We start from the raw sequence: 57,671 nt of genomic DNA on the forward strand, positions 1-57,671 counted from the left end.
CCGTTAATGCCTGTGGATGAGTAACCGCCGACGGCCTCACAAGAAGCAGGTAGGGACGTTGCATGCAACGTCCGTACACATCAATTTGTCACGTTATGTGACGCTTTGTATCAGTTTTATGAAGCAGTAATAGCAAGTCTACATCACTACCTCTAAACCCTAAAGATTAAAAATTAAATAAAGTTCAGAAAATTATTTAACAACTAATATTATAGGGAACTGAGGCAATTCAACTTGTATAGGTAAATTCAATTATCAGTTAGCCTCCTTTGGAGGAACTGCGTTAACAGTTCCTTCTGCAATAGGGAGGCGAGAAGATACAGAATTTTCTTTCTCTTAGTGATTGGATATGGCTAGGTTTCCTCGCCATCCCACCTTACGGGAAGCTGCGCTAAGGACCACTTTTTATTCCCTAAAAAGGGTAAGCTTGAGACCTGATTTTTTTTGTCATAAAATCTTCATTCTTGACATCCTCCCGACGCTGCACTTGCGTGACAGCGCGGGATTCCTAACCATCGCGCTATTAGGCTTTTCTGCTTCAATGCACCAGCCTCCAAGGTCGAGCCTCTTTTCGGTCTAAAAGCGCGCTCCACAGACTGACACTGCTAGCCCAGCAGCCAATTTTTAAGTCTAACACACTATTGAAAAAACCGCAAAATTGATTGGTTTTTCCTGCGGAATGCGCTCGCATTCATGCCCTAGCTCCCCTTCGGGAGAGCGCGGGTCTTCAACCAACGTTGAGATAAACATCTAAGAATAGAAATACATTGCTAATAGCTAACTAATAATTTTAATTTGCATGATATTTCGGCGTTGCTGAATGGTAATGATTTTTAAATTAAGTATCAACGCAAAACATAAGTTTTTCAATTTTACCTTCAGCTACTTACCATTACATTTAAGCAACGCCAAAGAGTAAACTTTCTGCTATACCTGATTTTGCAACACGTTTACAACCTACATTCCGCACAACAAAATGTAGTATAAAAAAAAGGAGACAGGAGACAGTTATAGTGGTCAATAAGAGTAAGTAATTGAGTATTTATACTTAATATTTTCCTGAGAATCTGACTGCTGAGAAAGGTCAAATGTAGGAGCTATATAGTATAAATACTTACCAAGTTACGGATTTTTCTACTACTTTTAATGTTACAAATTGAAGCGCGGAATGTGAGTTACAAGCAAACCTCAAAAATAAAATTTTTTCTTTAATGCCGTTGACAAATTCTTATTTAAGAATTATTCTGATTTACAGCAGTAAAAGCTGATACAGATTGAATTGCTAAGTTACTAAATCATTCTGAGGTTAAGTTATGGTTATTGAGCGTGTTCCTGATGTAGTATTCAAAACCCGTGTCCGTGATGAATCTGTTGAAGGACCTAACCCTTATCGTTGGCAAGACAAAACTACCCAAGAAATTTTTGGTGGCAAGCGTGTAGTATTATTTGCATTACCTGGAGCCTTTACACCAACTTGCTCATCTACTCACTTACCTCGCTATGAAGAACTATACGATGAATTCAAAGGACAAGGAATAGACGAAATTATTTGTCTATCAGTAAACGATGCCTTCGTAATGTTCCAATGGGGTAAACAGCAAAATGCCAAAAATGTATTCCTATTACCAGATGGCAATGGAGAATTTTCTCGTAAAATGGGAATGTTAGTAGATAAGTCCAATATTGGTTTTGGTATGCGCTCCTGGCGCTATGCAATGGTTGTCAATGACTGTAAAATCGAAAAGATATTCGTTGAAGAAGGTTTTAGTGACAACTATGGTGACGATCCATTTGAGACATCTGACGCAGATACAGTATTAGCTTATCTAAAAGGTACAGAAGCACCAGCAGAAAAACCAGCTCGATTAGAGTTTGTTGGTTAGTTTAGCTCCCTACAACGAAGCTGAAACTTACAAGAATAATACTATATGTAGCAATTAAATGTGATTTTTGAATTGTAGTGCCTAAAGTTTAACCTTAATAATAAATAATAAATTTTTTGCACTACAAGAATATTTTTACATTACACTGCTATATATAGTGTTAACCTATCTTATTCAGTAACGAGCGCCAAAATATATTCGGCAACTACGATTTTTTTTACTTCAGTGGATCAATAATTATGAAATTTTTCTCTATTTAAACTAAAAAAATAGAAAAAATTAGATTTTCAACCGATACATTATAGTTGTTATATCTATATTGATTAGAATAGTATTTTCATACTCTCAAGAATGGTTGTTGAAACTAGACAAAAAAGAATAGGTATTTTTGATAGTGGCATAGGAGGTCTAACTGTTCTGAGAGAGTTATATAGACAGTTACCTAGTGAATCTATTCTTTACTTTGGAGATACAGCAAGATTACCCTATGGCACAAGAACGAGCAAAGAAATTGTGCAGTTTGTAGATGAAATTATAGAGTGGCTAATCAAAAGTGGAGTGAAAATGGTGTTGATGGCCTGTAATACCAGTTCAGCTCTTGCTTTAGAAGAAATTAAATCTAAATTTGATATTCCGGTCTTAGGATTAATTTTACCAGGGGCTAATGCTGCAGTAGAATTAGGAACAAGAATAGGTGTAATTGCTACCCCTGCAACTGCTGCTAGTAATGCCTATCGTAGTGCTATTCTAGAGGCAAATGCTTCTGCTAAAGTGTGGCAAGTAGGCTGTCCCTATTTCGTACCTTTAATAGAGCAAAATCAGCTACATAACCCTTATACATATCAGATAGCAGAAGAATATTTGATGCCATTAATACAGCAAAAAATTGACACATTGGTTTATGGTTGTACTCACTATCCCTATTTAGAACCAATATTGCGTTCTTTTCTACCTAGAAATGTTAATTTTGTAGACCCTGCTGTATCTCTAGTGAAAGTAGCTGCTAAAAAGCTAGAAATTATGAATTTGCAAAATTATGAGAAAGCAAAACCAACAAAATTCGTAGTTAGCGGTTCTCCTCAAAAATTTGCTGAATTATCATTACAATGGCTTGGTTATAAACCAATTGTACAATCAGTTTCTTTCTCTACGGTTTTAGACAAACCTATTTCTATGGCATAGAATTTATGTTGGGGATATAAACAGAAAATTAAATGCTTAATAGAATCAGGACTTACGCAAAATACTCTTTTATACGCTAGTTTTGGTGTAAGGTGCGTTGCAACACAGGCTACAGGTAGATTTGCTCCTTCATTAATGGATAATTGATAATTACCTCTCCCTTTTAGGGAGAGGATTGACAAAGAAGGAAAAAATTTATTCTCTTGGTCGATTGGATATGGCGAGGAAACCTAGGCATCCCTCGACCGCTTTTTCCCCTTGAAAGGGGAGGCGGAATTAGCCGAATTGTTTAATTATTTAATTATTTAATTATTAATTATTCGGTAAGTCCGGTAAGTCCTAAGAATAAGGATTCGCGAAAAGTTTTATAGAGTTTTTGTGATTCAATAAAAGTGCCGATCTAGTTTGATAACTTCTCGTAAACTTTATAGATAGATTATGGCAGTCTTATATCCGAATTGTGAAATATTTTAGGGTTATAGACAATAGGAAACAGTAGAATTTTTATTAATGTTTTAGATCTATAGCAGTCGCCAAAGTGATTATGGCATAAAAGGGAAACATAGGGTTGGCGGAGCAAGTGCGGCAGCTATATCCCCTCTATGAGATGGTCTAATAATTTTATACTTTTCTCTGTGCTAACCGCTGTGACAGTTGCTATACTGTTGAATAATTATAAACTTACTTAAAACTGATATCAAATTTATCTAGAAAAATGTCTGAGAGAAAATTTTAGCTTTTTATAGAAATACAATCCTATGATGAGTTAAAAATTATTTCTAACTTATACCAATTTTATGTAAGGCTGCACAGAATTATGAAATTTATTAACTTGTCTGTCTCGATCTATAGTCACCTCTAATTAAAATATTATTCTACGCAACTTTAATATTAATTTGGCATTACCACACTTGCACAAATGTAAAATATTTTATTAGTTATTTGGTAGCAGAAGCAAGAATAAAAAATCTTGCGTTGTCTGAGTTTTAAGCTTTTTATCCTTCCTGACTTTTATTCGACTACTATAATATTTAGTACTCAAATTAATCTTAATAGCAGATAATTGATAGTATATATATAACTATAGTATTATCTGCTGTTTTTTATTTTTTTTATTAATGCAAATTAGTTCTTGAGTTAGCAATACCTTGTTGCCAAGATTTATTTCTTGTGATTTTTGTACCTCTTTGGGCTAATGTTAATAGTAAATATACAGTAAATACATAACCAGTTGCTAGAATGGGAATAATTACAGGAATGTGATTGTAGTTCATGGTTTTATTAGATGGTGAGGAGTATTTAGATGTAAGTATTTCCTAGCTTAAAAGCTAAGGAACTCAAAGACTAACTGAGTATTCTTTACTTAGTAATTAATGGAAATCAATACTAAGAAAAATAATCATCCTTTAATTGATTTTTAGAGCAAAAGAAATTTATAGACAAAGTCTTGAACTCTTTGTATTCATAAGGTTGTAGCATTAAATAGTAATGCAAAGTAGCAGATATTTTGATTTTTCAGTTCACATATTTGAACTTTTTTTTTAGTTACCTTCTGCTGAAGTAATCTCTAAATTTATATCCTAGATGTACTTTTAGAGAAGAGGTTATTCAGATTTTAAATTGTTGATAATTACTGAGTACGATTGGTAAGCTGGAATACTATCAATTTATCGCAATTATATTACTTAATTAAATCATCGATCTATCTGAAATTTTAGCCTGGAGCTATGTTTTAGTAACTAATAACACATAGATTTTTAGAAGGTTAAGTTAACTCAATTTCTGCACTTCAGTCATTGGTAAATAGATCTCAGACAAACTATGCAGCTATTAAGTTATCTTCATTATCATTAATTAGTTAGATAGAGTACCTGATAGCTTAATTTATATAACCTACATAGTAAAAACTTTCAGGTTAATTTGGATCAAATATGATGATGACTAAATTATATGTATTCCAGCTCAGAAGTTTTTGACTATTCTCTTCACCAATAGGTAACTTTTAACTATTGAGAAATTTTTGGTCTATTTGCTTTTTTAATTCAAAATGTAACTATTATCTCTTTTTACTCTAAATAGTTATAGTAGATTGAGTCAACCTTGTAATGGTGAAAAATTATTCTCTACTATTCCTAGCCAATCTTGATAATTAGGTAAATTGAGAGATAAATCTATAATAAGTCTAGTTCCTTACAGGATTACCTAGCATTAACCTATTATAGTTAACAACTTTGAATACTTAAATTATTACAGTTCTTACTATTAAACTAACACAGTTAATACTATTTGTATATAGTATTTTGAGAGTTACTTAACAATTAGATACAATCTACTGTATAAACCGGCTTTAATTATCAAAAAGCAAAAAATAATTTCTAAAATTTCAACTTTACCTATATGAAGGATGGTTGACTTAGAATAAGAATATAATATGTAAAATTTTGTTAACTTGTAGCTTTATTGGCTAATCCATGACCACTTCAACTCTCCTATTTTCACCAGTAGAAGCAGACCTAAAACTGCTAACAGATAACTTAAAACAATTGGTAGGTGCTCGTCACCCAATCCTGTACGCAGCAGCAGAACATCTATTCCGCGTACAGGGAAAGCGAGTGAGACCAGCTATCGTCTTTTTAATTTCACGGACTACCATGCCAAATCAGGAAATTAGTCCTAAACATCGTCGTTTAGCAGAAATCACAGAAATGATCCACACTGCTAGCTTAGTTCACGACGATGTAGTAGACGAATCAGAAATTCGCCGAGGTGTCCCCACTGTTCATAGTTTATTTACCAATCGTGTTGCGGTACTGGCCGGAGATTTTCTCTTTGCTCAATCATCTTGGTATTTGGCCAATTTAGATAATCTAGAGGTAGTTAAACTACTTTCAGAAGTAATTATGGATCTTGCGGAAGGAGAAATTCAGCAAGGACTACATAAATTTGATACTGATTTATCCATAGATGCTTACTTAGAGAAGAGCTACTATAAAACAGCTTCTCTAATTGCTAATAGCTCTAAAGCTGCGGCTACTCTTAGTGGTGTTTCACCAGAACTAGCTCAGGATATGTACTACTATGGCCGATATGTAGGTTTGGCATTTCAGATAGTAGATGACATACTAGATTTTACCAGTGTAACAGAATCTCTAGGAAAACCTGCTTGTTCAGATCTGAAAAGTGGCCACTTGACAGCACCTACATTATATGCATTAGCAGAAAAGCCAACTTTAGAAAAACTAATCGAAAGAGAATTAGCCCAAGATGGTGATTTAGAAGAGGCAATCCAATTAATTAAAGATAGTCATGGTATTGAAAAATCTCAGGAATTAGCTACTAAATACGCGAAAATGGGTGTAGAACATTTAAAATCCTTGCCAGATTGTGATTCTCGTCAAGCTCTGATTAATCTTACTGACTATGTTTTAAGTCGGCTGTATTAACTTTTAGTATTTTTCAATAAGTTAGTAAGAGTTAATTAATACTAGCAGTGGGATTAAACTTAACAAAGGCAATTAATTGATGTATACCTATTTATCTTTAATAAAAGCAATATAATCTGTCTTCAGATGAGTTTAACTTTGTTATACCAAATTCGATTTTCTCTATTTACTTGAGGTAATTGAACTATTAATTAATATCAAATCAACTTTGAGAAGTTCTCAACATCTTAAGCAATATCTGGAGGAATTTTGCTAGAGTGAGAATTAGAGGATGCCTGATACTGTTGGAGATATATGTTTATCAGCTTTTGGACATCCTCTCTCTTGACTTCTGTAGCCGTTGTCAAATTACCAGGTTTTTCAAAAAATACAAGGCTATCTAAAGGTTCAATTGCGATCATTTGGAAAAGTATATAAACAACTGGCACAGGTTTAGCAACGACATTATCCTCTACAATAGAAGATGAAGCATCTTTTTGAGTAGGAAAAGCATAAATAACACGTTTTTCTAATTCAGATTTATTACGATGACCAAGAGTAGTCAAAACCCAATTTTGCGTGTCAGTTTGCAAAATATAATACTCTAAATGTTGTAATTGTTGAGCTAAAAGTTTCAAGGCAGGTGTAACTGCTTCAACAACTTCTGCTGTATTGCCATTTTGAGGTGAATTTTTAATGAGTGTTTGGATTTGTTGATCTAAGTCCATAATTTATTATTTAGTCTTTTCAGAAATTGTATGAAATCAGGGTGTATGTGTAATGAATAGAAAAAAATTATTAGTAGTTAATTTATTAATACAATGATGGTGGAAATCTGCCAAGTTAGCGAAGAAAATTTAAAGCTCTTGCTAGATGAATTTCAGCAATCTACTCGTGCATCAAAGCAAAATTGCCAATCAGTAGCAGAGCGTATTAAACAAGAAGTAGAAAGAATTTGCATAGAAAGCAAAAGAATTCAAGCTTCGGGGGAAATAAGTAAATGGGCAAAGAACCTAGCTCAACATCGTCTGAGACAATGCCTACATTACTACAAGCTTGGTTCTAGAGAAGGAAGAATACATTTACATAGTAGTCTAAGTGCGATTGTTTATAGGTATATCACTCCTCCTCAAATACAATCAAGTTATCAGGCAAGACTAAATCTGATCGAAGATTTTTTACAACAATTTTATCTGGAGGCTTTGAATGCCTTTCGGCGAGAAACCGAGCTGCCAATAATCTACACTCCCCATACATTATTAGAACTCGCAGAGTACATGGCCTTTACAGAGCGTTATGGCAAAAGACGCATACCTTTGTCTGGTGGCCGTAGTCAACAATTAATCATTCTGCGTGCTCAAACATTTTCCCATCAACAACCAAAGGAAACATCTGTAGATCTTGACCAAGCAGCGGAGGGAACAACTACTGACTCAGATAAGACATGGAATGATGGATCTATCCAACAAGTGCGAGAAGCAATGGCCGCACAACAGGATACAGGTGATGATATAGGTTCTCTGCGCCAGGTGGTCATAGAAGAACTTATGGCCTATCTGGAGGAACGTGGGCAGCAAGACTGTGCAGACTACTTTGCACTGCGTTTACAAGACTTATCAACTGGGGAAATAGAGTCTATCTTAGGTCTTACTCCCAGACAAAGGGATTATTTACAGCAGCGCTTTAAGTACCATTTGCTCAAATTTGCTATGGGACATAGGTGGGAATTAGTTCATCAATGGTTAGAAGCAGACTTAGAGCATAATTTAGGCTTAACCCCCACAGAATGGACAGCTTTGCATGAGCAAATTGACGCAGAACAAAAAAGTTTGCTAGATTTGAAGCATCAAGGTCTTTCTGACGAAGCGATTGCCAAGACTTTAGGTCGTAAAATCAACCAGGTTAAGAAGAAGTGGCATAAGTTACTCGAACTTGCCTGGGAATTACGAAATCATTCAAATTCCGGAGCGAGTGCGTCAACTGATGAATAACGAAACGAATAAACAGGTGGAAACTTTCGAGGATAATTTCTTTGACTGGTTATTAAGGCCAAATTTTAAAGAAGTATCAAACGTAGGGAAAAATCAAAAACCTATTAAGAATGGAAAAAAAGAACTCAGGGTGGAAGGGTTAGAGTGGGAAGAATTAGACCCACTTGATTCTGAAGAAATTGACTACCCCTACGGACACGAAAGTCAGCCACTTACATCCGGAGAAGTATCAACCGTGTATAATCGTTTCGAGACTGTATTACAAAAACAACTGAGAACCAAGATTGAATCTAAACCCCCACGATTTCCTTGGGAAAATAATCTGGTAAATTACGATGCTGAATATCCAGATGTAGAGGTAAATAACTGGTTTTCCCCTATTAATTTGTGGGCATCACAGATGAAAAATATTAAGTGGGGCAAGTTAAATATACCCTTAACGGAGACTGTCTTTGCTCAACTTTTACAATCTTGTCAGGATTTAGTACCATCTGATTTACTCCCCGGCAGTAAATTGGTTAGAGCAGTGGATAGTTTGTTCCCAAACCAATCTCAATCTTTAAATGACCTAGCTGGTTTAGTGCTTGTAGGTGGAACCCGCGATGGAGAATTGATTTCCAATTATATTACTGCTTATAACACTGCAACTCAAAAACAACAGATGTTGTTGTCTTTGCTCGCTGCCCAAGAAATTATCTCATCTTTAAGTTTGACTTGTCATTTAAATCAGTCGGTAACAAAAAGAGAATGGCAAACTGCTCTAGGGTGTCTGACTATCGAAGCTGAATATTATATTCCTGAAGATCGTTCTTCTGCGTGTTTGAGGATTAAAGGTCAACTACCTGAAGCAGCAAGTTTCCAACTTCAAGGAAGAGAAGTTCAAGCGACTACTCAACGTTCAGATCCAGGTACTCTATGTGTAGAGTTATTTGACCCACAACCAGAGCAAACATATCAGCTAATTATTAAATTCCTCAACTGGGAGCAATCTTTAAAATTTGTTGTTCGCCTTCAAGAATTAAGAATTTAGAATTAAGAATTTAGAATTGCTTCTTCTTATAAATAAATAAGAGGATTAATGTCACTTTTAACTTTTGAATTCTAAATTTTCTTGTAAGTCATCACTTTTGACTTTTGACTTCTAAACGTGCCTATGCTTTCAAAGTTTTACGATTTTTATGACCGAAAAATTGTGGTTTAAAGCCTCCCCTTTTAAAGAGATAATAAAGAAAAAATTTCCCTGTTCGTCAATCCTATCCTTTGAAAAAAGAGGCAATTATTAATTATTAGTTATTAATTATTAATTATTGAAAAGCATCTACCAAAATTTATGTCTAATTTTTCTGGTTGGAAAGTGCGAAACCTTCCTATATTAGGACCTCTTTGGCGACAGATAGAAGCAGCACCTAAACCTGTTCCTGAAGATTCTATTCTATTGCGAGTTATGGTACAGGCGTTAGTTATAGTAGGCATTATTGCGGTTGATGTAGCTGCCGGGGTAGCAACAGATGAACTTCCTTTAACTGTTTGGGCCGCTCCACTAAGTATTATAGGGGCAATTTGGAGTTGGTATAACCGCTACAAACGAAACATACCAGCTAAATTTTGTTTGGCGATTGGAATGTTATTGGCGTTAGCTGCTTTTTTGGGTAGGTTAGTGACTGAGTTGAGCGATACGCGACTGGTATTGGCGGAATTATTGATTCAACTTCAGGTATTACATAGCTTTGACTTGCCCAGACGGAAAGATTTGGGTTATTCCATGACTATTGGGCTAATTTTGTTAGGAGTCGCAGGTACTATCAGTCAAACTTTATCTTATGGCCCGGTGTTGTTGTTATTTATCGCGATCGCTATTCCTTGCTTGATTTTAGATTATAGGTCTAGGTTAGGTTTACAATCGAGAATTTTAGGCAAAACATCAGAAGTTAAGAAAAAGCAGAAGAAAATATCTTTATTCAATGCTACTTTATCTCCCAAGCGATTAACAATATTATTATTAGTAATTATTGGATTAGGTCTAGGAATTTTTGCTCTTTTACCTAGATTACCTGGTTATCAAGTACGAACTTTTCCTGTTAGTGCCCCAATTAATTTTGATGTAGAAAATTTTGATGGACGGACAATTACAAACCCTGGTTATATTAGTCAAGGTAGAGGGGATGGAGATGATTCTGGTGGAGGAAGTGGAACTAATCAAGAATCAGGTCCAGGAACTTTAGATAATACTTATTATTATGGATTTAATACTAAAATAAACCAAAATTTGCGCGGACAATTAGTTCCTCAAGTTGTTATGCGGGTTAGGTCGCAAGCTGAAGGTTTTTGGCGAGTTTTGGCTTTTGATAAGTATACAGGTGAAGGTTGGGAAATTTCTCGGAATGAGAATGCGTTGACTTTGGATCGTCCTCGTTGGTCTTACCAATTTGATGTTAATTGGCCGAGGAATAGGTATGAAAATGAAACTAGGGAAGTAATTCAAAGCTACACAATTGTTTCTCAGTTACCAAATTTAATTCCAGCTTTATATCAAGCAAGTGAAGTATATTTTCCTACTGAAAAAATTGCTATAGATCCTGATGGTAATTTGCGTTCTCCTCTTGAACTTAGGGAAGGTTTAACTTATACAGTAATTTCTGATGTTCCTTATCGAGACCGTACTGTTTTAAATCAAGCAGGTACAAATTACCCAGAAAGTATCAGCAAGTATTATTTACAAATTCCTCCAGAAATAGCAGAAAAAGTCAGACAAAAAGCAGAGGAGATATTAGCAAACAAAAATAAAGTTGCTCAAGAGAGTCAACCGATTACTTCGTCTTATGAAAAAGCACTTTATTTAGCCCAATATCTGAAACAAAATCCTAATTATAAACTTCAAAAAGAACCTCCATTTTTTGCTGAAGATGAAGATTTAGTATCAGCATTTTTATTCGGTTATCAAAATAGCCCTGAAGGGGAGAAAATTATCGGTGGTTATGGCGACCACTTTTCTACTGTCTTGACGATAATGTTACGTTCTATTGGAATTCCGGCAAGATTAGTAGCGGGTTATTCTCCAGGAGAATTTAATCCTTTTACTGGTTTATATGTGGTTAAAAATACAGATGCTTATATGATGACGGAGGTATATTTTCCTGGGTATGGATGGTTTGCTTTTAATCCTATTCCGGGAATGCCTTTAACTCCTCCTTCTATTGAAAAGAATCAAACTTTTAGTGCATTAATGACTTTTTGGAAGTGGGTAGCTGGTTGGTTGCCTTCTCCTGTAACTGGTTTTTTAGAGAGATTTATTGGTGGAATATTCCGTTGGGTATTGGGAATTATTAGTTGGTTTTTTGCTCTGTTTTCTCAAGGTTGGCAAGGGATATTTACTGGTTTGATTTTAGCTACTTCTTTGGCTTTCTTGGGATGGTTATTGTATATATTTTGGCGAGGATGGCGTTACGGTCGATGGTTAGCTAAGTTATCTCCAGTGGAGAGTATATATCAACAAATGTTGAGTTTGATGGCAAGTAAGGGATTAGTTAAACATCGTTTTCAGACACCTTTTGAATATACTAAAGCTATTCAGGAATATCATTCTATAAATGAAGTAGAAATAATTGAAGAAATATCTCAAGCTTATGTGGGATGGCGTTATGGTAGTAAGGAAGTTAATTTAACTAGATTAAAAAATTTACTCCGAAGTTTAAAGCGAAGTATTAGACGTAGGTTAAATTAAGGCAATCACAAGAAGATGATTTAATACGAAAAAACTACGCTTGCTCATATATATAGGAAAGAATGAGCTGGTTAGGAATTATGTTGATGATGAAGCAAATAAGGGAAAATTTTTTCCTACAGGTGAGCTGTTCCCTAATATTACTTTAGGGAAAGAACTTAGGGATTTTTTCGACAAAAACACTATATATGCCATAGTGCTATAGTTTTTATCTACTATATGTAGTTCCTTACCGTAAGTCCTGATGGAGTAGGGGAAGGAATGAACTGGTTAAGACTGATGCTGGCGATCGAGTAGCTCAGGGAAAATTTTTTCCTACAGGTGAGCTGTTCCCTAATATTACTTTAGGCAAAGGACTTAGGGATTTTTTCAACAAAAACACTATATATGCCATAGTGCTATAGTTTTTATCTACTATATGTAGTTCCTTACCGTAAGTCCTGATGGAGTAGGGGAAGGAATGAACTGGTTAAGACTGATGCTGGCGATCGAGTAGCTCAGGGAAAATTTTTTCCTACAGATGAGCTGTTCCCTAATATTACTTTAGGGAAAGGACTTAGGGATTTTTTCAACAAAAACACTATATATGCCATGGTGCTATAGTTTTTATCTACTATATGTAGTTCCTTACCGTAAGTCCTGATGGAGTAGGGGAAGGAATGAGTTGGTTAAGACTATGCTGATGATCAACCAAATCAGGTAAAATGTTTTTGCTATAGATGAGCTGTTCCCTAATATTACTTGATTTTAGGGACAAGACTTAGAGAATTTTTTGACAAAAACACTATATATGCCATAGTGCTATAGTTTTTATCTACTATAGAACCCATTTGAGATCTATATAATTATGGTAGCCAAGTCTTTTCGCGCATCAATGAGTGAGGAAAAATCTGAAAAGGAGTGTTGAATTTTTTGTATTATTTCTCCCCACATCTTCCCTCTTCCCTCCTGTCTCCAGTATAGCTGTCTCCTGTCTCCTAGCTAAAAAAATTTAATATTTATGAAGATACGCTTAGGGGTTCTATATGTAGTTCCTTGCCGAATAATTAAAGTTTAAAGCCTCTCCTTTAAAGCAGAAAAAAGCGGTCGATCTTCGGAGCTTCCCGTAGGGTGGGATGGCGCAATTCGGAGCGGCTCTGTCAAGAGCTGGTCTCCTCGCTGGCCGACCATCGACCAAGAGAAGAAAAAATTTTCACGCTCCGGGTCAATACTCTTCTTTTCAAGGAGAGGTAATTATTAATTATTGATTATTAATTATTAATTGTTGAACGTAAGTTCTGATGGAGTAGGAAGTAAAAAAGAAGAAAAACAACTGTAGCTCATATTCTCCCTGCTCTCCTAATATCCCATGTCTAGGAATAAGGAAGAGGGAAAAGGTAGGAAGGCTTAAGAGCAAGAGAAAAACTTAAATTTCCTGTATATATTCACCCTTAGCTTGACACAAACGCGCCACAACGGACATGATATCATACTAATTTTGATCGCAATTTTATTCCAGATATTATTATTTTATTCAACTTCTTTGTTTGCAGAAATAATTAATTATTTTTACCAAATTTACGGTTTTGTTTTTAGCTTTTTCCTAAATTATAATTAACGATAATTTAGAGTTGACATAGGTTAACAGACTGTTGTTTTTAGAACTAGGCGCTCGCCATTGTTAGGTTCAAGTAAGATCGAGCTTTAGGATGCTGCAACCGCAATCTTTGTGAGAAATCCGCGTCAATTGTTTTTGGTATTATGCCAGGTGGGATAAACGCGATAAATGTTTGCTAAAAATAATATAAATTTTTGATGATAATTTATCCATTTTTATCAAAACTTATTTATCTAATTGAGCAATAAAATATATCATGATTATTGATTTTTTTCTTAGTTATTCTAACTCATATAAAAATCACGAACTTTGTACCTCACGCTTCTTGGGAATTGCTATATCTAAAATTTGTAATATTATCTTTTCTGTAGCGGGTTTAATACCATTTTGAAATACGAATCTCCCCATCTCCTTATCAATTTTTCTCTAGTGATAATAAATTGACCCTGGGGGATAGGGGAGGGGGGATGCCTTCTGCCTTCTTCAATGTATCGACCCTATTATTTTCTTTCATTGACATTATTGATTTGATAAATGCCTAATTCTGTACCACATATTTTACAGAATTTGGCATCTATATCGTGGGTAGAAAAACCACAACCACTGCATAATTTTTCTCTTTTTTTAGCTGTTTTTATAAGGTGTTTAATAAAATCTCCCAGTTGAGAAGGAATTAAACTAATACCTGTTAAGATCATTAAAACAGTTAATAAACGACCACTTTCTGAGGTGGGAATTACGTCACCAAATCCAACAGTTGTCATTGTGACAACCGAAAAATATACAGCATCTAAAAAAGTATTAAATGATTCAGGATTTACGCGGTGTTCTACTTGATAAATCAAGCCAGAAAAAATAAAAATAATTGTAAATAAAGTAAATAATATTCTCGCCAAAATCACTCCATCTTCTGTGCTAATCCGAAAAATATAAATTTTGAATTTGAGAAATCTAATTAGCCTGAGAATTCGGAACCATCTGATAAGTCTAATAAAACTCAGCTCTAAAAATTCTGGAAAAATAGGTAAAATTGCTAGTAAATCAACAATAGAAAAAAAGCTGAAAACAAACTTTATTTTTTTTTCTGCACACCAAAATCTCAGTATATATTCAACTGCAAAACATACTAAAATAGCATCATCTATTAATTCTAGGTTGATAAAAAGTTGTTCTGGAATTGGATAAGTCTCGGCAACAAAGATAGCTGAATAAAATAAAATCAAAAATAGCAGAATAAAATTAATAGCTTTACCGATAGGAGTTTCAATATCTTCTAAATACAATGCTATAGTTTTTTTGTTAGTTTCAGTAACATAATTTCTAATCTTCTGCTTTAGAGCAGTCATTTCAGTTATCAGTTATCAGTACCTCCGACTAAAGCTGGAGGCTTGAAATACTAAACTGAATATTTATCCCCTTAAAAGGGGAGGCTTTGGACCTCATTTTTTGGTAACTATCAAGCTAAATTGTTATTATAATGGTAAGCATTCCGCAGGAAATGCTTACTTATAATGTTTTACAATGAGCGTGCCAATGTCTCTACAAGTTACAGGACTTTTGAGGAAGCGTGAGGTACAGTTATAAGACTATTTATTCCTATATTCCCTGTTACCTAGAACAATAAAACTTTGTACCTCATCCACTAGAAAACTGCTGTAATTATGTCTGACTTAGAATCAAATTTATCTGCTCTAGCAGCCAAGGTTTCACAATTGGAAAAACAACAAATTACTCTCAAAAAATATGTTGTTAAACTGAAACATATTTTAGACGAGCAAATAGAAAATTTCAATCATCGACCAGAAGCACAATACATCGAAAATTTACAGGAAAATTTTGTTGCTTTAACTCTACGTTTAGATGAATTATTAGCTTGAAATAATCCCATAAAATCGACTACGGAAACTCAAGATAAATCTCCGGACAATAGGCAAAAAACTGAAGAAGATCAAAATAAATTAGTGTTTGACTGTACTGATAGTCGTGGTGTATTAATCGAAGGATTAGAAACAGTTCAAGAACGATTAATTATTGTTTTTCCTTGGTTAAATTGTAATAGTATTGATGAACATTTACTGAAGAAATTAAAAGATTGTTTAAACCGCAATTGTCAGATAGATATTGGTTGGGGATATTTAGATGATCGCTCGAATATTGGCAAAGGTTGGAAATATAATGCTTTGGGATATTTACAAGAATTGGAAGAAAGTTATCCTGGTGTATTTCGCTTGAAGTTGTTAGGAACTCACGAAAATTTTCTGGTGTGTGATGAGAAGTTTGCTTTTGTGGGGAGTCATAATTTTTTAGCTTCTGGCAATCAAAGTTTGGAAAGAGAAGTGGGAGTTTTGACGAGTTATTCAGAAATTATTCAGGGATTAATTAACCGTTTTGATAATGCTGAAGTTTTGGAGGAAGCATAAATTAATCGTAGATTTGCAGCAAGTGTGAAAAGTTTGGATGAGGTGGAATATTTGCCTGGAGTTATTGATGAAAGTGAAATGGAGTTTAGAGATTTTTCGATGGTGGTAGATGAGGATGAGGATGAGGAAGAAGGAGTGGAATATTTGCCTGGAGTTGTTGATGAGAATGAAATGGAGTTTAGAGATTTTTCGATGATGGTAGATGAGGATGAGGAGGAGGAAAAAGAGGAAGAAGAAAGTCTAGAACCTGTGGTTAGTGCTGAGGCATTTTTGCGTAGATATAGTGAAGGAGAAAGAGATTTTACTGGGATTAATTTGTCTGGTGTTGATTTGAGTGGAAAGTCTTTTAATAATTCAAAATTAAATTTGAGTAATGCTAATTTTAATGGTGTAAATTTGAGTGGTGCAGATTTAAGAGATTTTAACTTTACAGGAGCAACACTTAAAAGTGCTAACCTCTCTGAGATTAAGTTGTATTCAGCCAATTTAAGTCACACTAAGTTTATTAATACGAATTTGAATAAAGCGCAAATCAATTCTGTGAAACTAGAAAAGGCAAAGTTCAGAAATGTGAATCTCAGTGAAGCTAATTTAGAGTCTGCAAATTTTACTGAAGCTAACTTAAGGGGAGTTAATTTAAGTAATTCTCAACTTTCAAATAATGTAAACTTCAGTAATGCAAATCTCACAAAAGCGAATTTGAGTAGATTAAATTTGAGAAATGCGAATTTTACTAATGCAGATTTGAGTCAAGCTAATTTGAGTAAAGTGAATTTATTAAATGCAAAATTTGAAAGAGCAAACCTGCAAATGGTTAAAATGAATCAAGCACTTTGTAGCGAAGCAACTGTTTTTCCAAAAAGTTTTAATTACACTAAATTAGGTGTTTATTTGATTGCTCCTGGTGCTTCATTATCAGAAGTAAATCTCGCTGGTAGTGACTTGAGTAATGTACACTTAAGAGGAGCAAACTTAGAAGGATAAAATTTGAATTCAACTAATCTAAATAACTCCGATTTAAGTGATGCAAATTTAAGTAATGCTCAGTTAATGAAAGCAAATTTAGTTAATACAAAATTTGTTGAGGCAAATCTTAAGAAAGCTAATTTGAGTGAAGCATCTATAAAAGGTGCAGAACTAAAATTAGCAGACTTTAATCAAACAAACTTTGCTCATGCTAGCTTACATGATGTTAATTTAACAGCAGCAGACCTTAGTCAAACAAATTTTGCTCATGCGAGTTTACATAACGTTAATTTAACAGCAGCAAATCTTAGTCAAGCTGACCTGAAAAATGTGCGTAATTTTAGTGCAATTAACCTTAATGGTGCTAACTTAACTAGGGAAAATTTAGTAGGTTTATATTTAAATTACAATCAAAAACTTAGAGGTGTTAATTTAAGCAAGGCAAAACTTTGTGGCACAGATTTAAGTAAAAGTAACTTGAGCAACGCCAACTTAACTTTAGCAGACTTGCGTGGGGCAAATTTAAGTAGTATTAACCTAGAAAATGCAAACCTAAAAGAAGCAAATATAACTGGTACAAACTTTGGTGAAGGCAATAATAAAGCTAACTTGAAAGGTGCAACAATGCCAGACGGTTCAACTCACGAATAATTATAGATAGTAGGTTGGGTTGACGTAATGGAAACCCAACTAAAAAATTTGATAGACCTCCATAGTAATGTTATATCAAATCCGGTAGCATCAGTGTAATTAGATAAAGAGGGTGTGGAGTTTGGAGAGATGGGAAGATAAAGTAAAGATGTAGCAATGGCGCGAGGATGGAAAATTTTTTTATACCGAACCCGAGCGGACTTGATATTAGAAATATTTATAGATAGATAGAACTTACATATTTTTCCAACAAAAACACTATATATACCATAGTGCTATAGTTTTTTTCTACTATATGTAGTGCTTTTGCTTAATTCCTGATAGAAGTATTATAGACAGAACTTATGCATTTTTCCAACAAAAATACTACATATACCATAGTGCTATAGTTTTTTTATACTATATATAGCGTCTTTGCTTAAGTCCTGATAGAAATACTACAGCAGTCGCCATTATTATTAGGACATTCTCGCTCCTCTCAAATTGACAAATTTATTTCGTACTGCAAGTTTAACTTTAGACTTCAGATAGATGAGAATGCTCAACTTAAGGGAGCAAGATCCTCCCACTCTCATGCTCCATAACCAAAATAATTACAATACACTACTACCAAAAATGTATCTATATACTTTTTTCTCTTCTCCTGACTCCTGACCAAAAAGTAAGGTAAATAGCTTCCCCTTTTAAGGGGATGAAAAAGCGGTCGTTTGCGGAGCATTCCGTAGGATGGGATGGCTCCGAAACCTGCGCCATATCCAATCGACCAAGAGAAAATAAACTTCAGTATTTTCGTAGCCTCCCTATTCCATGAGGTACTGATAACTGATAACTAATAACTGATAACTGAAATGACCTCTGACTTCATAACAACCCTCCTCGCTGAATTCTCTGCTGTTGTATAGTCTCCTTCTTAGCAAAAGCAGCATCTAGTTGATCCAATAACTTCCCAATCTTTTCCTTTGCCTCCTTGCTAGTCTGAGGTTGCCTGTTTAACCACGACGTTGCCCTTCTTCGCCCCTTTTGACTTGCCACAATTAAAGCACCCCAAGCAATAGCATTAGTTTCAGCTTGATTTACCCTTAAAGCAGCATCAACTCGGTTGCGCAGACGACCAGTATCATTTTGCAGTAATTTACCAATCTCATAAGTGCTGCTCAAATTATTTTCAAACACACTTAGACTTTCTTGCCAACGACCATCAATTAAACCAGCCAAAACTTTTTGACTTGGACTTGCCCAAGAAGCGATCGCCTGAGCTTCTGTAATTTTGGCATGAAATTTAATTAAATCAAATTGAGCTTGTGCTTTTTCAGGCCATTGAGATTCATCCATTAAATTCTTTCGCAAAGGTTGAATTAAAGCAAAAGCACCAGACCATAAACCATTACGAGCTAATCTCAAGGTATCTTTATAATAGCTATCTGCAATAGGAATTTCCTCTAGAGAAATTTTCTCTAACTCAATCGGATTAAGTATAAACTTTCGTGGCTGAATCCAATAAATATCAAAATCAGGATCTAATCCCACAGTTTGCTCAACCACTAACTCTGGATCTCCTCCTCCAGTCATTTCCTGCCAAATGGGAGCTTGACCAGCAGCACTTTTCCATTCCAACATCGAACTCAAGTAATTTTTTTTGGGGTTGTAATTGACAATTTGTCCATAAGGAATAGTCTTATTATTTTGTAATCTTTGACCACTGACAGTAAACCAAACTCCAGCAGTGGGAACTTTGCCTTGAAAACGACGTACTGTTGTTACAGGTAAAGGTTGATTTGAGCCTTGAGGAGCAGAGGTAGACTCAATAGTAGATGAAATCACAAAAGATTCAGCAGGACCTTGGAGTGGTAAAGTATTAACTAATCGAAAATATGGTTTACTGCCTTCTCTTTGGTTAACAGATAAAACTGACTGATAGACTCGCAACTCTACTAATTCCCGACAAGGAGTTTCACAGGGTAAAGAAGCTCTTGAATCAATTTGCTTCATTACTGGCACTAATACATCTGAACCAGAATCTGCTGTTGTACTGGGAAGAGAAAAAGTTTCTCCGGTACTAAATCCTCCCTCTTTGATACTACCTTTAATTTGTTCAAGAGTTTGCAAAGATTTATTCCCGGATATATAAAATTGAGTCCACTGTGGTAATGATTGATTAAACCAGACTATAGCATTCGGATCGGAAATTAACTTGACACTAATCCATGCTCCCATTGCCATCAAACCAGAGCCACCAAATAATAAACTTACCCCTGCCCATTCAAGCATCCATTTTTTCCAAGGTAAGGATGTTAAAGAAAACTTTTGAGATTTAGATAATCTCCTCTTATGCCTAGATTTAGAGGCAGTAGTTATCCGGCTAATTTGTGGAGTTTTCTTAGTTCTAGGATAATCAGATTTCTGAGCTGTTTTAGCAACTGTGAGAAACTTAGCTTGATTGTCACTGGCTTTGGAGTCGTGAATCTTCTTTTTCATCATCCTAGCAATACCTGCTCATAGCGCTGACCTTGAACTTCCCAAGTATACTCCGTTTCTATGAGCGATCGCCCATTTTCTGACAAGGTTTGTCTCAACTGCCCATCCTCAAATAAGCGACTAATGGCCTCTACATACTCTGCTACTTGATTTGCTCTTAATGCTTTTAGTGGTGTATTTGCACCATCAACTGCTAGACCTTCTAAACCACGATCACTGGCCACAACAGGCGTGCCTGCTGCCATTGCTTCTAAAGTTTTATTTTTAATTCCAAAACCAGTACGCATTGGAATCACACAAACGGTCGCTTGATGTAAATATTCTGCCATGGAAGGTACGCGACCTGTAACTTTTACTCCTGGGCGAGTTGAAAGTTCCTGCACTTCTGGCACTGGTCTCGCCCCTACCAGAGCTAAAGTTGTATCAGGATAACGCTCTTGTACCTTGGGTAATATTTCCAAAGTCAGAAAGCGAACCGCATCAATATTAGGAAAATTATCCATAGCTCCCACAAAAATTAATTTATGTCCCCCTGGGTCGTTACTTCGATAGGGAAACTGAGTAAAATCTACCCCATTAGGAATAACAGAAATTTGACTATTGGGGTTAAACTCTTGCAGTTGTTTACCATCTTCCTCAGTTGTTGCGACTATACAGGAAAATTTTGAACAGTAGCGTTTTTCATAACGAAGCAGTAAGGGAAGATTCAGTCTATCTCGCAATGGTTTTTCTGCTGTACCAGTTTCTAACTGTTGCTTACAAGTACCATAAACCGAACTATGGACATTAACTAGAGTTTTGAGTTGTTGTTGCCATTGAGGGCGAATATAAATTTCATTCACACAATGTTCGCAAGTAATGGCCTCACATTTACCTGCTGCGACAAACTCATCCACCCAATTTTGCATGAGGGGCGAATATATTGAAAGAACACTTGGTGGAGTACCTTCAATCAGAAAATTACTAAAACGTCTTAGTTTTACTAATGTTCCTTTTGTTGGTTCTTGGGGGCGCGGAAATACGGCCAACTCTTCTACATAAGACCGCAATGAATCTATTTCTGAATCATTGACATCTGGAGACCGTTGTGTTAGCAAAGTAACAGAGTGTTTTTGACTCAGATATTTGAGTAGATTAAAAGTTCTAACTTGAGTACCACCCCGGCTAGGAGGATAGGGAAAAGTGGAGGAAAGCATTAGGATTTGCATACAGTTGGTAAGTTCCCCTAGATTTTTCTTTATAGACAGGTAATTTATTATATTTAATGACAGTATTATACTATTAATTTTAGTTAGGAGCCATGTAAGAATAAGTTGTACAAATTTTATCTAGGATAAACTGTGAAATATAGCTTCCATCAAAAAAACTGTTCAAGTTATTTTTACACGGCTACTTATACTCTGAATATTTTAATTTTACAAATAGATTTTATGATGGAAAAATCACAGATAGTTAAAGCATTAAAAAAACCTCATTTAGCCTTGAAAAAAGGTAAGGGTTTTTTAGTACATAATGTTGAAGATTTTATCAGGATTATTACCCAGCAACACAAACTCTCAGAAATAGTTAATCAAAAGGAAATTCGGGTATTAGGTATGAGGCGCTGCGGGAATCATGCAATTATTAACTGGATTAAAAGTCAGCAAACTGGTAAATGTCAATTCATAAATGATATCCCGAAAACAAATCCCTATTGCTATAAGTATGAAAATCTCCGAGAAAGATTTCCACAATATAAAAAGGAAATAGAGGGTTATCGTCAACAAGCTCAGGGAAATTTTGTAAAAAAAGACTGTTTGATTTACAGTTATGAAGATTATGTTGTGCAGCAGGTAACAAATGATTTGATATTTAATGTCAAACATGACTTATATTTTGGAAAAAGTGCTATTAGGTATGATGTAATTATTATTAGAGATCTTTTTAACCTTTTGGCAAGTAGATTACAGAGGCATAAAAAGTTTTTAGAAGACCCCAATCATCAAGAAAACTATTTATCTGTTTCTCGAAGAAACTATTTATTAGCAAGGTATTCCAATAAAACAATAGTTGATTTATGGATTGATTATGCCAAAGAATATTTAGGAGAAACAAATTATCTCAAGCACAACAAAGTTTGTGTAAATTATAATCAATGGTTTGCTGATGTTGAATATCGGCGAAACATTGCTGATAAACTGCAAATAGAATTTTCTGATGCAGGAATAGACCGGGTAACAAGTTTTGGTGGTGGTAGTTCATTTGAAGGAAAACAATTTAAGAGCAAAGCAACATCAATGGATGTCTTAAACCGATGGCAAAAAGTAGCCGATGACCCTAAATACAAGAAGTTTTTTAGCAAGGAAATCTCTGAATATTCAGAGCGAATATTTGGTCATATTCCTGGTACAGAATCTTTAATTAATTAAGTAATAACGTTGTTCTTATAACTCTTAGGATTATAGATATTATGGTGCAAAAATCACTGATAGTTAAAGCATTAAAAAAACCTCATTTAGCCTGGAAGAAAGGCAAGGATTTTTTAGTACATAATGTTGAAGATTTTATCAGACTTATTACCCAGCAACACAAACTTTCAGAAATAGTTAATCGAAAGGAAATTCGAGTGGCAGGTATGAAGCGCACTGGTAATCATGCCATTATTAACTGGGTTAAAAGTCAACAGAATGGTAATGTAGGATTTATTAATAATGTTGTAGCTAATCAAAACCCCTATCGGTACAAGTATGAAAATCTACGAGATAAATTTCCAAAAAATAAATGGGCAATAGAAAATAACCGTAAACAAGCTAGGGGAAATTTGATTAAAAGAGATTGTTTGATTTACAGCTATGAAGATTTTCCCTTGGAGCAGATAGCAAGTGATAAATTTGAACGTAACCACGATCTATACTTAGGAAAAAGTGCTACTAGGTACGATTTACTTATTATTAGAGATCCTTTTAATCTGTTTGCAAGTAGACTAAAGATATCTTCTAAGGCGACACATTTTTTATCAGTAAATTCTCCGAATAAAACTATGATTGATTTATGGATTGATTATGCCAAAGAATATTTAGGAGAAACAAATTATCTCAAGCACAACAAAATTTGTATAAATTATAATCAATGGTTTGCTGATGTTGAATATCGGCGAAACATTGCTGATAAACTGCAAATAGAATTTTCTGATGCAGGAATAGACCGGGTAACGAGTTTTGGTGGAGGTAGCTCGTTTGAAGGAAAACAATTTAATAACAAAGCAACATCAATGGATGTCTTAAACCGATGGCGAAAAGTAGCCGATAATCCTCAATACAAGAAGTTTTTCAATCGGGAAGTATTGGAGTATTCAGAGCGAATATTTGGTCATATTCCCGGCACAGAATCTTTAATTAATTAAGTAAAAATCAGCAAAAATTTTACCATTAGTTATCATTCAAGAGCGGGTTAATTATCTATTAAAATTATTTCATCAAATATGTAATTTATTATGACAAAAGTTAGCGTTTGTATTCCCACTTATAACCGAGCGAATTTACTGCCTTATGCAGTAAATAGTGTTTTGAATCAAACTTATGATAATTTTGAATTAATCATAACTGATGATGGTTCAAAAGATAACACTGCTGAAGTAGTTAGTCAGTGGAATGATTCCAGAATTCACTATATTCAGCATCCTCAAAATATTGGACGCAGTAAAAATATGCGTTCTGGTTTTGATGCTGCTACAGGGGATTATTTCATCAAATTTGATGATGATGATGCCTTGACTCCAGAGTTTTTAGAGAAAACTGTGGCAGTATTAGATGAGATGCAAAATGTAGATTTTGTCTGTACAAGTCATTGGGTTATTAATGAAAAAAGTGAACGGGAGGAAGTTGCCACGAAAGAGAATGCAGCTAAGTGGGGAAAGAATAAGTTGGAGCAAGGAATTATCCCTAACTTACTTAAAGAAACATTTCAATACCAAAGTTTGCAGGTGGGTTCAACTTTGTTTCGTCGTTCTTGCCTACAAGAAGTTGATTATATGCGGCCTGAAGCAGATGGATGTGAAGATTTTGATTTGCTAGTCAGATTAGCAGTAATCGGAAAAGTTGGATATTTTATTCCAGAATATCTCATGGAATATCGTTTTCATAATCGTCAAACCAGTTTAAAACAAGATATTCACTTTTTATCTGCTAAAACTTTCTGTATTAATAGTTATAAATTTGACGATCAGAAATTGGAAAAATCACGTTTATTTAAGTTAGCAGATACGAAACAGAATCTAGGAATTAGATTAATTGAAAAGGGTGAAAGTATTAAAGGGAGAGAATTATTACAAGAATCAAGCCAAATACTTGGAACTTCATTCAAGACTAAATTTGCTTTAGTATTATCTTACCTACCCCTAAATTTACGACAATTTGCTTTGCAAAGTTTTAGGAAAATTCGTCCTCAAGACTATGCCGATCGAGTTAGAAAAGCAACTACTTAAGTTGGAAATAACTAGGTATAATTTTTTAGCGGCGTTGGTAAATAGAAAGATGAACTGAGTAATTTACTCATAGGATGGGTAGGGCAAAATGGAATATGTAGATAGTGCTGGAGCTAAAGTTAGCCTATGCAATGTCCAGAGTGTGCTAGTAAACATATCCGCAAAAATTGTCATCGAGGAGAGAAGCAAAATTATCTATTGTTTAAATGTGGTCGCCAGTTTATAGAACCCATTTGATGGTGTTGCACAATATAGAATGATATTCTAGAATTTTATTGAGAGATGGATTGTCCTTATTGTCAAAGCCATAAAGTAGTGAAAAATGGTCATCGTCAGGGAAAACAGAGTTATCTTTGCCGTGACTGTGGCCGTCAATTTCGAGATAGCCCCTGTCCTGCGGGTTATAGTTCTGATGTTAAAGAGCTTTGTGTAAAAATGTCCCTTAATGGCATGGGATTCCGAGCCATTGAGAGAGTGAGTGGTATTTCCCATAATACGGTCCTTAATTGGGTACGACTTGCACAAGCACAGATTTGTGATGATAACTATGAAATTCCTGAGACTGCTCAAATTGATGAACTGCAAACTTTAGAAAGCTCAAAAAAAACAAAATTTGGGTCTGGACAGTTGTAAATAGCCAAATGCCAGGAATTTTAAAGTTTGTGATAGGCGATCGCTGCGCCGCTACCTTTACAGTATTATGGCAGATGATTCACGGTTGGGCTTGTTTTCTCTATATTACAGATGGTTACAAGGTGTATCCTTGCTTAATTGATGATTGCGTTCGCGTTAGCGGTGCGGAGCACTATCACCTAGTAAGCAAAACAGCAATGACCAGAGTAGAAGGAGAAAACTGCCGTCTGAGACACTATCTAGCTAGGTTACATCGCAAAACCTTGTGCTACTCCAAGTCCATTGATATGTTGTACAGATCAATTCACTTGTTGATCTATTATTTGAAACATCAACAAATTCCTCAATTCTCCTAATCATTCGTCACTGTGCAACGCCCATTTGATAGCTATATAATTATGGTAGCCAAGTCTTTTCGCGCATCAATGAGTGAGGAAAAATCTGAAAAGGAGTGTTGAATTTTTTGTATTATTTCTCCCCACATCTTCCCTCTTCCCTCTTCCCTCTTCCCTCTTCCCTCTTCCCTCCTGTCTCCAGTATAGCTGTCTCCTAGCTAGAAAAATTTAATATTTATGAAGATACGCTTAGGGGTTCTATAGAAGTCTATAACAAACCTGGATATAGCCTGGATACCAAAGCTTTATGAAGAGAAATGTATGTCAATGGTATGGGGTTCCAGGGGATTAGCTGAGTTACTGGGGTTGCCCATAGCACAATTATTAATTGGGTCAGACAGGTAGGAAAACTTTTACCTGATACTTATGACTCAGAAGTAATCCCAGAAGTTGGAGAATTGGATGAGTTACAAACTTTTGTCTCAAAAAAAAATCAAGTTTGGATTTGGACAGTGATAGACCACTTTCGGCCAGGGATTGTCGGTTGGGTCATCGGAAACCGTAGTGCTGAAACTTTTTATTTGGCTCTGGCAAGCGATTGCTAACGCAAAACTCCGCTAACGCTTGTTAACAATGCTATTTCTGGGTCAGTGATGGGAATCCTGTTTATAAAGTCTTGATTCCTGAGCAAGACCAAATTATCAGTAAAACCTACATGAGAAGGGTGAAAGGAGAAAATACTCGTTTACGGCACTAACCCTGCTCGACTGCACCAGAAAACATTGTGCTACTCCTTGATCTGTAGAGATGCTGAAGCATTCCATAAGACTTTTAATTCATTATTTCAAGTTTGGAGATGTAACTGTTCGTGCCTGATTTGTCTTTGAATTTACCAACGCCTTTTTAGCGATCGCCACTCGATCAATTTTCCTACAAGATGATGATTACTCAATATTGGCTTGGCAATGATACAGGCCATTTTTTAGCCCAAGTCCTGTTATATCAAATCCGGTTGAATACTTATCATATATTTGGGGGTGGGGAGTAGGGGAGTAGGGGAGTTTCGACTTAGTTAACAATTTGCGCAATTTATCGACATAATACGCTAGTTCTCACAGGCAAGTAGTAACGAGGGTGACGCTTTGTATCTTCTGCACTAATCCCTGCTATTCGCATTTCTAGCAGTCTATCTATATAGACGTAGACCTTTCCAGAAATACCGCTCCCTACTAGGAACGGCGTAGTAAAGGTTTGAGAACTTTTTTAGTTATATTAATTGACAAAGACTTAAATGTAAGTATAGAGTATAGAGATGCGGTTGGCTTGACCGTTAATACCTGTGGATGAGTAACCGCCGACGGCCTTAGGGACGTTGCATGCAACGTCCGTACAGCAGGAAGTAAACATCAATTTGTCACGTTATGTGACGCTTTGTATCAGTTTTATGAAGCAGATTGAACTAATTATACAATTATAAACATATGGCGTTGCTGAATCAAGGGATGAATCCTTTTGGAACAGGTACATTTGATCTTTAATACTTCTAACTTCTTTTTTCTCCAAGACTACAATTCATCCCACAAATATGCAACGCCAACATATATTAGACTTGTCGCTTTATAAACTAAAAAATTGTAGAAACCCCCGCTATGTAAAGCTTGTAGTTATTTATCGATCAAAAGAATCGAAATAATTACCCTGTCTAGGTTTTGGAGATTTTTTCTATCTATTTAGCGACAACTCTATTAGAGTTGTTGGGAAATAAAAATTCAAAAGCCTCAAAAGCTTACTATATAAGATTTTCTGCATTGAAGGCTTAAAAAACACTATAAACTTTGACTAATAAGGGTTTTAGCCATTTTTTTTAGCTTAATTCCCAACAACTCTATTATATAACCGGATTCTATAATTACAGCGGTTTTCATATTGATAAACCACATCCTTACAATCAAAACCCTGTAGGGAAGTTCCAGAAGTCCTTACTGTGGTATACTTAAATGAAAAGCGCTGTAAACCCGCCACAGAAAAGATAAATATCAATGTATAGCAGTCGAAGGAAAGCTTAGGAAAGATCAAAAGCTTAAAACTCAGGCAACATAAGATTTTTCCTTCTTCCTTCTTCCTTGTGCTATATTATATCATGTCCGAAGGCAATCGTTTGTGTAAACCCAAGCATGAATATATGAGTAAATTTAAGTTTTTTCTTGCTCTTAACTTTAGCCTTCCTGCCTCTTCCCTCTTCCTTCTTCCCTCTTCCTTCTTCCTTACCTTAGCTATACAATACAATACCGATGCTACCGGACATGATATTAGTCATAGCAATATAGTCAAAAGTTACTCTTCGTCCCTTTAACAGATGTTCAAAACGGTGATTTAAATTCTCCGTAAATTTAACAATTATATTAGGAGGCAGTGCCTATTGTGATGAGCAACTTTTGACTGAATTTTTGACGCAGGCTAACTGCCTGCGCTATGTTACGCGACTGATACTCGGATTAAACTCATCCTAACTAGCAGCAGCGTCAGCTTCTCGGAGAGCTTTGAGAATTTCAGGACGTTTCATACGCGCATAGCCACGAAGTTTCCGCTCTTGGGCAATTTTCTTCAGTTGTCTGAGTGATTTGGTATCATAATCATCAATGGGAACTTCTGGCTCTACAGGAGCTGCTTGGACTTTAGTCTTTCTAGTAGTAGTTTTTGTTGTACTCGCCTTAGACCTTGATGATGCTGTAGAACTTGGTTTACTCTTGGTTGTTGTCTTACGTGGTGTCTCAGTTTTAGCTGCAACTTCTTCGGTAGAATCCACTTCTGGTATTGTCTGTAATTGACGCCGAACAGCTGATACTTGAGTTTTTAAGTCATCTTCAATATCTTGAACTGATTGGGAGAACTGATTAATTGTTTTGACAATTCCTTCCAGTTTTTTCTCTATTTGTTTATCGAGATCGTCAAGTTGTTTTGATAATAAGTCCACATTCACTCCTGATAAAGAATTAGAGGTTGTTTTTTTTGTTGTTGAACTTGTGATTTTTCTTGCCAATTTTTCTACCTTATCGTTAACTGAATTTTCTAGATTTGTAATCAAATTTTTGAGCTGTTCAATTTGAACAACATCCGTCCCTCGATCCTGCAAAGATTTTACTTGTTTTTTGAGTACCTCCTCATTTTTCTTGATAGATTGATCGATTTTTTTTGTGAGAGAATCTACTTTTTTATCGAATGATACCTCAAGTTGTTGCATTAGATGCTCAAAGTCTGGTGTTTCTATAACAGGTGGTTGAGTTAACTGCTCTATCTCTGCCACAGCTATCTTTGCTTGTTCATCTGTCATCTCATAAATCCAGGCCCATAGTTCCTTGATTTCAGCTTCTTTTGCAACTTGATACCAATCAGCACCACGAACGATTTCGTACTGCTGCTCGGAATCGTCATTATCTGTCAATCTGACAATTAATGGGATTAAGTTACTGCCTTGTTCAGAAAGACTCTTAACTAAAGCCTCATGTCTTTCAGCAGGAATATCTCTCATCTGAGAGTCTGGTACAGTAATTTTGGATATGGGAGTCAATTCCAAACTTACTGGTTGTACTGGTAAATCTTCTTGTCGATTTTTTCGCTTCGTTGATGAAACCATTTGCTTTCAAATTTCCTTGGTTCCTAAAATCAAATAAAGGTTTTGGGCTAATATTGCCTAGATAGAATTCTCCCGGTGACATTTTCTTTGTGACCCCTCTTTATCACTTTTGAGAAATTCAAGCAAGATTTTCAGCTATTGGGAAAATCATAATTTCATCACAGTTTGATAAATATATAATTAGGTGTTAGGAGTCCGCAAACTGCTTAGTGCTGCCAAACAGGATTTATGATTATTGCATAATCTGGGAAATTATAATTAATTTTCAGGCTAGAAATTCATACAGCTATAAGTAAGTACGATATCCTTTAACTTGTTGGTTTTTACTTTGCCTTAGTATATTTTTTTATTACCCAGATTTTACTTTCACAAAATCACTTTAGCATACTTTCATTTACTATGGAAGACAATTAATTACGATCTTAGTAGCAATTGATTTTTTGCTATGAACTCAGCGAACACTTGCTTCCTTTTGTTGTAGTTATTACTTTAATACTACAATTTAACTAGGTGTTACCCAGTTAGGACTGTAGGAATGGCGCTCTGCTTCAATTGCTCTGAACTGAATTAACTGATGGCAGTATATTTTTTGGCCATGTCAGGGAGCGATCGCGTGAATCTATTCAAGTGTCTGAAGTTATTTTTTAACTTTTTTGCGCAAAATAGTCAAGGGGCACCTATCTGATTCATAATAATATTAATGGGCTGATTTTTGCAAGTGAGGAAAAGACGATCGCATGGATGTTAAAGATTTAAAATTTCTGTTAAAATTACTGAGCTATCAAAATTATCAAGTATCTTTTAAGAAAATCAACCTAGAGTCTGAAATGAAGGTCTCTGAGAAAAATAAAATTTGCTTCAGACTTGGTGATCGAGGGTTGGTAAAATTTACAAGAGAAGTTACAAAAATTAATATAGAACCTCAAGGAAAATCACTGTTAAATAATAAAAAAGCTGTTAATTCACTCACCACCGAAGAATTGAAAGTGCTCAAAGCTACTGCTAAAGGTACTATTTCTCCAGCGGAGACTGGTCTTGATACTAGCTATAGGAATGCTGTTATCACAGACTTACTAGAACAAGGTTTGATTAAAGTTATCGATCAAAAAATCAAAGATGTCTGGTTAACAGAAAAAGGAAAGCAATTTTTGTGCCAAGAATATTCTTCTCGCAGTACTGCAAAAGAGATATCCTTAAAAATGTTAAGCGACTATCTTGATTTAATGCGTACTAACTGTTCGCTTTACTTCCCTAAACAAGAAAAACAGCAGTTTTCCAAGATGCCTGATCAACCCACTGACTCTGAGATTTTAGCTGTGATTCGAGATTTAGACCAAAATATAGGCACAAATAACTATCTACCCATTTTTCATCTGCGACACAAATTACAACCTCTTTTATCTAGAGAAGAACTAGACCTAGCACTTTACCGTCTAGAAAAAAGTGACCAGATAGAATTAAGTTCCTTACAAGAAGTCAGCTCCTACACTCCAGAACAATTTGAAGCAGGTATACCTCAAGATATTGGTGGCAGTTTATTTTTTATCATTCCCTACTAAATTTTCCGGCGTTGGTGATTTGAGGTATAATGTCCTGTGTCCCCTCCGGGGGAGCTACGAATTGCGGATAAGAGCGCGAACAAAAAACCTTCTCCTTCTACTACTCTTTCTTCTTCTTTCTTCCCTCCTGAGTCACACTCCTGGCTACCCTCCTGGGAGGGGTTAGGGGCTTACAAGGGTAAGTTTTTAAGATTTGACACACCAGACGCGGTGACACGGGGACAGGGAGATTAGATAATTGAGTAATTAATTCAATCTACTCGTTCTATTCATTAAAGAAAACCCCCGCGTCCATCTATCTGCGCCTCTTCCTCTCTCCGCGTCTGGTGTGTCTCCCCCAGACCGCGTCCTCTCCACTCAAATTGGAAAAAACTTATCCTTGTAAGGGGGTTAGGGGTGGGTTGACTCCTAAATAGGGCTTGCTGATTAAATCTAAAAGCATTGACATATAAAGACAAGTGCCTTTTTGGGGTAGAATTGCAGTGCGCCTGTTTTAGTCTAAAACGCTCAAAAAGGAGCGTATTTTAGGCGCATAGTTGGGCAGAACAATCTTGGGACAAATATACCCGACTACCTCCTCGCTCCCGATCCATTTCTCCTGTCTTCCCCTCCTGGGAGGGGGAGGGGCGAGGGGTGGGTTGTCTCCTGTCTACTTTCTCCTACCTCTACTAAAAGACTAGTGAAGCGCAAACCCTAAATAATAGAGTTGTTGGGAATTAAGCTAAAAAAATGGCTAAAACCCTTATTAGTCAACGTTTATAGTGTTTTTAACCCTCCAATCCTGAAAATCTTATATAGTAAGCTTTTGAGGCTTTTGAATTTTTATTTCCTAGCAACTCTAATTAAGATTAATATCATACACGCGCTTCAGCAACACCAATTTTCCTATATCTGCTATCGTAATTCTCTAACCATACCAAAAAATATTACCGAAAAATTGTGGGTATGCGCCTCCCCTTTTAAGGGGATAATAAGCGGTCGTTTGCGGAGCAGTCCGTTAGGATGGGATGGCGAGGTCTCCTCGCCATATCCAATCGACTCCTGTGAAGAAAAATTTTCATGAATTTGTCAATCCTCTCCTTGAAAAGAAGAGGTAATTATTCATTATTCATTATTAATTGTTGAACAGTTTATACTATGGCATCTATAGATCGGATTATTCAAAGAGAAGTTAATCCTTTTGACCCAGTCAGTCTTTATACTATTAATTTTTGGCAGGAACAACAAAATCCTACCCTAAATGTTGATTCTATCCATCAAAATATTATCTCTGATATAGAAACAGTGCTAGAGCAGGTTGCCCAGGAACATCGTCCCCGAACATTGATACTGACTGGTGACTCTGGTTCTGGTAAAAGTTATCTTTTAGGGAGAATCAAAAAATTATTCAACACAAAAGCCTTTTTTGTTTATATCGATCCCTGGCCTGATAGTGATTACATTTGGCGTCATATTTTGCGTCAAACAGTAGATTCTCTGATGAAAACTCCGGAGGGTAAAACAGATTCTCAGTTGTTACTATGGTTAAAAGGTCTATTGGCTCTCCAAAATAGTAGTTTACTGAAAAAAATTATTGGTGAAAGAAGAGTATTTATTAGAAATCTCAAAGGTATTTATTCTTCTGGAATTTATAATCCTAATGATTTTTTCAGCGCTCTTTATCATCTGTTAAATCCAAATTATATATCGATTGTCTGTGAGTGGTTACGGGGAGATGATTTGGACGAAGATGATTTAAAATATTTAGGGATTAAAGGTAGTATAGACTCTGAAGATTCTGCTCAGAAAATTATGACTAATTTGGGTATTATTTCTGCTGCATCTCAACCTATTGTTTTATGTTTTGATAATCTTGATAATATTCCTCGATTATTAAATGGTTCTTTGGATTTACAAGCTTTATTTAATGTTAATTCTAGTATTAATACTCATTATCCACAAAATTTTCTGATAATTATTAGTATTATTACGAGTACCTGGAAACAAAATTCTGAATTGATTCAACCTGCAGATAAAGCTAGAGTAAATGCTGGATATTTTCATTTAAAGCCGATTACTTTAGCACAAGGAGAATGTTTATTAGCAGCTCGTTTGAGTGGTTTACATTCTCTGGCTAACCCCCAGCCTCAATCACCTATATTTCCTTTGTCAACAGAAATATTAGCAGAAAAGTTTCCTAGGGGTAAAACTCTACCTCGCAATATCTTAGAATTGGGGCGTAAGGAATATGATCGATATAAAAATAAATTATTAGATGAGCCAGAAAATTCTCAAAAGTTAACACCAGAAACACAGTTAGCAACTTTGAAGTTGATTTGGCAAGATAAATATAGAAAGACTCAGAAAAAGATTAATAAAATTACCGCTCTCGCAGCACCAGAATTGATTAGAATGCTACAAGAAGTATTAAATGCGGTAAAATGTCAGGAGGTAACAACTAAATTATTAAGTGGGAAATATGCTAGTCATTCTTTGAGTTATAAACAACAAAATAATGAGGAAATAATTGGTGTAATTTGGACAGAAGACCCAAATATGAATAGTTTTTATAATACAATGAGTGCTTGCCAGAAAGTGGTGGATAAAAAGTTATGTCAAAGTTTATATTTAGTGAGAGTTGCTGAGGTGGGAAATGCCAAAAATATGAGCAATAAAATATATAGAAAAATTTTTAAAGGTAGATTGAAAAATCGTCATATTCAGCCAAATCTGGAATCTGTATATTTTTTGGCTACATACCATAGTTTGGTGAATGCTGCTCTCGCTAATGAATTAACGATTGAAGGTAAGATTATTAGTCTCAAAGAGTTAGAAGAAATAATTTGTGAATCACAAATTTTAAACGACTGTAGCTTATTACAAGATTTATCTGTAGTCGATTCAGCAGATAGTCAAGAACAACAAAGTGATTTAGATTTGAATGAGGTGAAGGATTTTGTGGTAAATTTAATTGAAACACAATGTTTTATGGAGCGCCAAAACATAATTGAGGATATACTAGATAAATTTGTCAATATAGAGCAGTCAAAAATTGATTCAATTATTGAAGAGCTTGAAGGAGAACAGAAAATAAAAAATATTACTCCTAAATCAAAATTAGACCGACAATTAGTTTGTTTTATTCCTAGTTACTAAGTCACTAATGAACATAGAATTAAAGTTAGGAATTATAAATAAAAATCAATATTTAGTAGATAAAATTGATAATATTTTGAAAAATTTTAGACACTGTTTGTAAAATTAAGTATTAAGGGATTATGGAAGGAGTCTAGGGATGCAAATAAGCATGACAAAATAGTGTATAGGTATTCAGACTTTATCAGTTATTCTGAAAAATTAGAAAGTATAATTGTGTCTTTAGACCTTTCCCCTATTGCCTATTGCCTATTTCCTCATACATTCAATCTTTTAGTAGACATCTCCAGAAAATAAACTTGTCCTTTATTTGCTATAAACTAGAGTGTAATAACTCAAAAAATCATTTTCCGTATTTTTTTCCTAAAAATATTTTCCCTGTTCCCTGTTTCCTACTTGTACAAAAAGTCTATATCTTTTTAGGAGATGTCTAGTGATATTAACTGCTGAAAAACCTGGAAAATCAGGATAGTTTGTCAATGCCAATAATTAATAAACCTCAACTACAGTCTCCCGCATTTAGTGTTACCAATGTTAAAGTTGCTTTTGAGTGCCCACGTTTATTTTATCTGAAACAACGTTTTGGGGGCGAGCATCTGTTTTTCTCAACAGATTATATCCAGGAAATTGATAGTGCTTTTCTTGACTTAGCTAATCAGTTGATGAATATGATTAGGCAGGAATCTAAGATTCAAGCTTTGTTTGAGGGGCAGTTTGAGGAGTTGATGGTAGAGGCGATCGCTCATCAAATACAACAATTATTTTATGAGTTGATTTTCTTTCCTTATTTAGACACAATAATTACAAAAGATTCTAGTCTAGCAGCAGGATTATATCAAATTTGGCAGCTATTAACTAAACTAATTTTAAATATATCTAAAATCATTGTTAAAAATCGGCGTTACTGTCATGAAAGTGTTGTAGTTCGTCGCACGTTAATGACTAGGGAAATACTACTAGATTATACTTTTAAAATAGCAGATGGTAAAACTCAAAAGTTAACGGGAAAAGTTAATAATTTAATTTTTGATTTTGAATCTCGTCGTTTATGTGTGCTTAATTATCAGACTTATGAAACTGTGGAAGTATCGTCTCAGTTAATGGCGGTTGCTTTGTATAGTTTTCTACTGAAGCAAAAGAAAAAGGTGCCTGTTGATGGGGTTGTTTATTGGGTTTTACCTGAGTTGGGAGAGTATTATTATTCGTGGGAAAAGTTAGAGAATGTGGTAGAGAGTTTAGTTCCTGCGAAGTTACAGGAGATGCGGGAGTGGTTAAGGTGGGAGGAGTTTCAACCTGACCCACCTCCACGGACGGAGAAAGAGTATTTATGTGATATTTGTCCTCAGAGGGAAAAGTGTCAGAATTTTTTTGATGGGGGTGAGTAGGGGTCGAAGTCAGAAGTTTGAAGAGGGTAGGAGACAGGAGACAGGAGACAGGAGACAGGAGAAATAGGAATGAGCGAGGAGTTAGGAGCTAAGTTTTGTCCCAAGACTGTTCTGTCCAACTATGCGCCTAAAATACTAACTTTTTTGAGTGTTTTAGACTGAAACAGGCGCACTGCAATTCGACCCTAAAAAGGCTAAAACCAATATCAGTTAATGCTTTGATATTTAATCAGCAACTCCTAATTAGCGATCAAAAAATTTCTTCTTCTCTTCCTTCTTTCTTCCTCCTGACTCCTGACTCCTGACTCCTGACTCCTCCGTCGTTTATTTATAACTATTCAACCGGACATGATATAACGAAGTTTTAGCGAAGCTTACCGGTTAGGATAAACTCAACTTACAGTTAGGATAGATCAACATATAATCTTGGTAGAAGTTGGGTCAAGGTAAGGTTAGCGTAGCTTATCCGTAGGATAAACCTAAAACCTACAGATATTTGGTATTTTTGAGGGGTGGGGATGCGATCGCTACTTTCTATTCTGGTATATATGCTATTTTTCTGAGTTTTTCGTAGGTTGTTTTCCCGAAACCAATTCCCTTTTTAGTTTGTTGTTTAAGATTTTCCCAAGTTAAGTTTTCTCCAGACTGTTTCCAGCGTTTAATTGCTTCCCATGTGGCATTTATCATTGTAGTTGTACCTTTAACTATTTCAAAAGCTTGCTGAATATCTTCTTTTGTTTCTACTGTTAATAAATTGACTTTTTGTAGTTGATTAGATTCATTTTTTATAGCTTCAAGTTGTCTATTTAGAGCTATTTGAGTTTTTGTCAATAAAGATAAAGCTTCTTGCTTGGAAATATTGCTGATTTTTTGACGTATAATTTCTAATTGGTTGTTCAGAATTTCCTCAATTTCTGCGCTATTTGTTTTGGGAACTAATTGGTTTATTTGACTTTCGATATTATCCAGTTTTTCCTCTACTTTATTATTTCCTAGAGGCTGAGAATAAGTAGGAGATGCTATAGTTTTTTGACTTAATTTTGTGATTATTGGTTGCAATTTTTTGTCTAGTAACTTATCTAACTCACTTAAATTTATTGTACCTTATTGTATAACTGTAGATTCTTCAGATACAGGATAAATACTACTTTTTTTCCTGAGAATTTCCACCTGTTCTTCTAACGCTTCTGCCTTATCACCTTCAATGATAAATGCTCCTATTCTTTCACCATCGCGAGGATTTATTTCCTTTGCTCTAACTGCTGCATAATACTCAAAATGTCCATCAACTACTTCGTAAGATTCCCAACCAATAGTACGCAAAACTAGAGGTTTAATTATGCCTTCAGCTTTTAAAATTAATTGAGCAGCTTGTTCTAAATCTGACTCTAAAAATTCGGAACGAGGCACATTGGAAGTAATTTCTTTGACAAGTACAAATTCTGGAGATAATAACATTATTTTAGTCCTATTTTGTTTAATACTTCGTTTGCGAGTGACTCAAATTCTTGGCAAGAAGAAGAATCTGGTGCATAGTCAAATATAGAACTAGGTTCAGGTATGAGCAAGTCTCCAACTTGGCGAGTTTTATCAATACATCTAGCAAGTTCTTCTCTTTGAAATATAACTGTTTCCATGACACTAAGTTCGTAACGCTCTGAAACTGCTTGAATTTGTTTTGGTAATGTATATTTTACAAATCTATTATTAGGATTAATTTTACAAGGTAAGACACCTAATATTTCTATGTCTGGTTTATTCATCATTTGCCTAAAACTATTAATTTCTTCATGAAGATAATTTTTAACATTTGATAAACCTTGATTTGCAAATGGTTTTAAGTCTGAAGGAATAATCAAATAGTTAGCACTAACTAGAGGAATAAATGCATATAAATTGAAAGATGGTGGTGTGTCAAGAAGAACAACATCATATTTTCCTTCTACTGGTTTCAGTTTTTTTATTAGTGAAGTTAAACTACTTCTGAGATTATTAAATTCAGTTTCTGCTCGCATCAAACTTATGTGAGAAGGAATTACATGAACTTCAGGCTCATTAAATCTAGAAACTCTAGCTACTTCTGGAATATTAGAAGATTCATCATATCTCAAAACATGATAAATATTTGAATCTTTTATATCATCAAATTGTTCATCATTAAATTTAATTAGACTTGTAGCAAATGTTGTATTTGCCTGACTATCTAAATCAATAACAAGAACTCGATAACCTTTTTTACTAAAAGCAGCAGCTAGATTAACTACTGTTGTTGTTTTCCCTACACCGCCTTTGTTGTGATAAACAGCAATTACTTTCATGGGATTTCTCCTACTTTGATTAATTTGATTTGAATCTGTTTCAGGGTTAGCTAAAATTCTCTGATTTTCTGGCATATTGCTAACAATTTTATCTATCTCAGATTGAGTAGCGATCGCCTGATTTTTATTTTCTTCTTTTCCAGGTTTTCCTGTTTCATCAGTTAATTTAACAGTATTTTCATTAACCTGTTCGTTAGTAATTTCTGTTGTCTGATAATTCAGATTTTTCCCTAAATAATCTCGACCTATTAATGCTTTAATTTCTTCTATTTTTTCATCAATTTCAATTCCCCAGCAACTAAAAACTAACTCAATATCATTTCCTAGTCTTTGATAAATTCTAATTTCTTTAGCATTAGTTAACAACCCATATTTGACATTTATACTTGTTAAATAACGCCTCAGTTTTCGTTGATGGCGGTCTAAATTTTCTCTCGGATGTTTTGCCTCCATAACTAAACTCAATGGAGAATCTCCATCTAAACGAAAAGGTAACTTCTGGGCAGCAAATGATAAAAAGTCTAAACGGATACTACCCAACGTTACTTCTTGATGCCAATGTTCGATACCGTATCCTAATTTTGGCAGTAGATAACTAACAATTAGTTTACTTTCTACTTCGCTTTCATTGCGACATAAGTCTGGATTAAAACTCAAGGTGATTATTCCTTAATTTTGAATTTTTTCCTTGATTAATTTATCCGATCCTATCCAACGGATTAATTGATGTCAATCTTGAGAATTTTATTCAGCTTTATTACTTTTTTTTCAGTATTGTTACAGTTTTATATCAATTTATAAAAGTGGTATTATCAATTAATTTTATTCTGCTTGGGGTTATTTTCCTAAGTGGGAGCATCTTGCTCCCGTTGAGTATCAAGATACCCTATAAAAAAAATCCGGTCAAAATGCCGGATCATATAAAAATTGATAAATGAAAAATTAGTGGTATGTGTTAATGGGGTTTTAATCCCTATTAAAAACCTTGAGAAGCTGATAGCTAATAGCTGATAGCTGACCGCTTTCCTGACTAAAATTACTGGGAAACTTTCTGAGCATCATACTCTTTAAAAGTTAGGTAAAACTTAGTCTTATCATACAGATGACACTTCTCTGTTATCTCCTTCATTAAAGACCAAGAAAACTTAGTTTCATAAAGTTTATCTCCCCATTTATCCTTCAAAAATTGATGTGCTTGCCTCAGATTATATGAAGGAATTCCTGTAGATATATGATGAGGAATATGCACATTAATATCATGGCAAAGAAACTCTACCCACCGGGGATAATCACAATGTACTGTACCAAATAATTGAGCCTCCGCTTCATTCCACTCTTCCGCAGGATTAAAAGAAATTTCTGGTACTGTATGGTGAACAATAGTAAATGTACTCATCCAGAAGTGGTAAACCAACCATGGCATTAACCAAAACTTGACCAGACCCCACAGACCAACTGTAGCGATAAGCAGAGGAAAAGCGATCGCGCTAAACCCAAAAACTACCAATGTAGAAAATTTGACATCTTCACTATCCTTACCCTCAAATTTTCTCCAATCAAAATTCACAACTGCCCAGTGAGCAACAGATCCTAACCACCAAAATTTGCCACGCATAAACCGATACACTGACTGCATCAAGCTACCTGCATTCCCATAATCTTCTGGATACCAAGGTTGCCAAGCATTATCTTCACCCATTTTATTCGTATGTTTGTGGTGATAATTATGGCCTATTCGCCAGCCATGAAACGGATAAATTAAGGGTAAAAAGGCCAAGTGACCAACTAGGTCATTGACCCACCTACGGTTAGCAAAAGAACGATGACCGCAGTCATGGCCAATAACAAAAAACCCAGTCAATGCTGTGCCAGTGAAAACCCAAAGTAGGGGCAATAAAAACCAAGGTGTAATTGTTAGTCCCCAGTAACCTAATACGACCATAAAAATATTGACCGCTACCATTGTCCATGTTTTCCATTTATCTTTGAGAAAAACTTCACGAGGCAGGGTTTTTACAATATCTTTCAGTTGTAGTTGCTCGTTTCTAATATCAGAATTTCCATTAGTAGATTCTGCAATTGATACTGTCATAAATTATTTGAGTTCTCCCTATTCTTTTTTGTTGTTATGTAGTAGATTTATGATTCCGAAAAAAAACGCCAGCACAAATATTTTGCTGGCAGTTTTGACTACAAAAAGTAGTTGACAACAATTTTTAAGACATACTAGCACTTAGTGAATCTTAGTCAATTTTGTACACAAAAGCAATGTAGCAAAACCTTTTTTGTTATATCACAGTCTTGTCATTATCAAAGTAAATTAATTGATTTGGTTACTGCTACTATTTGATTTTTTATTCGTCAAGTTTAGCAATCATTTATTTATTCACGATTTTTATTAATTGAATTATTTTTCAACCTCTGATACTAATTTTCTAAGTTTCGTTCTTTTATAGTCCGCAATTCCAACAATAAAGTTTCTACTTCTACCTCAAGATGGAGCAACTTAACTTGTTGATCTGTTTGATACAAAGATTTCATTTTTTCTTGAGTGTAGTTTTGATTGCTTGATACCCCTGAAACATTTACCCTTTTAGAAGTATCTACAGAAACAGATGCACTGGACAAAGTGGATATGCTATTAGACATCAGTAACTTACTAGCCATTTATACTTACTTCACTTAATTCTTCTATTGTAACCGGAATATTAAGATAAATTACAACAAATTAAACTATTTAACTTCCGGCATTAAAAGTTGGAGTACGATATCCAACACTAAACATTTGGATAATACAATAAGATTAGTAAGGTTTAGTATCTTTCTTAACCATAGATTTGATTAAGTTTTCATTGTAAAAATTCGGTAAGTGGGAAAAGTGCCAGTTTGAACGGCTCGATGGAAACAACGCCACGGGTAATAAAGCGTAGTCAAAATATGCTATAATCAAGGTATCATAAACATTCAACATAAATATAGTCTTATGTAGTTAAATATAGTCTTTTGTCTCCAGAAATTAGGGCGAATATTGACATAATCTAACAATGTCTGTAATAATAAAAGATTAAATAGCCTCAAGAGTTAACGATCTGAGTTCAATAGGGTGAAATTCCTGGACTGACACGCTACCTCTAGATACATAAGAACCTAGGTCCAAGCCTCTGTATTATGACCAAGCAGAAATTGAATCAGGGAGATAATCAAAAAAGAGGAAAAGAAAAAGTAGCTCCCTTATGCTTTTACCTATGGGATAGAGAAGCCTGTGCGCCCTTGCGAGTCCCCCGAAAGTCACGCAACTGCCGTGTTGTTGTAGTGCCTCCTTTCCTAGGTCATGCTGCGCAAACGGAGGAGCTATGCTAACACGAGCGTCAAGGTAACACCTGCAAAATAAAATAAGGATATGTCATATTTGACTATATTTTTATCTCAACGTTGGTTGAAGACCCGCGCTCTCCCGAAGGGGAGCTAGGGCATGAAAACCAATCAATAAGAGCGGTTCTTACAAGGGTATGCTATCCTAAATATAGTTAGGCTGCTGGGCTAGCAGTTTCAGTCTGTGGAGCGACCGTAAAACCAGAAAGAGGTTTGGCCTCGGAGGCAGGTGCTACGTTAGCGCAGCTCCTCTGTCAAGAGGAAGCAGAAAGTCCAGCAGCCGCGAGGTTTAGGAATCCCGCGTTATCGCGTAAGCGCAACGTCGGGAGGATGTCAAGAAATATAGAGAGACAATGACCTTTGAACCATGGTGAGAACATGGTTAGCTAATGGACACTTCAGTTAAAGGGTGGTTAACCGAAAAGGAGACCCGGTGGCCAGCACTCTGTTTCCAGCCGTTAGCTGAATCGCCGATTCATCTCACGCCATAATTATGCAGATTTGGCGACCAGATGAATCGGCGACAAATTGAATGGGCATCGAACCTATTAAATTTGCATGCTATCCCAGCAGAAGCTTTCGCCCTAGTTGAAAAACTTGTATGATTATCTTGCTATAACCCCGGAAATTTTCCACCATGCGCACTGCCTACCAATATAAATTAAGGCCTAACTCAGATAAAATAGCCACAATAGAATTGTGGTTAGAATTGTTGCGTCGGCAGTACAACTATAGGTTAGGTGAGCGGTTCTCATGGTGGTCATAAAACCGTTGTCCAGTTAATGCTTGCCCCTTGGTGCATGCCAATTCCTCAACTAAGAGATAATCCAGATTATTACTCTCAAAAACGAGATTTGGTCAATACCAAAGATAAGTTTCCTGACTACAAGCTCATTCATTCTCAGGTATTACAAGATTGCATTAAACCGGTAAAACTTGCCTTTGATAGATGGTTGAAAGCAAACAAAAATGGAAATAAATTAGGGAAACCAAGGTTTAAGGGAAAAGGACGTTATCGCAGTTTTACTTATCCTCAAATCAAACTTGAGTGCATAGAAGAAAATCAAATTAATTTGCCCAAAAGAGGAAAGGTAAAATTAATTCAGCATCGTCCAATACCAGAAGGGTTTATAATTAAAACTGTGACGATTAGTCGTAAAGCAGATGGTTATTATATTACTTTATCCCTAGAAGACAAATCAGTTCCAACTTCGACAAGTGAAGAGGAACCTACATTAAAAAATACTCTGGGAATTGACATGGGGTTGAAGGAATTCTTAGTAACTAGTGTTGGAGAATCTGTCCCCATACCTCAATACTATAGAAAATCTCAGCAGCGATTAAAGACTCTACAAAAAGGTTTATCCCGAAAGAAAAAAGGAAGTAAAAGGTGGCTCAAAGCTGTTAAAGCTGTTGCCAAACAACATAAAAAGATAGCCGATAAACGTAAAGATTTCCACTTTAAAACAGCCAATGAATTGTTATTAAAAGCGGATGTTATTGCCCATGTAGACGCGGAGCGGCGTGCCGGAGGCAAACTTAAATATAAAAGGGCAAGCATTGACTCATTTGAGTAAATCAATTAACGATGCGATTTGGGAGAAAATTCCTATCTATATTTGACTGTCAAAGCCGGAAATGCTGGAGGTGAAGACTATAGCAGTAAACCCCAAAAATACCAGCCAAGATTGCTCAAACTGTGGGGAAAAAGTCCCGAAAGAATTATCCCAAAGAACTCATTCTTGTCCGCACTGCGGTACAGTAATAGACAGCGATGTAAACGCGGCGATAAATATAAAAAATAGGGCGGCAAGGCCCAGATGTCCTTAAAGCTCGTGGAGTCCGACGAGGTAACGGGACTGCGAAACTAGAAGCCCACACTAAGCTGAAGCTATAGTGTGGGAGTATGTCACTCAGCAGGTTGTAACTCAAAGCAAGTGAATCAAACAACAACTTTAAAAGTAGTCTCAATGGTCGAATGACCGGAGAGGGTATGGCGATTGGCACCGCCTTCTGAGCTGCTGCTCTATGCGTACTATGGTACGGTACTGGCAATGTGGCCGTTACGAGCAATGTGAAAATCGCGGATTTATCCCGATAGAAAACTCCTAATCACGAATCCACGCGGATTTATCCCGTGGAGTGTCAACCTTACTAAAAATTGACCAAAAAGTTATTTATAGCTTTGGCCTAAGGTAAAAAAAATAAAACTTTACAGTAAAAAATTCAAAACTTAAAAATGACCTTAACACGGCCCTTTTCTCAGTCAAAATTACAAGGCTGGCCTGGTTTGATTGAAGCATATAGATCCTATCTACCAGTGACAGAAGAAACTCCTGTAATCACATTGCATGAAGGTAATACTCCTCTCATACCTGTGCCAGCGATCGCCCATCAAATAGGCAGCCAAGTAGAAGTCTTTGTCAAATATGATGGCCTTAATCCCACAGGTAGTTTCAAAGATAGGGGCATGACTTTAGCCATATCCAAAGCCAAAGAGGAAGGGGCAAAAGCAGTAATCTGCGCTAGTACAGGCAATACTTCAGCTGCCGCTGCTGCTTATGCTAGACGAGGTGGAATGCGAGCATTTGTCATAATCCCAGATGGTTATGTAGCCCTAGGAAAGTTAGCCCAGGCTTTATTGTATGGTGCAGAGGTCTTAGCCATCAAGGGAAATTTTGACCAAGCCTTAGAAATTGTCCGGGACGTGGCAGCTAAATATCCTGTCACTTTAGTTAACTCAGTTAATCCCTATCGTCTAGAAGGTCAAAAGACGGGAGCTTTTGAGGTAGTAGACACTTTGGGGGATGCCCCAGATTGGCTGTGTATTCCTGTGGGGAATGCAGGAAATATCACAGCATATTGGATGGGATTTTGTCAATATCATCAAATCGGAAAATGCGATAACCTTCCGCAAATGATGGGTTTTCAGGCCGCAGGAGCAGCACCTATTGTTCAAGGTCATCCTGTAGTTCAACCGGAAACAGTGGCCAGCGCCATTAGAATTGGCAATCCTGCTAGTTGGGAAAAAGCTGTAGCAGCTCAACAAGCTAGTCAAGGAAGTTTTACGGCGGTTACCGATGAAGAAATATTAGAAGCTTATCGTTTATTGGCGTCCAATGAAGGAATTTTTTGTGAGCCTGCGAGTGCTGCTTCTGTTGCGGGTTTATTGAAAGTCAAAGACCAAGTTCCTAGAGGAGCAAAAGTAGTTTGTGTACTTACTGGTCATGGTCTCAAAGACCCAGATGTGGCGATTAAACATAGCAATAATCAGTTTCGCCAGGGAATAGAGCCGAATATAGAGGCAGTAGCTGAAGTGATGGGGTTTTAAAGAAGCGTTCAGCACTCAGCACTCAGCATTCAGCAAGATTATTTTTTTGAATGTGCCAGAAGGAGATTTCAACCCCTCCTCAACAATTCGGTGCAATAGTTACCTGGGATTTGAACCAGAGCGGCTAAAAACTGTTCACGTAGTTCCTCAAGGAGGCTAGCTGTTAGCTCCGCATTCGGGTACGCAAATTGTGACATACTCCCACACTAAGCTGAAGCTATAGTGTGAGCTTCTCGTTTCGCAGTCCCGGTATTCCGTCGGACAAGCGCGTGCTTTAAGGACGGGATGCCCCGCCGCCCTTTTGGCCAATCAAAAAGCTGCTCACCTAGGGCCGCCATCAGATTTGACATTCCCAACGGATTACTAGGATTTCTGGGATCTCACCCCTAATCTTATTTGATTTTCATGGTTGATCGCTGGCGGTTGTTAACTCAAACCAGCTTAAATTTATCATCACATAAAATTTGTAAATTAATGGGACATCGAGTCCCATTAATTGACCGTCGATTCATCTCACACCAAATTTTCAATTATGGTGTGAGATGAATCGACGCTCTAGCTAAAAGCTGATAGCTAGTTAAAGGGAGGCAGAAGGTAGAAGGAAGGAAAATATTTTTGGTTCTACTTTTGAGCTTTTCTCTCTAATCTTTACTACTGGGTAAGCGGGGCAATGGCCTTTCATTGGGTGGCAACTGAGCAGCATTGGGAGAGAAGCTTTCCTTTAGTTGGATTTGATTTTGAGCTTGAATATTGGCTTCTGCTTTTGACTGAATATCAAGAGTAATTTCCGATTTTTGTTGTTTGTTTGATTTGGCTTTGGCCAGAATATCTACTGCATCTGCCAAAGCATTTGTTAAGCTTGTACGAGTATTTGTATGATTGACTTGCTCTTGTTGGAGGGCTTCAGTTAATTTTTGGACTTGTGCAAAAGCACGGTCGCGTTCTTGGACTACTTCAATGATTTTGGCCTTAAATTCAGCCAAAGTTTGTAAATTTTCGATTTGCTGTTCAATAGTTGTTGCACTTTCATCTATACTCTCTTCAACAGATGGAAAACCTTGTAATTTCTGAGCTTGGGCTTTTAAAGTCTGAATAGTTTTTTGAGCTAGTTGATTTTCCGTTCGTCGTTGTTGAGCTTCAGTATTGTAGAGTTGACGCCACTTGGAGGCACTATCCTGGGCGACATTTAATTCTGTTTGAAGTTTTACTATTTTCTCTTGAAGAGCCTTAATTTCATTTAACCACGGGGTTATGTCCTGATTCATATCATATTTTAGATTATAGAGTGTTCATCTCATCGGGTGATTTTCCCGCGAAGGTTGTCTTGGCAATTTTAAACTATACCAAGAGAAATATAGTTTAGGATGGTAGATAATTAAAGGAAACAGGAAAATACTATAGCGCTACACAAATTCGGGTGATTTTCCCGCGAAGGTTGTCTTGGCAATTTTAGACTATACCAAGAATAGAAGTATATTTTAGGACAGTAGATACTAAAAGGGAACAGGGAAATACTATAGCGCTACACAAATACGCTCTTGAAATTCCTCTGTATCCTTGTTCCCTAAAACCGAGTCCGCATTCCCGCACCCCGCGGGTTCGTACCGCTATTCGCTACTGACTTATATGAAATACTAAAATTTTTGCTACAAATAATTAGGCTGTTTCAAGAACTCGGGTAGGGGAGGTGTGGGTTGGGCGACTTACAGGAGGACCGAGTCAGTAGAAATAGCTTATCATTTATTTATAGTCAAACCCTGTTTTTAGTCAAATCGAAATTTCTAGGTAAAGCCTTTTAAGCAGGGAAATTATTCGTAGCATTCTTTTTTATATTTCATATTACAACTAAAATTTATTGTCAAATGTCAAAAGACGTAGTGCTATAACTTTTACTTCAACTAATATGAAAATAAAATTTATTAGTGTTTTGTTTCAAAGCATAGATGATTGGTATTGGAAAACAAAATAGTGATTTAAATTAGCAATAACCCAGAGCTGTTTCATTCTAAAAAGTTCCATTTTATGTCTTGACGAAACCACATTATTTCAGGCTTTAGGAGATTTATCTTTCGCTGTCTGAAAATCAATAAATTCATTGCCAAAATCTAGAATGAAATCACCCTGGCAATAACCGAAAGTAAATTCAGTTATCAGTTATCAGTTAGTGACAGAGGAACTACGTTATCAGTACCTTCTGCAATAGGGAAGCTTTGAATATGCAGAATTTTCTTTTTTATTTCCTTCAGAAGTTGACCTTGAGACTCAATATTTTTGGTCAAATTTATATTCGACTTTACCAGTAACAACATTGCCTTTACTCTACTCTACTAAAATTATCATTATTAAGCAAAATATCTGAATTTTAAGCTCCTAGAGATCAATCTAGGAATATACTTTTTACTTTTACACTACATTAAAGGAGGAGTCGATCTTATTTAAATCAAAAATACCAAATTCAAAAAAGGTAGTTACATCTTCATTTGTAATTTATTCCTACAATAAAAAAATCTAAATCCCATATAATCTAAAAATCAAACCTTTTTCCCCTCTTTTTTATTATGTTTTTCTTTCTCTATTCCCAGTTAAATTTTCCCTATTTCCTGTGTCGTAACTGTAGCAATATTTTATGAAATTGGTATAAGTTGCTAAAAATATCTATTCCCTAGAAAAATATTTCTGTAAAATCACTTGTTCAAATTGCTATGATACCTTATGGAATTATAGATTTTCGATGCCTGGATTGGAAAAATTTTGTCTGTGTGCAACTTTCATGTTTATTTCTTTTAGCAAACTTTTTCTATAATAGATTACTATTGAATTCTGATTTTTGCCCTCAATAAAGTAATTTATTTTAGTACATTTTCCGAAATTTATAAATTTATAATTGTTGTTTTGAAGTTTTTGTTATTTGACAAATTATTCTCTCTTAAAAGTAACTCAGATAAACATTTTTGCCTAAAAGCCCTATGAGGTTTCTCCACTTTTTACGTCACTTTAATTCTGCCACATTGCGAGAGGTTTTAAACCACTCCAATAGGCAGCGATTTTTAAACTTATTAACTCCAATTGCTAAACGTGGTTATGGCATGATATTGACGATATTAAAAATGATCGTCAAGCATATACTGAAGCGAATAGTTCGTTTTTTTCAGTTCATCCTACATCTAAATTTTAATACCATTAAACAAGTATGTATTTGTGCTGGCAAAAGCAGATTATCAGGTTTATCAGCCGAGATGGCCTATAATGCTATGCTCGCTTTATTTCCGGGATTATTAACAATAATTGCAGCAATTGGATTATTTGAATCTTTGCGATCGCCTCTATTACAAATGGGTAGTTTACTAACAGATATAGTACCTAATCAAGTGCGATTTTTAATTAGCAGTGCTGTTGATGAAATTCTGAAAACCCGCAACAAAGAAATATTTTCTTTCAGTTTTATTGGCTCAATATGGATATTTTCTAGCGTACTGACTTCTGCTATGGCAGCTCTTGACGAAATTCATCAAGTTCCTCTTGAGAAAAAACGACCTTTTTGGAAAGCAAAGTTAGTTTCTTTAGGACTAACTATTGGTACTCTCATATTATTAATTATTGCCTCTGGATTAGTATTAGTTAGTGACTTAATTGTAGACATGATTGCTCGGCAAAGTTGTTTACTAGAAACTCTACCAAATTGTCCCCCTGACCAGGTTGCTAGTTGTTTATTTCAAGAACCAGTTGATAATTGTGTGTTGAAGTCACAATTATTAGAAACTTGGGGTCAATTAAGATGGCCGATTACTTTAGGAATAGTTTCTACAGCTTTTGCTTTTGTTTATCGTTTTGGTCCAAGTAGTAGACGGAAAAGTACACCTATTATGCCTGGTGCAATTATATCAGCATTAATGTGGGCAGGAGCTTCTAATTTATTTCGTTTATACGTTTTTCATTTTGGCAACTATAACCGAACTTATGGAACTATTGGTACTTTTATTATTTTATTGTTGTGGTTATATATTAGTTCATTGGTGGTATTAATTGGGGCACAATTAAATGTAACAGTAGGGGAGGCAATGGCACGAGATAATGCTCAGCATCTACTACAGGAACGATCGGTTATAGAAGGAGGAGAAAGTATTAGAAAAAACGGCAAAAAAAGTATGAATTAATGGTAACATTTCCTGCAGACTGCTGCGCAAACAACTATTAGCGCTTCAGCAGTCAGCAATAAAAATCAAATAAGCTATTATTGTCAGTATTCAGCTCTTAGTTTTTTAATGAATGAAGCAAGCATTCGTTTAACTTCTATTACATTTTAATCAGATAATGAACCACAAGAAGGATGAGTTTGAGTTCAATTCATACAATTATATGGCGGGAAATGTAGATGTTTCTCAAGAGATGATAGCTGACTGCGGAATGCTGTTTGCGCAGAATTCCGCAGGAAATACTTACAATTAATGTGGTCGTTGTAAGAGGCTAATTACACCAGTTGTTATGGATAAGAAAATTAGAAACAAAATCACTCCTCCTGGTAAAAATGCCAGAAATTTAAAGCCTCTGAGGAGCCATACTAATAGAGTTATAATTGTGAGAATGCCACAAATATAAGAAAATTGAGGAATTGGAAAATTGTAATTTTTACTCATGGAGTTTGGTTCATATCTATATGTATTTAACTATCAAAAATATTGTTACTATTTTAGTAAGCATTTCCTCCGGAATGCCAAGCAAACAGCGATTAGTATTTCCTACGGAATGCTCCGCAAACAGCATTTCCGTTTGTCATGCTACGCAAACAGATGTATGAACGTACAAGACTTACTAAAGTTAGTTTGTTACCTTTTTCTTTCGGTGCGGAATGCTACGCAAACATAATTTTGAATTCTCCTTCTAAGATAATAAGTTAATAGCTGATAGCTGATAGCTGACTGCTTACCTATTTTAGCTTAAGACCTATATAACGAATGATGATTTTTCCAGGTCTTAATTCTTCAGAAAAATAAAGTCACCAAGCACCAGGAGTCATGGGTAGATGACAATTAAAAAGAAGTTTTTTACCATCAGGACATTTAATAGTTAGTTGTTGTCTAAACTGTTGAATTATTGAGTCACTTTATGGAGTTATTTTGCTGTTGTTGTAGTTGAAAATCTGACATTTGAGAAAATAAACGTGGATCTAAATGTTCAGCTTGAAGATAATGGAATTTTTGATTAAAAAGACTAAGTTTATAAGTATCAGAAGTAACAGGTTGTGAGGCAAGATTTAGAACATCCTTTTCTCGGTCGTAGGAGAAATTCCAGATTCCTTGCTTGTCATTTTGCCAAACAATTTCAAAACTAATAAAATCATCTTTTGCTCCTTCAAATAGTGCATCTTGAGTAGTACCTATAGAAACTAATTCACCATTCAGTGCTAAACCTTGATTTTCTAAAAGTCCTTGTTGATAAGATTGACGCATTAAAAGTAGTGCTTGTAAGACAGAATATTTGTCCGTGCTATTTAGACCAGAAAGTAAAGTTAATGGTTTAAAATATAGAAATTGATTGGCAAAAGGTTTAAAGTTTGTCAAATGTACTGAACTAATCATTTATAACTGCTCTGATAATTTTTTCAATAGTTTCAAAACGATCTTCTATCTTATCTTGAGCTTGAGATATAGACTAGACAAATTCTTTGCCTTTATCTACATATTCGGTAAATTTATCTATTAAGTCTTGCTTCCTCATTTTAAGTTTTTGAAATTCTTGACTGTTAAGCTGACTAATATGAAATGACCAGGTTTAAAATAACGCTTTATTAGAAAGTAACAAGGTTTCAGATAATGTTTTATCAAGTGAATATCTTCTTGATTTATGAGATTGACGAATAGGTTGATTGCCAAATATTTTTTGATAGGTAATCATAGTATTTTTGAATTTATTAGCAAGTTGTTTGATTTCATAGTCAGATAAACTATTAATTTTTTTCATGGCATTATCTAAAAATGCTTCTCTTTTATATATTGCATAATCTTTATAATTTGAAATTGACAACTGTGAAAAAGAATTATAGTATCAAGTACTAATCCTTAATCTTAGCTATTTATATTTAGCTCAATTATCAACCTATAGATATTGGCGAGATATTGGCGATCGCTTCACTAATCAATCAATTGAACCTCTCTGAAAAATTCATGTGTAAATCTCAATCAATTTCCCGAATTATTCCCCTAATCCTAATTTCAATTCTCACCAAAAATTTAGATAATTGAATCTGAAGTTTTTCAGCAAAACGCTATTTATATTTAGCTCAATTATCAATTTATAGCTGTGAGCGATCGCTTCACTAATCAACAAATGTAATATCTCTCAAAATATCATGGTTAAATCAAAATCAATTTCCCGAATTATCGCCCTAATCCTAATTTCAATTCTCACCAAAAATTTAGATAATTGAATCTGAAGTTTTTCAGCAAAACGCTATTTATATTTAGCTCAATTATCAATTTATAGCTGTGAGCGATCGCTCCATACTCAACAAATTTAATCTCTCTCAAAATATCATGATTAAATCAAAATCAATTTCCCGAATTATCGCCCTAATACTAATTTCCATTTTCACAACAATTACATTAGTATTAGCCTCCAATCAAATTAGTATAACTGCACAAAAATCAGAAATTCGTGGCGTTTGGATAACTAATATTGATAGTGATGTTTTATTTTCTAACTCAGCCACAACAGTAGCAATAAATCGTTTAGCAAAACTAAACTTCAACACACTATATCCCACGGTTTGGCAAGGCGGTTATACTCTTTATCCTAGCCAAGTAGCACAACAAATATTTGGTAAATCATTAGACCCGACTCCTAGTTTACAAGGACGAGACATTTTACGAGAAATTATTACCGAAGGGCATGAAAAAGGCTTAACAATTATTCCTTGGTTTGAATTTGGTTTTATGGCACCAGCAGATTCAGAATTAGCAAAATTACATCCTAATTGGTTAACTAAACGTCGCGATGGAACTACTATTAAAATGGAAGGAGAAGATGCACGAGTTTGGCTGAATCCTTTTCATCCAGAAGTACAACAATTTATCTTAGATTTAATCCTTGAAATTGTTACTAAATACGATATAGATGGCATTCAATTTGATGACCATTTTGCCTTACCTGCGGAATTTGGTTATGACGATTTTACAGTTAAATTATATGAAAAAGAACTTCCTGGATTATCACCTTCTGATGATTATCAAGAAACTTTTTGGGTCCGTTGGCGAGCGGATAAAATTAATAATTTTATGGAGCGAGTTTCTGAAGAAATAAAATCGATAAAACCAAACTGTATTATTTCTGTATCTCCAAATCCTTTCCATTTTGCTTTACCTGCTTATTTGCAAGACTGGTTTACTTGGGAAAGAGAAAAATGGATTGATGAAATTGTTTTACAAGTTTATCGTTCAGACATTAAACGTTTTACTAAAGAATTAGAACGAACAGAAGTCGAATTAGCTAAAAATCATATTCCTTTTGCTATTGGAATTTTGACTGGTTTGAAAAATAATTCTACTCCTATAAGGACAATTGAAGAACAAGTAGAAGTAGTGCGGAAGAGAAATTTTGCGGGAGTATCGTTCTTTTTCTATGAAAGTTTATGGAAGTGGGGAAAAGAGTCAGAAAATCTCCGCAGTCAAACTTTGGATAAAATTTTTGATCGACCTATTTCAAGGCCGAAAAATTCTAGTTATAGTAGTACATTTTTGCTGAGTAGAATAAGTTTTAGTTGTTTGCGCAGCATTCCGGTAGGAAAAGGGAATAGAGGTATTTTCTAACCTTAATTGCTCGTGCTATAAAAGAAGGTAGGTTCAACAATTAATAATTAATAATTAATAATTAACAATTACCTATCCTTGAAAAGAAGAGGATTGACTCAAAGGATTTTTTTTTGTTTCTCCTTTAAAGGAGAGGCTTTAAACCTTAATTATTTGGTCAAAAAACCATCAGGTGAATTTTCAATCTTTACTAAAAAACAGTTAAAGAAGTTAAGAATTTTCGGGTCTGTTTCCTGGAGCAAGAAGTCAAACAGGCAATTTTTTTCCTCTTAAGGAAATAGTAGAAGGGAAAAGCTAGAAATTTTTCCGATTTTGGTAAGGGGAAAGACTAGAAGTGGCAAATTTTTTCCTCTCTAGGAAATAGTAGAAGGGAAAAGCTAGAAAATTTTCCCTCTCAAGAAAATAGTAGAAGGGAAAAGCTAGAAATTTTTCCGACTTTGGCAAGGGGAAAAACTATAGGTAGTATATTTTTTCCTCTCAGGTAAACGCTAGAGTCAAAAAGGTCGAAATTTTCTCTAATACCATTTCTCTGTAACAATGCGCTTAATAATTCTTACCAAAACCTGAATTTTACTAATAGCTTTTATCTTTTATTAAGCGCAACTTCATGGAGAAATGGTATAACTTTTTCCTGGAGAAAGAAGTCAAACAGGCAAACTTTTTTCTCTCAGGTAAATAGTAGAAGAGAAAAACTAGAAAATTTTCCGACTTTGGCGAGGGAAAAGAACTAGAAGTGCTAAATTTTTCCTGATCAGATAAATAGTAGAAGGGAAAAGCTAGAAAATTTTCCGACTTTGACAAGGAGAAGAAACTAGAAGTGCTAAATTTTTCCTGATCAGATAAATAGTAGAAGGGAAAAGCTAGAAAATTTTCCGACTTTGGCGAGGGAAAAGAACTAGAAGTGCTAAATTTTTCCTGATCAGATAAATAGTAGAAGGGAAAAGCTAGAAAATTTTCCGACTTTGGCGAGGGAAAAGAACTAGAAGTGCTAAATTTTTCCTGATCAGATAAATAGTAGAAGGGAAAAGCTAGAAAATTTTCCGACTTTGGCGAGGGAAAAGAACTAGAAGTGCTAAATTTTTCCTGATCAGATAAATAGTAGAAGGGAAAAGCTAGAAATTTTTCCGACTTTGGCGAAGAGAGAGACTAGAAGTAGTAAATTTTTCCCTCTTCAGTAAATACTAGAGGGGAAAAGATAGAAATTTTTCCCTCTCAGATAAACACTAGAGTCGAAAAAGCCTAAATTTTCTCTAAATTTTTCCTGGAGAAAGAAGTCAAACAGGCAATTTTTTTTCTCTTAAGTAAATAGTAGAGGGGAAAAGCTAGAAAATTTTCCGACTTTGGCGAGGGAAAAGAACTAGAAGTGCTAAATTTTTCCTGATCAGATAAATAGTAGAAGGGAAAAGCTAGAAATTTTTCCGACTTTGACAAGGAGAAGAAACTAGAAGTGCTAAATTTTTCCTGATCAGATAAATAGTAGAAGGGAAAAGCTAGAAATTTTTCCGACTTTGGCGAGGGAAAAGAACTAGAAGTGCTAAATTTTTCCTGATCAGATAAATAGTAGAACAGAAAAACTAGAAAATTTTCCGACTTTGGCGAGGGAAAAGAACTAGAAGTGCTAAATTTTTCCTGATCAGATAAATAGTAGAACAGAAAAACTAGAAATTTTTCCGACTTTGGCGAGGGAAAAGAACTAGAAGTGCTAAATTTTTCCTGATCAGATAAATAGTAGAACAGAAAAACTAGAAAATTTTCCGACTTTGGCAAGGAGAAGAAACTAGAAGTAGTAAATTTTTCCCTCTTCAGTAAATACTAGAGGGGAAAAGATAGAAATTTTTCCCTCTCAGATAAACACTAGAGTCGAAAAAGCCTAAATTTTCTCTAAATTTTTCCTGGAGAAAGAAGTCAAACAGGCAATTTTTTTTCTCTTAAGTAAATAGTAGAGGGGAAAAACTAGAAATTTTTCCGACTTTGGCGAGGGAAAAGAACTAGAAGTGCTAAATTTTTCCTGATCAGATAAATAGTAGAAGGGAAAAGATAGAAATTTTTCCGACTTTGACAAGGAGAAGAAACTAGAAGTGCTAAATTTTTCCTGATCAGATAAATAGTAGAAGGGAAAAGCTAGAAATTTTTCCGACTTTGGCGAAGAGAAAGACTAGAAGTAGTAAATTTTTCCCTCTTCAGTAAATACTAGAGGGGAAAAGATAGAAATTTTTCCCTCTCAGATAAACACTAGAGTCGAAAAAGCCTAAATTTTCTCTAAATTTTTCCTGGAGAAAGAAGTCAAACAGGCAATTTTTTTTCTCTTAAGTAAATAGTAGAGGGGAAAAACTAGAAAATTTTCCGACTTTGGTAAAGGGAAAAACTAGAAGTGCTAAATTTTTTCCTCTTCAGTAAATACTAGAGGGGAAAAGCTAGAAAATTTTCCGACTTTGGCAAGGAGAAGAAACTAGAAGTGCTAAATTTTTCCTGATCAGATAAATAGTAGAAGGGAAAAGATAGAAAATTTTCCGACTTTGGCAAGGAGAAGAAACTAGAAGTGGTAAATTTTTCCTGATCAGATAAATAGTAGAAGGGAAAAGATAGAAAATTTTCTGACTTTTCCTAGAAAAGGAAGTCAAACAGGCAATTTTTTCCCTCTCCAGGAAATAGTAGAAGGGAAAAGCTAGAAATTTTTCCGACTTTGGCAAGGAGAAGAAACTAGAAGTGGTAAATTTTTCCTGATCAGATAAATAGTAGAAGGGAAAAGATAGAAAATTTTCTGACTTTTCCTAGAAAAGGAAGTCAAACAGGCAATTTTTTCCCTCTCCAGGAAATAGTAGAAGGGAAAAGCTAGAAAATCTTCCGACTTTGGTAAGGGGAAAAACTAGAAGTGGTAAATTTTTTCCTCTCCAGGAAATAGTAGAAGAGAAAAACTAGAAATTTTTCTGACTTTGGTAAGGGGAAAGAGTAGAAGTGGCAAATTTTTTCCTCTCCAGGAAATAGTAGAAGAGAAAAACTAGAAATTTTTCCAACTTTGGTAAGGGGAAAGAGTAGAAGTGGCAAATTTTTCATTGTGACAAAATAACTAATACCTATTCATTTAACTCCTTAATTTCATAAACTTGAAAACCTGCTCCTCTAGGTAAAGGTCTACCATCCATACCCATTGGATAAGACTCATAAACACTCTTCGGTTGATATGGTTTACTCTCAACATATTCTCCCTTTATTTCTACTTTTTTCCCCGCATATTCGGCAAAAATTTCAAAGGTGATCGCCTCTGAAGCACGCAGAATTACACCTTCTTGATCAGAGGGTTTTTCTACCTCTAATTCCCCCATATCTAAGACATAATAATTACCACTACCTGCTATCCAAGACTCAGAAGTTTTACTCCAAGGTTTTTCTATAACTGTACCTGTTAAAGAAATCGAAGAACGATGTACTGAAATTTGTGTTTGTGTTTGTATTTGTGGTTTTTGAGATAGTTTTAATTTTGCAAATAGATAACCACTCGTACCACTAATAATTGCTACAAACAATGATAATACTATCGATAAAATTCTCCAAGTAGTCAATTGTACTTGTATCATTTCCACCTCTAAATCGAAATTTAATTTAATTGCTATTATTTTCCATCTACATCACCCAAAACCAAAAATCCGGGAGTGAAAGCACTTATTGAAGACTCTAGATATTCATTGATGAAAAAATAAGTGGCGTTGCACAGTGATAAATGATTTTATATTTTTGATTGAATAGGATTTTGGATTAATTATTCTAGCAATTGATTAATTAATAGTTTTTTTAGTCAAAGTCTAAACTAATTTTTGGCAATATCATTCCATAATGTGCAACCCCAAAAAATAAGTTTATGGTAAAATTATGAGGATTTTTCAACAATAAAATTATATGCACCGAATAGCAGCTACTCCTGGTGGTTGGAACCCTCAAGCAGAAGGGGTAATTTTTATCGAACAAACTCCCGCACCAATAATATTTTTAACAGCAGCAGATACGGATATTCAAACATTAGCAGCAGCAGTTAATAAATTACCTTCAGATTTTCCACCAGTGAGAGTTGCTAATTTACTTCACCTGCAACAACAATTAACTATTGATACTTATGCTGATGATATTTTATCCAAAGCTGAAGTAATTATTCTCCGACTTTTGGGTGGGCGTTCCTATTGGTCTTATGGATTAGAAGTTTTGCAAGAAGCGCTCGAAAAAAATGATGCAAAACTAATAGTAATTCCTGGAGATGACCGCCCAGATCCAGATTTAATGAATCATTCTAATATTTCAATTTCAGCAGTTAATCAACTGTGGCGATATTTGACTGAAGCGGGAGTAGATAATTTTGTGAATGGTCTACAGTTTGTGGCTAATATTTGTCTGGATAAAAATTACCATCTTCCTCCACCTATTTCAGTGCCACGAGTAGGAATTTATCCTTGGCAAAAACAACAACAAAATACAAAGGCAAAAATCGGAATATTATTCTATCGCGCTCATTATCTCTCTGGAAATGTTGCTCCAATAGATGCTCTTTGCCAAGCTTTAACAACAAGAAATTTAGAACCTGTTCCAGTATTTGTTTCTTCTCCTAGAGATTTAGAAATACAAGAGGAAATATTGCAGTATTTTCAACCTGAAGATTCTCAGGCAATTCAATTATTGTTAAATACAACAAGTTTTGCTGTCTCTGTTGTGAATAATCAAGATTCAGAATTAGAAAATTTGTCTTTTCCTCCCTTGTTAAGAAATGGGAAAAAATTAGATATCCCAGTTTTACAAGTAATTTTTAGTGGTGGGAATTTTGAGCAGTGGGAAAGTCAATTTCAAGGTCTTTCACCACGGGATGTGGCGATGAATGTGGCATTGCCAGAAGTAGATGGAAATATTATTAGTCGGGCGGTTTCTTTTAAGGCAGTTCAAACTTGGAATTCAGATTTAGAAACAGATGTTGTGAGTTATCTTCCTGTTGAAAATAGAATTGCATTTGTGACAGAATTAGCTGCTAATTTTATTAAGTTGCGACAAACTCCAGTATCTCAACGTCGCATCGCATTAATATTAGCAAATTATCCTAACCGTGATGGTCGTCTTGCAAATGGAGTGGGATTAGATACTCCTGCTAGTTGTGTAGAAATTCTCCAAGCTTTACAACAAGCTGGTTATAATTTGGAAAATATTCCTGAAACAGGCGATGAGTTAATTAAATGTCTGACTTCTGGGGTAACAAATGATTTAGAAAGTCGCGAATTACGTTCTGTTTTACAGTCTCTATCTTTGGCAGAATTTGAAACATATTTTACTAGTTTGCCAGAAGTTGTACGAGAAAAAATTATTCAGAGATGGGGAAAGAGGAATGACATAGATTTTGGTATGGCACACACGGATTTTGCCACG

Annotated in this window: 38 protein-coding genes and 2 pseudogenes (1 of these 40 running past the window's edge); 25 read left to right on the forward strand and 15 right to left on the reverse strand. The window is 35.2% G+C overall.

Annotated features, from left to right (window positions below; translation table 11 throughout):
* Window positions 1-1,313: 1,313 nt before the first annotated feature.
* A complete protein-coding gene (locus F6K23_RS23015) occupies window positions 1,314-1,883 on the forward strand; it encodes a peroxiredoxin (RefSeq protein WP_293160135.1) in 570 nt (189 codons plus the stop codon).
* 351 nt (window positions 1,884-2,234) lie between these two features.
* A complete protein-coding gene (murI, locus tag F6K23_RS23020) occupies window positions 2,235-3,065 on the forward strand; it encodes a glutamate racemase (RefSeq protein WP_293160137.1) in 831 nt (276 codons plus the stop codon).
* A 1,115-nt stretch (window positions 3,066-4,180) separates the two neighbouring features.
* Here murI and F6K23_RS23025 read toward each other — a convergent pair.
* Entirely contained in the window at window positions 4,181-4,339 is a 159-nt protein-coding gene (locus F6K23_RS23025; RefSeq protein ID WP_293160138.1) for a hypothetical protein, read from the reverse strand.
* Window positions 4,340-5,536: 1,197 nt separating this feature from the next.
* Here F6K23_RS23025 and sds point away from each other — a divergent pair.
* Window positions 5,537-6,508 (forward strand): solanesyl diphosphate synthase, encoded by a 972-nt coding sequence (sds, locus tag F6K23_RS23030; RefSeq protein WP_293160139.1) that lies wholly within the window; start codon window positions 5,537-5,539, stop codon window positions 6,506-6,508.
* Between the two features lie 227 nt (window positions 6,509-6,735).
* On the opposite strand, the gene F6K23_RS23035 is transcribed toward sds, so the two are convergent.
* Window positions 6,736-7,215 (reverse strand): hypothetical protein, encoded by a 480-nt coding sequence (locus F6K23_RS23035; protein WP_293160140.1) that lies wholly within the window; start codon window positions 7,213-7,215, stop codon window positions 6,736-6,738.
* A 96-nt stretch (window positions 7,216-7,311) separates the two neighbouring features.
* On the opposite strand from F6K23_RS23035, the gene hetZ reads away from it, so the two are divergent.
* From hetZ to F6K23_RS23050, 3 genes are all read left to right on the forward strand, one after another.
* Window positions 7,312-8,478 carry a heterocyst differentiation protein HetZ gene (gene hetZ, locus F6K23_RS23040; protein WP_293160244.1) on the forward strand — a complete coding sequence of 389 codons (1,167 nt, stop codon included), beginning with the start codon at window positions 7,312-7,314 and terminating at the stop codon, window positions 8,476-8,478.
* The gene (locus tag F6K23_RS23045; protein WP_293160142.1) at window positions 8,471-9,508 is read left to right on the forward strand and encodes a hypothetical protein; all 1,038 of its coding nucleotides are present in this window, start codon (window positions 8,471-8,473) and stop codon (window positions 9,506-9,508) included. Before hetZ ends, F6K23_RS23045 begins: the two co-directional genes overlap by 8 nt.
* A gap of 300 nt (window positions 9,509-9,808) precedes the next feature.
* Window positions 9,809-12,199 (forward strand): DUF3488 and DUF4129 domain-containing transglutaminase family protein, encoded by a 2,391-nt coding sequence (locus tag F6K23_RS23050; RefSeq protein WP_293160144.1) that lies wholly within the window; start codon window positions 9,809-9,811, stop codon window positions 12,197-12,199.
* Window positions 12,200-14,296: 2,097 nt separating this feature from the next.
* Here the strand turns inward: F6K23_RS23050 and F6K23_RS23055 are convergent.
* Window positions 14,297-15,142, reverse strand: coding sequence for an ion transporter (locus F6K23_RS23055; protein WP_293160145.1), 846 nt, complete (start codon window positions 15,140-15,142; stop codon window positions 14,297-14,299).
* 315 nt (window positions 15,143-15,457) lie between these two features.
* On the opposite strand from F6K23_RS23055, the gene F6K23_RS23060 reads away from it, so the two are divergent.
* From F6K23_RS23060 to F6K23_RS23075, 4 genes are all read left to right on the forward strand, one after another.
* Window positions 15,458-15,673, forward strand: a complete 216-nt coding sequence (locus tag F6K23_RS23060) for a hypothetical protein (RefSeq protein ID WP_293160147.1) — start codon at window positions 15,458-15,460, stop codon at window positions 15,671-15,673.
* 84 nt (window positions 15,674-15,757) lie between these two features.
* Window positions 15,758-16,216, forward strand: coding sequence for a phospholipase D-like domain-containing protein (locus tag F6K23_RS23065; RefSeq protein ID WP_293160149.1), 459 nt, complete (start codon window positions 15,758-15,760; stop codon window positions 16,214-16,216).
* Window positions 16,217-16,240: 24 nt separating this feature from the next.
* Window positions 16,241-17,200 carry a pentapeptide repeat-containing protein gene (locus F6K23_RS23070; protein ID WP_293160151.1) on the forward strand — a complete coding sequence of 320 codons (960 nt, stop codon included), beginning with the start codon at window positions 16,241-16,243 and terminating at the stop codon, window positions 17,198-17,200.
* Between the two features lie 3 nt (window positions 17,201-17,203).
* Window positions 17,204-17,833 carry a pentapeptide repeat-containing protein gene (locus tag F6K23_RS23075; RefSeq protein WP_293160153.1) on the forward strand — a complete coding sequence of 210 codons (630 nt, stop codon included), beginning with the start codon at window positions 17,204-17,206 and terminating at the stop codon, window positions 17,831-17,833.
* An 861-nt stretch (window positions 17,834-18,694) separates the two neighbouring features.
* Here F6K23_RS23075 and F6K23_RS23080 read toward each other — a convergent pair.
* Together F6K23_RS23080 and F6K23_RS23085 are read right to left on the reverse strand one after the other, a co-directional pair.
* Window positions 18,695-20,311, reverse strand: a complete 1,617-nt coding sequence (locus tag F6K23_RS23080) for a hypothetical protein (RefSeq protein ID WP_293160155.1) — start codon at window positions 20,309-20,311, stop codon at window positions 18,695-18,697.
* A complete protein-coding gene (locus tag F6K23_RS23085) occupies window positions 20,308-21,516 on the reverse strand; it encodes a glycosyltransferase family 4 protein (protein WP_293160157.1) in 1,209 nt (402 codons plus the stop codon). Before F6K23_RS23085 ends, F6K23_RS23080 begins: the two co-directional genes overlap by 4 nt.
* 222 nt (window positions 21,517-21,738) lie before the next feature.
* Here F6K23_RS23085 and F6K23_RS23090 point away from each other — a divergent pair, with 222 nt between their 5' ends.
* The 5 genes and pseudogenes from F6K23_RS23090 to F6K23_RS23115 all read left to right on the forward strand — a co-directional run.
* Window positions 21,739-22,716: a hypothetical protein gene (locus tag F6K23_RS23090; RefSeq protein WP_293160159.1), complete on the forward strand. Its 978-nt coding sequence runs from the start codon at window positions 21,739-21,741 to the stop codon at window positions 22,714-22,716.
* A gap of 41 nt (window positions 22,717-22,757) precedes the next feature.
* On the forward strand, window positions 22,758-23,690 hold the full coding sequence (locus F6K23_RS23095) for a hypothetical protein (RefSeq protein WP_293160161.1): 933 nt from the start codon (window positions 22,758-22,760) through the stop codon (window positions 23,688-23,690).
* 90 nt (window positions 23,691-23,780) lie between these two features.
* On the forward strand, window positions 23,781-24,770 hold the full coding sequence (locus F6K23_RS23100; RefSeq protein WP_293160163.1) for a glycosyltransferase family 2 protein: 990 nt from the start codon (window positions 23,781-23,783) through the stop codon (window positions 24,768-24,770).
* Between the two features lie 282 nt (window positions 24,771-25,052).
* A pseudogene (locus tag F6K23_RS23110) lies at window positions 25,053-25,759 on the forward strand (IS1 family transposase).
* Window positions 25,760-26,007: 248 nt separating this feature from the next.
* Window positions 26,008-26,614: pseudogene (locus tag F6K23_RS23115) on the forward strand (IS1 family transposase); the annotation flags it as partial.
* A 1,630-nt stretch (window positions 26,615-28,244) separates the two neighbouring features.
* On the opposite strand, the gene F6K23_RS23120 reads toward F6K23_RS23115, so the two are convergent.
* Window positions 28,245-29,372, reverse strand: a complete 1,128-nt coding sequence (locus tag F6K23_RS23120) for a ParB N-terminal domain-containing protein (protein WP_293160165.1) — start codon at window positions 29,370-29,372, stop codon at window positions 28,245-28,247.
* Between the two features lie 737 nt (window positions 29,373-30,109).
* On the opposite strand from F6K23_RS23120, the gene F6K23_RS23125 reads away from it, so the two are divergent.
* The 3 genes from F6K23_RS23125 to F6K23_RS23135 all read left to right on the forward strand — a co-directional run bounded on the left by F6K23_RS23125 (window position 30,110) and on the right by F6K23_RS23135 (window position 35,451).
* Complete coding sequence (locus tag F6K23_RS23125) at window positions 30,110-30,931, forward strand: hypothetical protein (protein WP_293160167.1); 822 nt, start codon at window positions 30,110-30,112, stop codon at window positions 30,929-30,931.
* 1,137 nt (window positions 30,932-32,068) lie between these two features.
* Window positions 32,069-34,066, forward strand: a complete 1,998-nt coding sequence (locus F6K23_RS23130; protein ID WP_293160169.1) for an ATP-binding protein — start codon at window positions 32,069-32,071, stop codon at window positions 34,064-34,066.
* 479 nt (window positions 34,067-34,545) lie between these two features.
* The gene (locus tag F6K23_RS23135; protein WP_293160171.1) at window positions 34,546-35,451 is read left to right on the forward strand and encodes a PD-(D/E)XK nuclease family protein; all 906 of its coding nucleotides are present in this window, start codon (window positions 34,546-34,548) and stop codon (window positions 35,449-35,451) included.
* Window positions 35,452-35,985: 534 nt separating this feature from the next.
* Here F6K23_RS23135 and F6K23_RS23140 read toward each other — a convergent pair.
* From F6K23_RS23140 to F6K23_RS23160, 5 genes are all read right to left on the reverse strand, one after another.
* Window positions 35,986-36,510 carry a hypothetical protein gene (locus tag F6K23_RS23140; protein ID WP_293160173.1) on the reverse strand — a complete coding sequence of 175 codons (525 nt, stop codon included), beginning with the start codon at window positions 36,508-36,510 and terminating at the stop codon, window positions 35,986-35,988.
* Window positions 36,511-36,555: 45 nt separating this feature from the next.
* Complete coding sequence (locus F6K23_RS23145; RefSeq protein ID WP_293160175.1) at window positions 36,556-36,909, reverse strand: hypothetical protein; 354 nt, start codon at window positions 36,907-36,909, stop codon at window positions 36,556-36,558.
* The gene (locus tag F6K23_RS23150) at window positions 36,909-38,426 is read right to left on the reverse strand and encodes an AAA family ATPase (protein ID WP_293160177.1); all 1,518 of its coding nucleotides are present in this window, start codon (window positions 38,424-38,426) and stop codon (window positions 36,909-36,911) included. The genes F6K23_RS23145 and F6K23_RS23150 overlap by 1 nt, the downstream gene beginning before the upstream one ends.
* Window positions 38,427-38,805: 379 nt before the next feature.
* Entirely contained in the window at window positions 38,806-39,861 is a 1,056-nt protein-coding gene (locus F6K23_RS23155; RefSeq protein WP_293160179.1) for a fatty acid desaturase, read from the reverse strand.
* Window positions 39,862-40,196: 335 nt separating this feature from the next.
* A complete protein-coding gene (locus tag F6K23_RS23160) occupies window positions 40,197-40,418 on the reverse strand; it encodes a hypothetical protein (RefSeq protein WP_293160181.1) in 222 nt (73 codons plus the stop codon).
* Window positions 40,419-41,778: 1,360 nt separating this feature from the next.
* On the opposite strand from F6K23_RS23160, the gene F6K23_RS42035 reads away from it, so the two are divergent.
* From F6K23_RS42035 to thrC, 4 genes are all read left to right on the forward strand, one after another.
* Window positions 41,779-41,907 (forward strand): helix-turn-helix domain-containing protein, encoded by a 129-nt coding sequence (locus F6K23_RS42035; RefSeq protein ID WP_367267785.1) that lies wholly within the window; start codon window positions 41,779-41,781, stop codon window positions 41,905-41,907.
* Entirely contained in the window at window positions 41,882-42,718 is an 837-nt protein-coding gene (locus F6K23_RS23165; protein ID WP_367267786.1) for an RNA-guided endonuclease InsQ/TnpB family protein, read from the forward strand. Before F6K23_RS42035 ends, F6K23_RS23165 begins: the two co-directional genes overlap by 26 nt.
* Before the next feature lie 61 nt (window positions 42,719-42,779).
* Window positions 42,780-42,971 (forward strand): zinc ribbon domain-containing protein, encoded by a 192-nt coding sequence (locus F6K23_RS42040; RefSeq protein ID WP_367267787.1) that lies wholly within the window; start codon window positions 42,780-42,782, stop codon window positions 42,969-42,971.
* Between the two features lie 409 nt (window positions 42,972-43,380).
* Complete coding sequence (gene thrC / locus F6K23_RS23170; protein ID WP_293160182.1) at window positions 43,381-44,472, forward strand: threonine synthase; 1,092 nt, start codon at window positions 43,381-43,383, stop codon at window positions 44,470-44,472.
* 641 nt (window positions 44,473-45,113) lie between these two features.
* On the opposite strand, the gene F6K23_RS23175 is transcribed toward thrC, so the two are convergent.
* Complete coding sequence (locus F6K23_RS23175) at window positions 45,114-45,737, reverse strand: hypothetical protein (RefSeq protein ID WP_293160184.1); 624 nt, start codon at window positions 45,735-45,737, stop codon at window positions 45,114-45,116.
* 1,686 nt (window positions 45,738-47,423) lie between these two features.
* Between F6K23_RS23175 and F6K23_RS23180 the strand changes: the two genes are divergently transcribed.
* Window positions 47,424-48,626, forward strand: a complete 1,203-nt coding sequence (locus F6K23_RS23180) for a YihY/virulence factor BrkB family protein (protein WP_293160186.1) — start codon at window positions 47,424-47,426, stop codon at window positions 48,624-48,626.
* A gap of 942 nt (window positions 48,627-49,568) precedes the next feature.
* Here F6K23_RS23180 and F6K23_RS23185 read toward each other — a convergent pair.
* Together F6K23_RS23185 and F6K23_RS23190 are read right to left on the reverse strand one after the other, a co-directional pair.
* On the reverse strand, window positions 49,569-50,048 hold the full coding sequence (locus tag F6K23_RS23185) for a hypothetical protein (RefSeq protein ID WP_293160188.1): 480 nt from the start codon (window positions 50,046-50,048) through the stop codon (window positions 49,569-49,571).
* Between the two features lie 193 nt (window positions 50,049-50,241).
* A complete protein-coding gene (locus F6K23_RS23190; RefSeq protein WP_293160190.1) occupies window positions 50,242-50,493 on the reverse strand; it encodes a hypothetical protein in 252 nt (83 codons plus the stop codon).
* A gap of 509 nt (window positions 50,494-51,002) precedes the next feature.
* Here F6K23_RS23190 and F6K23_RS23195 point away from each other — a divergent pair.
* Entirely contained in the window at window positions 51,003-52,274 is a 1,272-nt protein-coding gene (locus F6K23_RS23195; RefSeq protein ID WP_293160192.1) for a glycoside hydrolase family 10 protein, read from the forward strand.
* A 3,074-nt stretch (window positions 52,275-55,348) separates the two neighbouring features.
* On the opposite strand, the gene F6K23_RS23200 is transcribed toward F6K23_RS23195, so the two are convergent.
* Entirely contained in the window at window positions 55,349-55,849 is a 501-nt protein-coding gene (locus F6K23_RS23200; RefSeq protein ID WP_293160193.1) for a hypothetical protein, read from the reverse strand.
* Between the two features lie 319 nt (window positions 55,850-56,168).
* Here F6K23_RS23200 and cobN point away from each other — a divergent pair, with 319 nt between their 5' ends.
* Window positions 56,169-57,671 carry the start of a cobaltochelatase subunit CobN gene (cobN, locus tag F6K23_RS23205; protein WP_293160195.1) on the forward strand. 4,101 nt of this gene lie beyond the right edge of the window, so 1,503 of the gene's 5,604 nt are visible here — the first part of the coding sequence; the start codon lies at window positions 56,169-56,171; the stop codon falls past the right edge of the window.

Source organism: Okeania sp. SIO2C9 (genome assembly GCF_010672455.1).
GTDB lineage: Bacteria > Cyanobacteriota > Cyanobacteriia > Cyanobacteriales > Microcoleaceae > Okeania.

Bases quoted from the DNA above. Each gene is read 5' to 3' on its own strand.
- F6K23_RS23015 (WP_293160135.1), top strand. From the start codon at position 1,314: ATGGTTATTGAGCGTGTTCCTGATGTAGTATTCAAAACCCGTGTCCGT.
- murI (WP_293160137.1), top strand. From the start codon at position 2,235: ATGGTTGTTGAAACTAGACAAAAAAGAATAGGTATTTTTGATAGTGGC.
- F6K23_RS23025 (WP_293160138.1), bottom strand. From the start codon at position 4,339: ATGAACTACAATCACATTCCTGTAATTATTCCCATTCTAGCAACTGGT.
- sds (WP_293160139.1), top strand. From the start codon at position 5,537: ATGACCACTTCAACTCTCCTATTTTCACCAGTAGAAGCAGACCTAAAA.
- F6K23_RS23035 (WP_293160140.1), bottom strand. From the start codon at position 7,215: ATGGACTTAGATCAACAAATCCAAACACTCATTAAAAATTCACCTCAA.
- hetZ (WP_293160244.1), top strand. From the start codon at position 7,312: ATGGTGGAAATCTGCCAAGTTAGCGAAGAAAATTTAAAGCTCTTGCTA.
- F6K23_RS23045 (WP_293160142.1), top strand. From the start codon at position 8,471: ATGAATAACGAAACGAATAAACAGGTGGAAACTTTCGAGGATAATTTC.
- F6K23_RS23050 (WP_293160144.1), top strand. From the start codon at position 9,809: ATGTCTAATTTTTCTGGTTGGAAAGTGCGAAACCTTCCTATATTAGGA.
- F6K23_RS23055 (WP_293160145.1), bottom strand. From the start codon at position 15,142: ATGACTGCTCTAAAGCAGAAGATTAGAAATTATGTTACTGAAACTAAC.
- F6K23_RS23060 (WP_293160147.1), top strand. From the start codon at position 15,458: ATGTCTGACTTAGAATCAAATTTATCTGCTCTAGCAGCCAAGGTTTCA.
- F6K23_RS23080 (WP_293160155.1), bottom strand. From the start codon at position 20,311: ATGATGAAAAAGAAGATTCACGACTCCAAAGCCAGTGACAATCAAGCT.
- F6K23_RS23085 (WP_293160157.1), bottom strand. From the start codon at position 21,516: ATGCAAATCCTAATGCTTTCCTCCACTTTTCCCTATCCTCCTAGCCGG.
- F6K23_RS23090 (WP_293160159.1), top strand. From the start codon at position 21,739: ATGATGGAAAAATCACAGATAGTTAAAGCATTAAAAAAACCTCATTTA.
- F6K23_RS23095 (WP_293160161.1), top strand. From the start codon at position 22,758: ATGGTGCAAAAATCACTGATAGTTAAAGCATTAAAAAAACCTCATTTA.
- F6K23_RS23100 (WP_293160163.1), top strand. From the start codon at position 23,781: ATGACAAAAGTTAGCGTTTGTATTCCCACTTATAACCGAGCGAATTTA.
- F6K23_RS23120 (WP_293160165.1), bottom strand. From the start codon at position 29,372: ATGGTTTCATCAACGAAGCGAAAAAATCGACAAGAAGATTTACCAGTA.
- F6K23_RS23125 (WP_293160167.1), top strand. From the start codon at position 30,110: ATGGATGTTAAAGATTTAAAATTTCTGTTAAAATTACTGAGCTATCAA.
- F6K23_RS23130 (WP_293160169.1), top strand. From the start codon at position 32,069: ATGGCATCTATAGATCGGATTATTCAAAGAGAAGTTAATCCTTTTGAC.
- F6K23_RS23135 (WP_293160171.1), top strand. From the start codon at position 34,546: ATGCCAATAATTAATAAACCTCAACTACAGTCTCCCGCATTTAGTGTT.
- F6K23_RS23145 (WP_293160175.1), bottom strand. From the start codon at position 36,909: ATGTTATTATCTCCAGAATTTGTACTTGTCAAAGAAATTACTTCCAAT.
- F6K23_RS23155 (WP_293160179.1), bottom strand. From the start codon at position 39,861: ATGACAGTATCAATTGCAGAATCTACTAATGGAAATTCTGATATTAGA.
- F6K23_RS23160 (WP_293160181.1), bottom strand. From the start codon at position 40,418: ATGTCTAATAGCATATCCACTTTGTCCAGTGCATCTGTTTCTGTAGAT.
- F6K23_RS42035 (WP_367267785.1), top strand. From the start codon at position 41,779: ATGCGCACTGCCTACCAATATAAATTAAGGCCTAACTCAGATAAAATA.
- F6K23_RS42040 (WP_367267787.1), top strand. From the start codon at position 42,780: ATGCTGGAGGTGAAGACTATAGCAGTAAACCCCAAAAATACCAGCCAA.
- thrC (WP_293160182.1), top strand. From the start codon at position 43,381: ATGACCTTAACACGGCCCTTTTCTCAGTCAAAATTACAAGGCTGGCCT.
- F6K23_RS23175 (WP_293160184.1), bottom strand. From the start codon at position 45,737: ATGAATCAGGACATAACCCCGTGGTTAAATGAAATTAAGGCTCTTCAA.
- F6K23_RS23185 (WP_293160188.1), bottom strand. From the start codon at position 50,048: ATGATTAGTTCAGTACATTTGACAAACTTTAAACCTTTTGCCAATCAA.
- F6K23_RS23195 (WP_293160192.1), top strand. From the start codon at position 51,003: ATGATTAAATCAAAATCAATTTCCCGAATTATCGCCCTAATACTAATT.
- F6K23_RS23200 (WP_293160193.1), bottom strand. From the start codon at position 55,849: ATGATACAAGTACAATTGACTACTTGGAGAATTTTATCGATAGTATTA.